Annotated in this window: 53 protein-coding genes and 1 pseudogene (2 of these 54 cut by a window edge); 21 read left to right on the plus strand and 33 right to left on the minus strand. The window is 61.8% G+C overall.

Annotated features, from left to right (window positions below; all coding sequences use genetic code 11):
• From ACZ89F_RS31470 to ACZ89F_RS31485, 4 genes are all read right to left on the minus strand, one after another.
• A protein-coding gene (locus ACZ89F_RS31470; RefSeq protein ID WP_476096059.1) for an ABC transporter substrate-binding protein crosses the window boundary here: on the minus strand, window positions 1–522 show its 5' portion. The gene continues 411 nt to the left of window position 1, outside the view; only the first 522 of its 933 coding nucleotides appear in the window; the start codon lies at window positions 520–522; the stop codon falls past the left edge of the window.
• A 61-nt stretch (window positions 523–583) separates the two neighbouring features.
• Complete coding sequence (locus ACZ89F_RS31475) at window positions 584–2,209, minus strand: choline dehydrogenase (RefSeq protein ID WP_476096060.1); 1,626 nt, start codon at window positions 2,207–2,209, stop codon at window positions 584–586.
• 121 nt (window positions 2,210–2,330) lie between these two features.
• Window positions 2,331–3,296 (minus strand): dihydrodipicolinate synthase family protein, encoded by a 966-nt coding sequence (locus tag ACZ89F_RS31480; RefSeq protein ID WP_476096061.1) that lies wholly within the window; start codon window positions 3,294–3,296, stop codon window positions 2,331–2,333.
• 12 nt (window positions 3,297–3,308) lie between these two features.
• Entirely contained in the window at window positions 3,309–3,533 is a 225-nt protein-coding gene (locus tag ACZ89F_RS31485; RefSeq protein WP_476096062.1) for a hypothetical protein, read from the minus strand.
• Between the two features lie 86 nt (window positions 3,534–3,619).
• Between ACZ89F_RS31485 and ACZ89F_RS31490 the strand changes: the two genes are divergently transcribed.
• A complete protein-coding gene (locus ACZ89F_RS31490) occupies window positions 3,620–4,450 on the plus strand; it encodes a helix-turn-helix transcriptional regulator (protein ID WP_476096063.1) in 831 nt (276 codons plus the stop codon).
• 112 nt (window positions 4,451–4,562) lie between these two features.
• On the opposite strand, the gene ACZ89F_RS31495 is transcribed toward ACZ89F_RS31490, so the two are convergent.
• Together ACZ89F_RS31495 and ACZ89F_RS31500 are read right to left on the minus strand one after the other, a co-directional pair.
• Entirely contained in the window at window positions 4,563–4,760 is a 198-nt protein-coding gene (locus ACZ89F_RS31495; RefSeq protein WP_476096064.1) for a tautomerase family protein, read from the minus strand.
• 125 nt (window positions 4,761–4,885) lie between these two features.
• Window positions 4,886–6,346, minus strand: a complete 1,461-nt coding sequence (locus tag ACZ89F_RS31500; RefSeq protein ID WP_476097441.1) for an aldehyde dehydrogenase family protein — start codon at window positions 6,344–6,346, stop codon at window positions 4,886–4,888.
• Window positions 6,347–6,723: 377 nt separating this feature from the next.
• On the opposite strand from ACZ89F_RS31500, the gene ACZ89F_RS31505 reads away from it, so the two are divergent.
• Complete coding sequence (locus ACZ89F_RS31505) at window positions 6,724–7,740, plus strand: Ldh family oxidoreductase (RefSeq protein WP_476096065.1); 1,017 nt, start codon at window positions 6,724–6,726, stop codon at window positions 7,738–7,740.
• Between the two features lie 94 nt (window positions 7,741–7,834).
• On the opposite strand, the gene ACZ89F_RS31510 is transcribed toward ACZ89F_RS31505, so the two are convergent.
• The 8 genes and pseudogenes from ACZ89F_RS31510 to ACZ89F_RS31545 all read right to left on the minus strand — a co-directional run bounded on the left by ACZ89F_RS31510 (window position 7,835) and on the right by ACZ89F_RS31545 (window position 16,962).
• Window positions 7,835–8,518, minus strand: coding sequence for a GntR family transcriptional regulator (locus ACZ89F_RS31510; RefSeq protein ID WP_476096066.1), 684 nt, complete (start codon window positions 8,516–8,518; stop codon window positions 7,835–7,837).
• Between the two features lie 309 nt (window positions 8,519–8,827).
• Window positions 8,828–10,474 (minus strand): choline dehydrogenase, encoded by a 1,647-nt coding sequence (locus tag ACZ89F_RS31515; RefSeq protein WP_476096067.1) that lies wholly within the window; start codon window positions 10,472–10,474, stop codon window positions 8,828–8,830.
• Between the two features lie 94 nt (window positions 10,475–10,568).
• On the minus strand, window positions 10,569–11,480 hold the full coding sequence (locus ACZ89F_RS31520) for a dihydrodipicolinate synthase family protein (RefSeq protein ID WP_476096068.1): 912 nt from the start codon (window positions 11,478–11,480) through the stop codon (window positions 10,569–10,571).
• 142 nt (window positions 11,481–11,622) lie between these two features.
• On the minus strand, window positions 11,623–13,842 hold the full coding sequence (locus ACZ89F_RS31525; RefSeq protein ID WP_476096069.1) for a N,N-dimethylformamidase beta subunit family domain-containing protein: 2,220 nt from the start codon (window positions 13,840–13,842) through the stop codon (window positions 11,623–11,625).
• On the minus strand, window positions 13,839–15,059 hold the full coding sequence (locus tag ACZ89F_RS31530; protein ID WP_476096070.1) for a sugar ABC transporter permease: 1,221 nt from the start codon (window positions 15,057–15,059) through the stop codon (window positions 13,839–13,841). The genes ACZ89F_RS31525 and ACZ89F_RS31530 overlap by 4 nt, the downstream gene beginning before the upstream one ends.
• Window positions 15,060–15,067: 8 nt before the next feature.
• A complete protein-coding gene (locus ACZ89F_RS31535) occupies window positions 15,068–15,601 on the minus strand; it encodes an ATP-binding cassette domain-containing protein (protein WP_476096071.1) in 534 nt (177 codons plus the stop codon).
• A 61-nt stretch (window positions 15,602–15,662) separates the two neighbouring features.
• Window positions 15,663–15,842 (minus strand): annotated as a pseudogene (locus ACZ89F_RS31540) (ATP-binding cassette domain-containing protein); the annotation flags it as partial.
• Between the two features lie 13 nt (window positions 15,843–15,855).
• On the minus strand, window positions 15,856–16,962 hold the full coding sequence (locus ACZ89F_RS31545) for an ABC transporter substrate-binding protein (RefSeq protein ID WP_476096072.1): 1,107 nt from the start codon (window positions 16,960–16,962) through the stop codon (window positions 15,856–15,858).
• Between the two features lie 170 nt (window positions 16,963–17,132).
• Here ACZ89F_RS31545 and ggt point away from each other — a divergent pair, with 170 nt between their 5' ends.
• Window positions 17,133–18,719 (plus strand): gamma-glutamyltransferase, encoded by a 1,587-nt coding sequence (gene ggt, locus ACZ89F_RS31550; RefSeq protein ID WP_476096073.1) that lies wholly within the window; start codon window positions 17,133–17,135, stop codon window positions 18,717–18,719.
• A gap of 144 nt (window positions 18,720–18,863) precedes the next feature.
• Here ggt and ACZ89F_RS31555 read toward each other — a convergent pair whose 3' ends face one another.
• A complete protein-coding gene (locus ACZ89F_RS31555; RefSeq protein ID WP_476091744.1) occupies window positions 18,864–20,054 on the minus strand; it encodes a helix-turn-helix domain-containing protein in 1,191 nt (396 codons plus the stop codon).
• Window positions 20,055–20,367: 313 nt separating this feature from the next.
• Between ACZ89F_RS31555 and ACZ89F_RS31560 the strand changes: the two genes are divergently transcribed.
• The 5 genes from ACZ89F_RS31560 (at window position 20,368) to ACZ89F_RS31580 (ending at window position 24,805) form a co-directional block, all read left to right on the plus strand.
• Window positions 20,368–21,894 (plus strand): acyl--CoA ligase, encoded by a 1,527-nt coding sequence (locus ACZ89F_RS31560; protein ID WP_476096074.1) that lies wholly within the window; start codon window positions 20,368–20,370, stop codon window positions 21,892–21,894.
• A gap of 2 nt (window positions 21,895–21,896) precedes the next feature.
• Window positions 21,897–22,877, plus strand: a complete 981-nt coding sequence (locus ACZ89F_RS31565) for a 2-dehydropantoate 2-reductase (protein WP_476096075.1) — start codon at window positions 21,897–21,899, stop codon at window positions 22,875–22,877.
• 76 nt (window positions 22,878–22,953) lie between these two features.
• A complete protein-coding gene (gene gloA2 / locus ACZ89F_RS31570; protein ID WP_476096076.1) occupies window positions 22,954–23,337 on the plus strand; it encodes an SMU1112c/YaeR family gloxylase I-like metalloprotein in 384 nt (127 codons plus the stop codon).
• 105 nt (window positions 23,338–23,442) lie between these two features.
• Complete coding sequence (locus ACZ89F_RS31575; RefSeq protein ID WP_476096077.1) at window positions 23,443–23,676, plus strand: hypothetical protein; 234 nt, start codon at window positions 23,443–23,445, stop codon at window positions 23,674–23,676.
• Window positions 23,677–23,818: 142 nt separating this feature from the next.
• The gene (locus tag ACZ89F_RS31580; protein ID WP_476096078.1) at window positions 23,819–24,805 is read left to right on the plus strand and encodes a methyltransferase; all 987 of its coding nucleotides are present in this window, start codon (window positions 23,819–23,821) and stop codon (window positions 24,803–24,805) included.
• A gap of 5 nt (window positions 24,806–24,810) precedes the next feature.
• Here ACZ89F_RS31580 and ACZ89F_RS31585 read toward each other — a convergent pair whose 3' ends face one another.
• The 6 genes from ACZ89F_RS31585 to ACZ89F_RS31610 form a co-directional block, all read right to left on the minus strand.
• Window positions 24,811–25,869 (minus strand): aminopeptidase, encoded by a 1,059-nt coding sequence (locus ACZ89F_RS31585; RefSeq protein WP_476097442.1) that lies wholly within the window; start codon window positions 25,867–25,869, stop codon window positions 24,811–24,813.
• Between the two features lie 169 nt (window positions 25,870–26,038).
• Window positions 26,039–27,010, minus strand: coding sequence for a branched-chain amino acid ABC transporter permease (locus tag ACZ89F_RS31590; RefSeq protein ID WP_476096079.1), 972 nt, complete (start codon window positions 27,008–27,010; stop codon window positions 26,039–26,041).
• A 22-nt stretch (window positions 27,011–27,032) separates the two neighbouring features.
• Window positions 27,033–27,920 (minus strand): branched-chain amino acid ABC transporter permease, encoded by an 888-nt coding sequence (locus ACZ89F_RS31595; protein WP_476096080.1) that lies wholly within the window; start codon window positions 27,918–27,920, stop codon window positions 27,033–27,035.
• 7 nt (window positions 27,921–27,927) lie between these two features.
• Complete coding sequence (locus tag ACZ89F_RS31600) at window positions 27,928–28,638, minus strand: ABC transporter ATP-binding protein (RefSeq protein ID WP_476096081.1); 711 nt, start codon at window positions 28,636–28,638, stop codon at window positions 27,928–27,930.
• The gene (locus ACZ89F_RS31605; RefSeq protein WP_476096082.1) at window positions 28,631–29,410 is read right to left on the minus strand and encodes an ABC transporter ATP-binding protein; all 780 of its coding nucleotides are present in this window, start codon (window positions 29,408–29,410) and stop codon (window positions 28,631–28,633) included. The genes ACZ89F_RS31600 and ACZ89F_RS31605 overlap by 8 nt, the downstream gene beginning before the upstream one ends.
• Before the next feature lie 11 nt (window positions 29,411–29,421).
• Window positions 29,422–30,630: an ABC transporter substrate-binding protein gene (locus tag ACZ89F_RS31610; RefSeq protein ID WP_476096083.1), complete on the minus strand. Its 1,209-nt coding sequence runs from the start codon at window positions 30,628–30,630 to the stop codon at window positions 29,422–29,424.
• Window positions 30,631–31,054: 424 nt separating this feature from the next.
• Here ACZ89F_RS31610 and ACZ89F_RS31615 point away from each other — a divergent pair, with 424 nt between their 5' ends.
• Window positions 31,055–31,813 (plus strand): LuxR C-terminal-related transcriptional regulator, encoded by a 759-nt coding sequence (locus ACZ89F_RS31615; RefSeq protein ID WP_476096084.1) that lies wholly within the window; start codon window positions 31,055–31,057, stop codon window positions 31,811–31,813.
• Between the two features lie 153 nt (window positions 31,814–31,966).
• Here the strand turns inward: ACZ89F_RS31615 and ACZ89F_RS31620 are convergent, their stop codons facing one another.
• Together ACZ89F_RS31620 and ACZ89F_RS31625 are read right to left on the minus strand one after the other, a co-directional pair.
• Window positions 31,967–32,143, minus strand: coding sequence for a transporter substrate-binding protein (locus ACZ89F_RS31620; protein WP_476096085.1), 177 nt, complete (start codon window positions 32,141–32,143; stop codon window positions 31,967–31,969).
• Between the two features lie 151 nt (window positions 32,144–32,294).
• On the minus strand, window positions 32,295–33,164 hold the full coding sequence (locus ACZ89F_RS31625) for a helix-turn-helix domain-containing protein (RefSeq protein WP_476096086.1): 870 nt from the start codon (window positions 33,162–33,164) through the stop codon (window positions 32,295–32,297).
• A gap of 93 nt (window positions 33,165–33,257) precedes the next feature.
• Here ACZ89F_RS31625 and ACZ89F_RS31630 point away from each other — a divergent pair, with 93 nt between their 5' ends.
• Window positions 33,258–34,802: a 4-hydroxyphenylacetate 3-hydroxylase N-terminal domain-containing protein gene (locus ACZ89F_RS31630; protein WP_476096087.1), complete on the plus strand. Its 1,545-nt coding sequence runs from the start codon at window positions 33,258–33,260 to the stop codon at window positions 34,800–34,802.
• Between the two features lie 6 nt (window positions 34,803–34,808).
• Window positions 34,809–35,318 carry a flavin reductase gene (locus ACZ89F_RS31635; RefSeq protein ID WP_476096088.1) on the plus strand — a complete coding sequence of 170 codons (510 nt, stop codon included), beginning with the start codon at window positions 34,809–34,811 and terminating at the stop codon, window positions 35,316–35,318.
• 195 nt (window positions 35,319–35,513) lie between these two features.
• On the opposite strand, the gene hpaR is transcribed toward ACZ89F_RS31635, so the two are convergent.
• A complete protein-coding gene (gene hpaR / locus ACZ89F_RS31640; protein ID WP_127276380.1) occupies window positions 35,514–35,909 on the minus strand; it encodes a homoprotocatechuate degradation operon regulator HpaR in 396 nt (131 codons plus the stop codon).
• A gap of 222 nt (window positions 35,910–36,131) precedes the next feature.
• On the opposite strand from hpaR, the gene ACZ89F_RS31645 reads away from it, so the two are divergent.
• The 5 genes from ACZ89F_RS31645 to hpaH are packed head-to-tail and all read left to right on the plus strand — an operon-like array spanning window position 36,132 to window position 40,746.
• Window positions 36,132–36,518 (plus strand): 5-carboxymethyl-2-hydroxymuconate isomerase, encoded by a 387-nt coding sequence (locus ACZ89F_RS31645; RefSeq protein ID WP_476096089.1) that lies wholly within the window; start codon window positions 36,132–36,134, stop codon window positions 36,516–36,518.
• Between the two features lie 11 nt (window positions 36,519–36,529).
• Window positions 36,530–38,047 (plus strand): 5-carboxymethyl-2-hydroxymuconate semialdehyde dehydrogenase, encoded by a 1,518-nt coding sequence (hpaE, locus tag ACZ89F_RS31650; RefSeq protein WP_476096090.1) that lies wholly within the window; start codon window positions 36,530–36,532, stop codon window positions 38,045–38,047.
• Between the two features lie 14 nt (window positions 38,048–38,061).
• Window positions 38,062–39,042, plus strand: a complete 981-nt coding sequence (gene hpaD / locus ACZ89F_RS31655; RefSeq protein WP_476096091.1) for a 3,4-dihydroxyphenylacetate 2,3-dioxygenase — start codon at window positions 38,062–38,064, stop codon at window positions 39,040–39,042.
• 25 nt (window positions 39,043–39,067) lie between these two features.
• Entirely contained in the window at window positions 39,068–39,943 is an 876-nt protein-coding gene (locus ACZ89F_RS31660; RefSeq protein ID WP_476096092.1) for a fumarylacetoacetate hydrolase family protein, read from the plus strand.
• Window positions 39,940–40,746: a 2-oxo-hept-4-ene-1,7-dioate hydratase gene (gene hpaH / locus ACZ89F_RS31665; protein ID WP_476096093.1), complete on the plus strand. Its 807-nt coding sequence runs from the start codon at window positions 39,940–39,942 to the stop codon at window positions 40,744–40,746. Before ACZ89F_RS31660 ends, hpaH begins: the two co-directional genes overlap by 4 nt.
• A 30-nt stretch (window positions 40,747–40,776) precedes the next feature.
• Here hpaH and ACZ89F_RS31670 read toward each other — a convergent pair whose 3' ends face one another.
• Genes ACZ89F_RS31670 through ACZ89F_RS31695 form a run of 6 tightly spaced genes read right to left on the minus strand, consistent with a single transcriptional unit; the run spans window position 40,777 to window position 47,205 of the window.
• Window positions 40,777–41,781: a phosphotransferase enzyme family protein gene (locus tag ACZ89F_RS31670; RefSeq protein WP_476096094.1), complete on the minus strand. Its 1,005-nt coding sequence runs from the start codon at window positions 41,779–41,781 to the stop codon at window positions 40,777–40,779.
• On the minus strand, window positions 41,778–43,085 hold the full coding sequence (locus ACZ89F_RS31675; protein ID WP_476096095.1) for an aminotransferase class III-fold pyridoxal phosphate-dependent enzyme: 1,308 nt from the start codon (window positions 43,083–43,085) through the stop codon (window positions 41,778–41,780). Before ACZ89F_RS31675 ends, ACZ89F_RS31670 begins: the two co-directional genes overlap by 4 nt.
• 35 nt (window positions 43,086–43,120) lie before the next feature.
• Window positions 43,121–44,470 (minus strand): aminotransferase class III-fold pyridoxal phosphate-dependent enzyme, encoded by a 1,350-nt coding sequence (locus ACZ89F_RS31680; protein WP_476096096.1) that lies wholly within the window; start codon window positions 44,468–44,470, stop codon window positions 43,121–43,123.
• 19 nt (window positions 44,471–44,489) lie between these two features.
• Entirely contained in the window at window positions 44,490–45,152 is a 663-nt protein-coding gene (locus tag ACZ89F_RS31685; protein ID WP_476096097.1) for an HAD family hydrolase, read from the minus strand.
• Window positions 45,149–46,435 (minus strand): Tm-1-like ATP-binding domain-containing protein, encoded by a 1,287-nt coding sequence (locus ACZ89F_RS31690; RefSeq protein ID WP_476096098.1) that lies wholly within the window; start codon window positions 46,433–46,435, stop codon window positions 45,149–45,151. The genes ACZ89F_RS31685 and ACZ89F_RS31690 overlap by 4 nt, the downstream gene beginning before the upstream one ends.
• Window positions 46,435–47,205, minus strand: a complete 771-nt coding sequence (locus ACZ89F_RS31695; RefSeq protein WP_476096099.1) for an IclR family transcriptional regulator — start codon at window positions 47,203–47,205, stop codon at window positions 46,435–46,437. The genes ACZ89F_RS31690 and ACZ89F_RS31695 overlap by 1 nt, the downstream gene beginning before the upstream one ends.
• A gap of 157 nt (window positions 47,206–47,362) precedes the next feature.
• On the opposite strand from ACZ89F_RS31695, the gene ACZ89F_RS31700 reads away from it, so the two are divergent.
• The 5 genes from ACZ89F_RS31700 to ACZ89F_RS31720 all read left to right on the plus strand — a co-directional run bounded on the left by ACZ89F_RS31700 (window position 47,363) and on the right by ACZ89F_RS31720 (window position 53,273).
• The gene (locus ACZ89F_RS31700; RefSeq protein ID WP_476096100.1) at window positions 47,363–48,808 is read left to right on the plus strand and encodes an APC family permease; all 1,446 of its coding nucleotides are present in this window, start codon (window positions 47,363–47,365) and stop codon (window positions 48,806–48,808) included.
• 59 nt (window positions 48,809–48,867) lie between these two features.
• The gene (locus tag ACZ89F_RS31705) at window positions 48,868–50,355 is read left to right on the plus strand and encodes an aldehyde dehydrogenase (RefSeq protein ID WP_476096101.1); all 1,488 of its coding nucleotides are present in this window, start codon (window positions 48,868–48,870) and stop codon (window positions 50,353–50,355) included.
• A gap of 244 nt (window positions 50,356–50,599) precedes the next feature.
• On the plus strand, window positions 50,600–51,454 hold the full coding sequence (locus ACZ89F_RS31710) for a MetQ/NlpA family lipoprotein (protein WP_476096102.1): 855 nt from the start codon (window positions 50,600–50,602) through the stop codon (window positions 51,452–51,454).
• Window positions 51,455–51,538: 84 nt separating this feature from the next.
• A complete protein-coding gene (locus ACZ89F_RS31715) occupies window positions 51,539–52,636 on the plus strand; it encodes a methionine ABC transporter ATP-binding protein (protein WP_476096103.1) in 1,098 nt (365 codons plus the stop codon).
• A complete protein-coding gene (locus ACZ89F_RS31720) occupies window positions 52,617–53,273 on the plus strand; it encodes a methionine ABC transporter permease (protein ID WP_476096104.1) in 657 nt (218 codons plus the stop codon). The genes ACZ89F_RS31715 and ACZ89F_RS31720 overlap by 20 nt, the downstream gene beginning before the upstream one ends.
• A gap of 277 nt (window positions 53,274–53,550) precedes the next feature.
• On the opposite strand, the gene ACZ89F_RS31725 is transcribed toward ACZ89F_RS31720, so the two are convergent.
• From ACZ89F_RS31725 to ACZ89F_RS31735, 3 genes are all read right to left on the minus strand, one after another.
• Window positions 53,551–54,684 (minus strand): aminomethyl transferase family protein, encoded by a 1,134-nt coding sequence (locus tag ACZ89F_RS31725; protein WP_476096105.1) that lies wholly within the window; start codon window positions 54,682–54,684, stop codon window positions 53,551–53,553.
• 154 nt (window positions 54,685–54,838) lie between these two features.
• Complete coding sequence (locus ACZ89F_RS31730; protein ID WP_476096106.1) at window positions 54,839–55,615, minus strand: ABC transporter substrate-binding protein; 777 nt, start codon at window positions 55,613–55,615, stop codon at window positions 54,839–54,841.
• 124 nt (window positions 55,616–55,739) lie between these two features.
• Window positions 55,740–56,053: the 3' portion of a hydantoinase B/oxoprolinase family protein gene (locus ACZ89F_RS31735; RefSeq protein ID WP_476096107.1), read on the minus strand. Its footprint extends 1,444 nt past the window's final position; the window shows 314 of its 1,758 coding nt (coding positions 1,445–1,758); the start codon falls outside the window, past its right edge; its stop codon occupies window positions 55,740–55,742.

The raw sequence follows: 56,053 nt of genomic DNA on the forward strand, positions 1-56,053 counted from the left end.
GCCGGGAAAGGTTTTCATGACCTCGAGAAATCCAGCATGTCGCTGGTCGGTTATTGCTATTCCTGGAGCCACCCCAACTTCCAGAACTGTACCTTTGCCATTAATTAGTTTGGCCAACTGCCGTGCAGCTTCCCGGCCACCCTCGGTGCCGTCTGTGCCGATATGGGGAATGCCCAGCCCGCCACCCAGTTCGGAATCCACGGTCGCCACTTTAATACCGGCATCAAGGGCCTCCTTGAGCGGAGCCTGAAGTGCAACTGAATCCGTTGGGTCGATCACAAGTCCATCCGGATGGCTCGCAATCGTAGCTCGTAGAACTGGAATTTGTTGCTGGGCGTTCCATTCGGGTGGACCGCTGACATTGATTGTTGCACCAATCTCTTTGGCCGCTCGGCGCGCGCCGCACTCCATCATAGCGAACACGGGGTCTCCGGTCCGAGCCACTATCAGCGATAGATTCTTCGCCTGGAGTGGAGTAATGGCCGCTGCCATCAGGAAAGCAGTCAATAGATTAACTCGCATGTAATTCCCCTTCTTTTTTGGTTGTATTTGCGTCTACGCAGAGAAATGACCGCCTGGTATATTAGGCATACGCAAGATGCTGCGGCGGCAAAGCAGGCACCTTGAGCAGAGAGTCCGAAAGCTTTTCTGCGATCATCATTGTCGGGCCGTGAAGGTTGGCGTTCGTAATGCGCGGCATGATCGACGCATCAATAACGCGAAGGCCTCCAGCCCCATGCACTCGGCCATCAGCATCGACCACAGCCATATCGTCATGACCCATTCGGCAACTCGAGCAGGGATGATACTGGGTGCTCGTGTTGGACTTGAGCCAGGCAAGGATGTCGGCATCCGCCATTTTATAAAGTCCGGGATCTACGGCTTCGCCGCGAAGCTTGGACCATGCCTTCTGCTGGATGATCTCGTCGGTATGACGCACGCCATCTATGAGATCGCGCCGATCTTCGGGATGCGACAGATACCCCAGTACGATGCTCGGATTGGCCTTCGGATCCGCCGAATTTAGCGTCACAGCGCCGCGGCTGCGCGGGAGAGCAAGGCAGGTTTGGTACAGAAAGCCATCTTCAACGGTGACGCTGCCGTGCGAGAGCTCGCCAAGAACAGGGAGGAACTCGTGCTGGATGTTCGCGTAGTCCGCCCGATCGCTGCTCCTGAAGAACGAACCTGTTTCCCACAGATTGGTGGCCCCGAGACCAGAGCGCAAGAAGAGCCATCTGGCTCCGATCAGCCCCTTTTTTAGCACCCCCATGTCTACGCCGGGGGACATGCCGCGGCGCGCCGCGCGATATTTTACCGAGACGGCGACGTGATCCTGAATTCCCTTCCCGACTCCAGGCAGATTGACGAGGGTTTTGATCCCATGCTGCTCAAGCTCTGCCCTCGGACCTATCCCCGACAACATTAGGATCTGCGGTGAGTTGAAAGCGCCACCGCAGACAACAACCTCGGTCTCGGCGAATACGTCATGCAAAGCGCCATTCTGTTCGTAGCGCACGCCTATTGCACGCGTACCATCGAAGAGAATCTTCTGAACCAGCGCACCTAATTCGAGACGGACATTGCCCTTGCGCAACGCTGGCCGCAGATACTGTCGCCCGCCACTTGCGCGGATGCCATGATCAATATTTGCTTGATAGGCATGCACACCTTCCTGGCGGTAGCCGTTGTAGTCCTCGTTGAGCGCATGACCCGCTTGCTGACCCGCTTCTAGAAAGGCTTGGAACGGCTCAAGCTCCGCCTTCATTGTGGTGATCGCGATTGGCCCCTTGCCACCTCGGTATTCGTTGGCTCCCTTGTCGAACCTCTCAAGGCGTTTGAAATACGGCAAGCAGTGAGCGTAGGACCAAGTTGGCAAATTGAAATCTTCCGCCCATCGGTCAAAATCGCGCGGATTGCCACGCACATAAACCATTCCGTTCAGGGAGCCCGATCCTCCAAGCATCTTGCCGCGGACATGGGTGATGTACCGTCCGTCCAAATCGGGTTCTGGACCCGTCTGAAAGGACCAGGTTCTGGCTTTGTCAGTCAGTGGGTAGGATAAGGCCGCAGGCATGCGTATATAGATCGAGTTGTCACTGGGGCCGGCTTCAACAACCAAAATCCGCAGGTTGGGGTTTGCCCCAAGTCTTGCCGCCACTATTGCGCCCGCGGCACCGGATCCAATGACGATGTAGTCAAACTTCGACATTGTCGTGTGTCCCCACAACGTTTTGAAATGAGCTACGCCTCGATGCCGCTCAAAGGGCCGAGTCCCGCCAACAGTCCGGTGAGAGTTCGAACCGACAACTCGAATTGAAAGGTTTCGTCCGTCAGTGGGGAGCGTTTTTCGCCACGGCGCCTGGCGTCGTGGACCAGTTCTTGTACCACTTGCGGAACAGGGCGAACTGGCTGTCCACAAAGCCGCGTTGGCTGTCGGACAGCTTGTCAGAATCGTTGAAGTGCGCCGCGTATTCGGCGTCGCCGTTTAGCACCATCATGTGCTTGTAGTAGAGCACCAAATCCGGTCCTGCGTCGAAGGACGAAAGTACACTTAGCGCATTTTCAAGTTCCTGCGCCCTCACGCGTGCGTCGACATCGCCCTTTTGGGCAGATTGGCAAAGCTTGACCAGATGCAGGACCTCTTTCGGCAACGCATTGCCGACTCCGGTGATGGCCCCAGCCGCGCCGCAATTGACGAAGCCATGATAGACCGTGGTGTCCACGCCGGTCATCAAGATGACTTCGTCATCACGACTTGTGATGTTTTCCGCCGCGTAGGTCATATCATCGGCGCTGCCGAACTCTTTGAAGCCGACGAGGTTCTTGTGATCACGGCGCAGATCAAAGAACAGGTCTGCGCGAGTCACAAAGCCATAATACGGACTGTTATAAATGATAGCTGGCAGATCTGGAGCTGCCGTCAGTATGGCTTTGAAATGCGCCCGCTGAGCAACGACAACCGAGCCGCGCGACAGCACGCGCGGGATGACCATCAGGCCCTGGGCGCCAACCTTTTGCGCATGGGCGGCATGATCGGCCGCCTTCGAAGTGTTGACTGCACCGGTACCGACGATCAAGGGGACACCCGCTTTGACCAAGCGCTCCACGCCTTCCATGCGCTGCTCATCCGTCAAAAGCGGCCAGTCGCCCATGGAGCCGCAATAGACAACTGCCGACATTCCCGCCGCCAGCAACTCCTTGCCCTTACGAACGAGAGCATCAAAATCGGGAGTTTTGTCAGGTTTGCACGGAGTCATGAGCGCCGGGATGCAGCCGGTGAAAATGTTGGCTTTCATATACCTTCTCCATCATTCCACACCGTCCAAGAAGGTGCTTTCCGCCAGAAACTTCGCGCCTGTTTTCAAAGCGCCGATCTCGTCCTGTCCGGGATCTGAAAGCACCTTGGGTAAAGTTAACTGGTGACAGTCGCGTAACGACATACCCCCTTTGGCATATTGAGCCGAACAACCGCTCTGAAGGAGTGACTTGCCGGGCAGCTCTGTCCGTGGGCCGGGCCTGGATTCTTCGTTCATTGAGCTACTTGAGGGTCCGGAGCCGGGATACCCGGCAACTCCGTCCAAGGCTATGATGATAGCGCGGCGATAGGGAGTGAGCCTTGATGGCAACAATTGGAACAGTTGAAGCTATTGATTTCACTAGGCAATTGTTCAAGGCAGTCGGCCTGGCCGACTATCCTGAAAAGTTAATGGCATCACTTCGGAAGGTGGCGCCATTCGATATCTACTCGGTCACGGTTTTCTCGCCGAACGGAAAACCCTCGCTGCTTGCCAACAATCTGGAGGCGTTTGTGTCGAGCCGCGTCATCGAGAATTTTCTCTCTGCCACATATCTCCTCGACGCAGTCTATACGGCTTGCTGCGCGCGCGTACCGCCGGGGCTCTATCGATTGTCCGAACTGGCGCCAGACAACTATTTTTCCAGCGACTTCTACAATTCCGCGGATTTCCACCCATGCGTGTCCGACCAGGCCGGCTCGCTTGCCGAAGAGATCGTTTATCTGGCCACGCCTTTTGACGACGACTACCTCGTGCTCTCCCTTATGCGGGGCAACGGCCTGTCAGTATTCAGCGAGGCCGAGTTCTCTGACCTCAAACTGGTGGCGCCTGTCGTTCTGGATACGATGATCGAACATTGGAGCTCATCGATCTCCCGATCATCCCAACCCGACGCCGTGCCCCCCGTATCGACGCTGGAGAAGGCCGTCACCACCTTCGCCAACGACAAACTTTCCCCAAGAGAACAAACCATCATGAGTCTGCTCTTAAGGGGACATTCGACCCTTTCAGTTGCCTACAATCTCGACATTGCCGAAGGCACTGCAAAAGTTCATCGGAAGAATATCTATGACAAGCTCGGCATCAGCAGCCAGGCGCAAATGTTCTTGATGTTTTGCGAGCACATAATCAACACTCAGGAGCCCAACGCATGAAAAATTGTGCTGCAGTGGATTAGGGTCATACTTGTTTGGTGGCGACATTCACGGCTAGCAAGAGCTCGAAATCGCAGCGACTGTAGAGCATGCCATGGCGCCTCTCACGATTTCACTTTTCCTGCCCCCGTGCCGGCAGCGGCTCGCCATGAACAACCCAATCGGACGGCGCCACCTCAAAAAACATCACTGTCGTATCCGACGGCGAAATATCAGCGACAGCTTCGAGAGCATTGGTGATCGCCTTGGCAATTTCCAGCTTTTTAGCTGAGCTTCTGCCAGGAAACAGTTCCACTCGTACAATTGGCACGGGTTCTACTCCACAAGCTTTCGATATTCTGGATATGCCGCTTAAGTGTGAGGTTTAAGTTGCTGCAGTGGAACTCGGTGTGCGCCAGGGATTCCCACACGACCGTCGACCACTATTATTCGGCCCTATCTCGCCAGCTTGACGTAGATCGCCTTGGTTTCCATAAACTCCAAGATGCCCTCGGAGCCGTTTTCGCGGCCAAGACCGCTTTCCTTCATGCCGCCGAAAGGCAGTTGAGGCATCGTTTCGAGATAAGCGTTGACGTAGACAGTACCGCTCTTGACCTTGCGCGACACCGTGAGGGCGCGAGACAAGTTGCTTGTCCAGACGCCATTGGCAAGGCCGTAGCTCGTGTCATTGACGAGTTCAACCGCCTCTTGCTCGGTGTCGAAGGGCATAACGCAAACAACAGGACCAAATATCTCTTCACGGAAAACAGTCATTTCAGGTGTGACGCCGACGAGTATCGTCGGCTCCACGAAATAGCCATCTGCGAGAGCAGCATCCTTCGGCGCGCCACCTCCGCAGAAGATTTGAGCGCCCTCAGTCCGCGCGGTCTCGATATAGCCAAGGACCTTGTCAAAGTGCTCCTTGTGAATGAGCGCACCGACGGACGCGTCCGGGTCAGCCGGCGTGCCCAGACGCATGCGCCCTGCCTTCTCAGCCAGCCTCTCTAGGAATGTATCGAAAATCGGCGCTTCGACAAACAAGCGACCTGCGGCGCAACACTCTTCACCCTGATTGATCGTGAACCCTGCCAGCGCCCCGTCGAGCGCCGCATCCATGTCAGCATCGGCGAAAACGATGTTAGCGCCCTTCCCGCCGAGCTCAAGTGCAACCTTCTTTAATTTAGCAGACGCCCGAGCAGCGATTATACGACCGACGCGCGTCGATCCGGTGAATGAAATCATGTCTACGAACGGGCTGTCGCAAATGGCGGAACCTACCGTGTCGCCAATCCCCGGCACCACGTTGATGACGCCATCCGGGATACCGGCCTTCTTCGCCAGGACCGCACATTCAAGCGCGGTTCCGGCGGTAAGTTCCGATGGCTTGATCACGACAGAACATCCAGCGGCCAAGGCAAAGGGCAGCTTCTGGAACAGGGTTACCATGGGATAGTTCCACGGCACGATCATCGCCACGACGCCGTAGGGCTCATAAGTGACCAAGCCCATCTTTCCGGAGCCTTCATGATTGACCAGACGCCCGGGGAGACTCCAGGCCAATGAAGCGGCATAGCGGATCAGCTGGACTGACCATCTGATCTCATCGGCGGCCGCTGCAATCACCTTTCCAGCTTCATCGGCCTCAATGCGAGCGAGCTTTGCCACATCGGCTTCGATGAGATCTGCCCAGCGGTTAAGGATTGCGGCGCGCCCGCTGCCGCCTAGTTCGTTCCAACTTCCCTTGAGGAACGTCGAATGGGCGGCGGCGGCTGCATCATCGATTTGCGAGGGCCCGCAGAGCGCAAATGTCGCCACGGGTTTCGATGTCGATGGCGAGCGCCGTTCGAGATAAGCACCATCCAAGGGTTCGACCCATTCTCCCGCGATCCAGAGACCATATTTTCGTGTGCTTACCATGGTCAAATGACCTTTCCTGTTCGGCCGCTTCGATCCGCGACAGCACACGACGACTGAATTAGGTCGCGCAAGATCGGAAGGAATTCCGATTAAGCGACGGCATGCCCGGTATCATCGCTGGATTCTAAGGCTGCCAAAGTCCAGACAGTATACCCCGTTTGGCATATGGAACGGCGCGCGCGACCACCGTAGCAGGAGCGCCTTCGTCAGCGACGACCGGCATATCCTGGGGTCAGGTTCAATCGCGGGATACGGGAGAGGGTCGGGATGAATGATGCTACCGGCAAAAACTGGCAGCCCTCACAGAAGATTTGCTCTAAACGGTCTGGAACGCAGGTTCCAACGCGCCAAGGCAGCCACAGACAGAGCAATTCCCGATGCCCGCAAAAAGTGACGACGTCCTTGTCAGCTACGAAGATCTGGTGGCATTGCTTAAAGCGATTTTTTCCAGAGCAGGGGTCTCTGACTGCGGCGCCCTTATCTTGGCAGAGAACTGCGCGTCATGTGAGCGCGACGGTGCGATCAGCCATGGCATATTCCGTATTCCAGGATATGTCGCATCTCTGAAATGCGGCTGGGTGGATGGCAAGGCTAAGCCTTTGATCCAAGAAGCAGGCGCGGCAATGCTGCTTGCAGACGCATCTAACGGCTTTGCACAAGTTGCTCTGGCGGCAATGCTTGAAGCGATCAAATCGAAGGTTCGCCAAACAGGCGCAATTGTTGTTGCCATCCGGAACTCTCACCATTTCAGCGCACTTTGGCCAGACTTAGAGCCATTCGCGAGAGATGGATTGGTGGCGTTTTCAGCAGTCACCGGCACGGCTTGCGTCGTACCCCTTGGGGGCAGAGTGCCAGTATTTGGAACGAACCCGATCGCATTCGCCACACCCGTAGCCGGCGGCGATCCAATGGTCTTCGATTTCGCAACAAGCGCCATTTCCCGTGGTGATGTAAGCATAGCGGCCCGAGAAGGCCATCTTCTTCCAGAACGAGCCGGTATCGACCGGATGGGCCGCCCGACGAGAGACCCCCGCTCGGTGCTAGATGGGGGAGCCCTGTTGCCGTTTGGCGATCACAAGGGTGCTGCCCTCAGTCTTATGGTCGAGATTCTGGCATCGGCCGTGACCGGTGGGCAATTTTCGGCCGAAGTGGATTTCGCGGGGTATCCTGGTGCGGAGATTCCGAAGACTGGGCAGTTTTTGCTCGTAATGGATCCTACACGGGGCGGCAACAACCTCTTTGCCAACAGGGTGGCAGATTTGATTGGATCAGTCAGGCGAGCCGGGCAGATGCGTCTGCCCGCCGATCGCCGCTATGCGACGAGGCAATTGTCTCGATCGAGGGGCATTCCGATCAAGCGGAACCAGTACGACGACTTGCTGGCTCTCTCTTGAGCGAATTCGGATGGCGATCACAAGCCGCAAACTTGCCTCAGACATCGCCCTAGCAATAGCTTCTTATGAATTGGCGCAGAGCAATGAGATGGGATCATGCGTTCTCGAGATCCAACCTCGCCTGCAAGCCGGTAATCACATCGTCGCGAGCGTCCGCAATGTGTTTCTTCAACAGCTTCTGCGCAAGTGCTTGACTGCCATCGGCGAACGCTTCCGCAAGAGCCTTATGATCTTCCAAGGCTTTCGACTGCGCAAGTCGAGCATCGATCTGAAGACGGAGGTACCTGTCCGCCGACGTATAGAGTGAGGACAGTAGTGCAAGTGATCTGGGCCGCCTTGAGGAGCGAGATAGCGCCTTGTGAAACGCCCAGTTCAATTCACTCAACTTCGCCGGCGACTCCTTCGCCTTCAAGGCCCTTGTGTAGTCCTCCAGCGCACGCTGGACATAGGTCACATCCGCCTCGGTGGCATTTTCCATTGCCTTCTTGAGAATGAAGGGCTCAAGCGCAAGCCTGGCATCGAAGATGTCGATGGCATCATCAACGGTCAGCGAAGCCACAACCGCGCCTTTGTGGGTATGGATGACGACGAGCCCCTCACCCTCAAGCTGGAGCAAAGCCTCGCGGATAGGGATGCGGCTGACTCCCAATTCCTCTGCGATCGCCTCCTGCCGGATCTGCTGACCGCCCTTGTAAAAGCCCGATATGATCCGGGCGCGGACGAGGTCGACGACCGAAGACGTGACAGTGTTGCGTTTAATGGCGACTGAGGGTTTCATCCAAGACCTACCGCGAACAATTCTGCATATTGAATAAAGGATATACCCTGTCGGCGCTAGTGGAGGTCCCACGTGGCGAAATCCCAAAAACCACCCTTCAAGTCGCCTTACGAAACAATCGACGTTTTCAAAACGAACCCGTTTTGGCAGCCAGCCTCAGATCTTTCGATCATTTATCATCTTGTGGCGGCACGATGCTCACAGAGGCCCCAGCGGGAGCCGGGGCGAAGATCGCGGATACTCCAAAGCATCGAATTCTTCAGCCTCTTTTGAGATGCTTGTTGCTTGCTGGATTCGTTCCTGCAGCGTCTAGACCGGAGGTTTCTCGTCGGCGTAGTGCGCAATTTGCGGTGGCATCGCCTGGCGACCTCGTACGCGATCGACCATCTTCTCGGCGATCATCATTGTCGGGCAGTGGAGATTGCCATTGGGGATGCGCGGCATGACCGAAGCATCGATCACCCGGAGCCGTTCGACACCGTGGACCCGACCTTCGTCATCAACCACGGCCATGTCGTCATTGCCCATACGGCAACTCGAGCAAGGATGGTATTGGGTTCCCATATTCTCTTTGAGCCAACCGAAAACTTCTTCATCGGATTTCTTGCGCAAGCCAGGGACAATGGCTTCCCCGCGGATGCTATCCCAGCCCCTTTGCTGGATGATCTCGTCAGTATGGCGAACACCATCGATCAGATTGCGTCTGTCTTCCGGCTGTTGAAGATAGTTGAGAACGATCGACGGGTGCAGCCTCGGATCGCGCGATTTGAGTGTCACCGCGCCCCGGCTTTCCGGTCGGCCAAGGCAGACCTGGTACTGGAACCCTTCCTCGATGTTGACCTTTCCATGCATGAGTTCGCCGAGCATCGGCAGGAACTCGTGCTGGATGTTGGCATACTCGACGGAATCGCTGCTTTTGAAGAAGGAGCCAACTTCCCAGAGATTGGTTATGCCCAGGCCCTTCCTGAAAAACAGCCATTGTGCACCGATGAATGCCATCTTGATGAGGTTCATGTCGACCGCCGGTGACACACCTTTGTGCGAGGCACGATACTTGATGGACACCGCGACATGGTCCTGCAAGCCTTTTCCCACGCCGGGAACGTCAGCCACGCTCTTGATGCCATACGCGGCAAGTTCCGCGGCAGGACCTATGCCGGAAAGGAGAAGCAAATGCGGCGAGTTGAAGGCGCCACCGCACAGGATAACCTCCCGCCCAGCTTCAACCGACTGAACCACTCCATCCTTCTCGAAGGTGACGCCGACGGCTTTGCTTCCACTGAAATCGACCTTGTGAACCAGAGCATTCAGGACGAGTTTGACATTGCCGCGTTTGATGGCGGGGCGAAGGTAGGCCCTGCCGCCACTCGCGCGGATACCGTTGTCGATGTTTGCCTGATAGGCGTGGACGCCTTCCTGGCTATAGGCGTTGTAATCTTCGTTCAATGGGTGACCGGCCTGTTGCCCGGCTTCCAGAAACGCACGGAACGGTTCGAGCTCGGCCTTCAGCGTGGTGATCCGGATTGGCCCCTGCCCGCCCCTGTATTCGTTGTCACCCCTGTCATACGATTCCAGTTTCTTGAAGTATGGAAGGCAATGGGCATAGGACCAGTTGGTCAAGCCGTCTTCTGCCCAGCGGTCGAAGTCGCGCGGATTTCCGCGAACATAGACCATCCCGTTCAGGGATCCTGAGCCGCCAAGCATCTTGCCGCGAAGATGAGTGACCATGCGGCCATCGAGAGCCGCCTCGGGGCCAGTTTCGAATTCCCATGTCCGCTTTTTGTCAGTCAGTGGATAGGACATCGCGGCAGGCATGCGAACATAGATCGAATTGTCGTGCGGCCCTGCCTCAAGGACCAGGACGTTGACATTGCGGTCTTCGCCGAGACGGGCGGCAACAATGGAACCCGCCGCGCCAGATCCCACGACGATGTAGTCATACTTCTTCGAAAGCACCTGTATCACTCCGGATTCTGGATTCGGCGATGAAAAAAGGCGGACAACTCAGTAAGAACTGTCCGCCGTCCTTCTTATTAGGATGGTCTGAAGATCATGCGGCCTTCGGTAGCGAGTAGCTTTCGAGCTGTTTGATCGCGTCCTTGATGGTTCGGGTCACGAATTCCCGTTCGTCGCCAACGAGCGGCAGGCGCGGTCCACGCACCCACTCAGGCGCGCCATAGACCAGGCTTTCAGAGAGCTTGATGTACTGGACGAGCTTCACATGCGTGTCGAGATGGAAAGCAGGTGTGAGCAATCTGTAAAGCTGCAGTGCCTCTTCCTTGCGCCCCTGGTTGCAAAGGTTGAACAGCGTAACGCATTCCTTGGGCCAGACATTCGTCATGCCCGACACCCAGCCGACCGCACCGAGTGCGATGCTCTCGACGATCTGATCGTCAACGCCACAGAAAATCTGATACCGATTGCCGAGCGCGACAAACATATCGGTCACGCGACGGACATCACCAGTCTCTTCCTTGACGGCAACGATGGTCGGCGAGTCGGCCAGTTCCTGCAGGACGCGGGGGGTAACGTCGACGCCATAGGCGATCGGATTGTTGTAGATCATGATCGGTAGCCCGCTGGCCTTGGCGAGGCTCCTGTACCATTCGGTTGTCTCTCGAGCATCGGACTTGTAGCCAAGCGTGGGGAACGCCATCAGCCCTTCCACGCCAAGCTTCTCGAATTCACGGGCACGCGCATTGGCGTCGGCCTGGGTGATCTCGGCAAGCCCGGATAGCACCGGAACACGCCCGCCAGCCACTTCCTGCGCACTGCGGATGACGAGTTCCTTCTCGGAAGGCGTGAGGCAGGAATTTTCGCCAAGCATCGGCAACACGATTACGCCAGACACCCCATTGGTGATCAGCCGGTCAATGGCAGACTGGTTTGCCTGCACGTCGATCGAGCCGTCCTGATTCAGCTTTGTGGTTACGGCGGGAAACACCCCTGTCCACTGGTTCATTTTTTTCCTCTTGTATTCGACGGCGCACCTTACGCCACCATTGTATCCAATCTACAATATCCTATATTTAAAGTCTAGTCCTAGCCTTGGCGATTCGGGAACCTTGGGAAGAGGAACAGGACTCCGCTCCGAATGTGACTTCCTACACTTTCTGCAGAAAATGCCGGAGCACATTGGTCGTCAGCGTCGCAACGTTGTTGTCGTAGTTGCTGTAAGCAAGTGATCCCGCCCAACAGATCGACCCGACCGAAAATATTCCACCGCCCGCACCGGTATCGATGTAGACGACGTCGGACCTGACATTTGGGTTATTCGGCCCACTGACATTCGGCTCGATCGCCGTGACGGACTCGAGAAATGGGTAGTAGGTATCATTGTGCCGCGAACTCAGGATCACGCGGGCATTGCGCGGCGTACCTGCCTCAAAGTCAGCACTGTCCAACTCGTCGCCTGCAGCGCCACCAAGAACATAGCCAAAGTCACCTATCATCTCATCGCCGATGGTCTCGAAAATGAATGCGAGGTCGGGACTGTATGAGTCCTGCGTGCGAGAATAGCCCGAAGCGGTCCCCCAGCCGACACCGGCCGATGCGACGCCAAAAAACAGGCGGCTGCTTTGACCTCGGTGCGTATAGAGGCCTCCGACTTCTCCTGTCGTGGCATGCATCAATTCAGCAGGATGAGACGTCCAGTTGCGCTCACCCGAATAGCCGCGGCGGCACTCCAATGTCATAGTGTCGTCACGGTCATAGCTCGTCACCCAGTACCAGCCATTGCCGCCGAGGTACATGAGACTGCCGCCTTGTCCGGCATAAGCCTTCAGCGCATCCATTTCCGACGAGGTTGGATATTCCGGGTGGGTTCCAGACACAACGACGTCGTAGCGGGCGAGAAGTTCCAGCCCCATATGGTGGAGGTCTTCGTCCGTCGCCACGTCGAAACCAAAGCCTGATCCCTCCAACCAGCCGGTGATGTAGAAGTCAGCCGCAAAATGTCGTCGCGCAGCATTGAGCCACGTGATGTAGTTGGGCGAAAAATTGACGACAGGCCGCTTCCACGAGGAATGCATGACGCCACTACCATCGGCATGCCGGTCGTAGATCGAAAGGCCTAGCTCGGGATGTGTATGGATGAAAACGTCCGTCTCATTCAGTTGAATCTTGTCGCGCATACGCTTTTGGTGTGCCGCGCCACGCTCGCCGAAACCCAGATGCTCGTTGGCATAGGCGAGATAAGTGTTGGTTGGCGCCAGAAACAGGATTTTGTTTTTGGATCGCTCGGTCGGCTGAATGTAGAAGGGCAGATGCTCGACCTGGTCTCCCTGCGTGAGCTTCGCTGCGTAAATGCCACTCGGCGTCCCCTCAGGAAAGGTGGCACTGAAATCAGTTTCCCATCTTGCATCGTTCAGGTCGTCCTCATGGAAATGTATGGCTGACCACTCTGACGGATTTTCTTGGTAGCGGACCTTCGTTCCCTTCCACAGATGACCCCGCACCCCACGGGCCGGCCGATTGACGAGCGTCCCGTGCAGGTCATTGCCGGAAACATCGGTGACAGTGAGCGTGTCGATACCTGTCGCAAAGTCCCATGACGCGATCGGCCTTTCTCCCTCTCCGGGAGCAGACAGCACACATGGGTTATCGATCCGACCGTTGAACCGGTCAACCGGATGGTTGTTCTCATCAAGATTGGAACCGATGAGGATGCGGTCGATACGAGCGGGTTCAGGCGTATCCGGCAGCGCGAGAAACCGAGTCTCTCCAAAACGTTGGGACGGCCATAGTCCATCAACGGCAAACTCAAGGGCGATGCCGCGATCGTTCCGCCCGCCCTTGATGTGGATCCACTTCCCCTCATAGTCATTGAGGTTCACGGAAAGAGCCTTGGCGCTTTCTCCCGAGCCGATGCGCAGCTCAAGCTGGTCTCTCGCGACGACGAGAGACCAGCTTGCCGCGGTCCGGTCGGCGGCGACAGCCAGGATTGTCTGGCAGTCGCGATCCTGGAGGGTTGGCTGGACCCAGACATCAAAGCCAAAAGTCGAGATCGCCGGGGAAAGTTTGGGCGCCACGATTGCGTAAGAACCCGGACAAAGGTCCTGAAATCGTCCCTCATAGAGACCGGCGGCGGCGTTGCCGATGCCTTCTTCTCTTACAGACTGGCCATCGCCATCGATTTCGACACCATGCAGCCGAACGAATTCGACATGGTATGGCGCCTCAGCCGCACTGACCTTGAAATCGATCGTACCGCCCGGCCGAATGCTCACATGACTTGCATACCCTAGAATTTTCACCGTGTTTCCTCGAAATACATCGCTGCCCACCGGGCTTGCCAAACTGAGTTGCGCCGACAGCCGGCTCAAGATTTTGCATCCCTGGACAGGAGCCCGTCGGCGGTGACGGCCAGCACCAGGATCAAACCCTGAACCAGATACTTGATCTCGGTGGGAGCACTGAGCAGTGAAAGCCCGTTGGTGATGCTGCCGATAAGCAAGGCCCCCAGAAGGGCCGCCCATACCGACCCACGGCCGCCGAACAGGCTGGCGCCACCGATAACAGCGGCGGCAACGGCCTCCAGCAACAGCGTCCCGCTGCCGGACTGTGCGGAAACCCCGAGCGTGCGTGACGCGGAGATGATGCCAGCAATGCCCGCCAACGCACCGGCGATCATGAATGTGTAGATGCGAATCCGGCCGACATTGATGGCGGCGCGCCGGCTGGCCTCAACGTTCCCGCCGATGGCGTAGAGATAGGTGCCGAATTTCGTCTGGGTCGTGACATAGGCCATGATCGAGAGGAGAACGATCAATATCGCCACCGGCGTTGGAACGCCACGATCAAGGTTGAGAATGGCGACAACGAGACCGCCGGCGAGGCCCAAAACCGCGATTGGCAGCAAGACATTGCTCGGGATTGATTGGTGGATGCCGAGACGCCTCTTGTGGTTTGACGATTGGACAAGGAGTGCGGCAACCACGCCGATACCGATGGCCAGAAGCAGGTAGCCGGCCAGCGGCGGCAAGAAGCTGTTGGCGATCCACTGGATATCGGTTCCCGACAGCGGGATCGATCCGCTCCTCGGCAAGAGCATCAGCAGCACGCCCTGCATGGCAAGCGAGGTGCCAAGGGTAACGATGAAAGCGGGCGCCCGGAATCTCGAGATGATCAGACCCTGGACTAACCCGACCGCCGATCCCGTGAAAATTGCGGCCAACAGGCACAGCCACGACGGAAGCCCGACTGTGACCAGGAGATAACCCATGACGGCGGATGCCACCGCACTGAGTGCGGCAACCGAAAGATCGATCTCCTTCACGATGAGCACGAGCACGAGACCAAGGGCCAGCATGGCCGTCACAACGATCTGAACGGCGAGGTTTGTCAGGTTTCGCGGCGAGAGGAAGCGGTCATTCATCGCATAGAAGAAAAACCAGATGAGCGCGATTGCGATAAGGACGGGGACAAACCGATACTTGCCGCTGACCCCGTTCAGGATCCGTCTCTGCAAATCCTGGGAGTTTGTACGGTCATTTGGCACATTGGCCCCCCTGGTTATCCGCAGGCCTTTTGAATTGTTCATGGGCTTTCCTAGGCGGCTGACGCGGACAGACCGGTGATCGCCGAGACCAGATCGTCGCGCGAGAAAGTTCCACGGCTGAATTCAGCCACTTTGCGACCAAGCCGCAAGACGACAACCGTGTCAGCCATCTCCTGCACATCGGCCAGGTCGTGCGAAATGACGATGACGCCATGATTGGTCTGGCGAAGTCGTGTGATCAACGCCATGACTTCCTTGCGCTGGGCAACGCCCAGCGCTGCCGTTGGCTCGTCGAGCAATACGACTTTCGGTTCCCAGAGCACCGAGCGGCAGATGGCGACCGACTGGCGTTGCCCTCCGGAGAGACTGCCCACCGGCACCGTTAGGTCGCGCAGCGTACTGACTCCCAGTTCGCGCAGCACCTTGCGCGCCCGGCTCTCCATGTCGGCACGGCGCAAACGGCCCGCGGCCAGGACCCCGCCCTGCAGTTCGCGCCCCAGGAACAGGTTCTGGACCGTATCGAGATTGTCGCACAGAGCGAGATCCTGATAGACGGTTTGGATACCCAAGCCGAATTGAGTCATGCGGCGCGGTGATCCTGACCTTCGCGCCGCTGACACGTATTTCCCCGGCATCGGGTATGTTGATGCCGGCAATGGTTTTGACCAAGGTCGACTTTCCGGCACCGTTATCGCCCACCAGTGCGACAACCTCCCCGGGACGAACCGCCAAGGATACGCCTTCGAGAGCGTGGACGCCCCCGAAGTGCTTGCTGATGTTCATGAGTTCAAGAACGGGCTGACCGTTTGTGTTTGTGGAACCCATGGCGCTCACCGTGTCACTTGGTGCACAAGGCGCTCTTGACGGCGGGACCCGCGCAGACTTCCTCGTGCGTCAGAATTCCCTTGTCGATCAGTTCAGCCTGTACATTGTCGCGGGTGATGAAGACGTTTTCGTTGAAGATCGCCGGAACAGCCTTCATGCCGTTGTTGTAGGTCCCGTTAACCATCTTCTTTTCATTGCCGTTCTTGTCGAGCAGGGCAATCACTAGCCGGACTGCACTGTCGGCCATCGCATGATATGGCGGCACCATGTCGTTTTCGATGTTGCCGGCCAGAAGATGCTGGATCGTCCCGGCCTGGCTGTCGTAGCCGCCGAAAACCTTCACCTTTCCAAGCAGATTCTGCGCAGCCAGGGCGGCTATGGTGCCGTTCGCGGAACTGTCATTGTGAACAAGAATTGCATCGATGTCGCCGCCGGCCTGCTGCAGGCAGCCGTCAGTCGCGACACGGGCATTTTCCTCTGAGAGCTGCAGGTTGTCGCTCTTGCAGACGATCTCCACCTTGCCCTGTTGCACGAGCGGAGTCAGCACCTTTTCCGTGCCGGCTACGATCTCGCGATCAAAGAAGAACGACGGGTCTCCCGTGATCAGGCCAATTTTGATTGGCTTCTTGGCATCCGCCAGCGTCTTGATCGCAAAATTGGCGGTCGCTTCACCAATCGGCTCAAACGGCACGGTGACGTAGTAGTCGATGTCGCTGTTGTCGGAATTGTAGGCATACCCGACAACCGGAATGCTGGCGTCATGCGCCACCTGCACAATGCCCTGGCTTTGATTTGGCACGGCCGGCGCCAGAATGATTGCCTTGGCGCCCTGCGTCACGGCTGCCTGGGCCTGTTCGAGTTGCCTCGAAGGATCGTTGTCGGCGCTCAGAACGACAAGCTTCAGATTGGGAGCGTATTTCTTGAGCGCCTCTTCCATCCCGGGTTTGTCATAGGACTCAAACCTCGTGATTTGGGAATTGGGCGTCAGAAAATATAGCGTTCCTTCGACCTTTGAAGCCGCTTCCTGGGCTTGGGCCACCGGGGTGTTCATCATGGCCAGCCCTGAATAGGCGACCGTCAATACGAACAGGCCGCGCGTCACATTCATGGTAAGTTTCATGCCATTCCCCTTTCATTTTTAATTCTGTTTTATAAAGGATATTGGATACAAACTGAACTTGTCAAGCGGCAATCGGACCCGGCATCGTGCTGTCGGTCGTGCTGTTGTCGGTTGCGCAGATCTTCGGCAGGCGGCATTGATTTCAAGTGACCATGGGATATCCAGACAGAATGCGTGATTTCCAGTTTCCCGGCCGCTCGCCGGTTCGTGCCACGGAAGCGATGGCAGCCACATCGCATCCGCTTGCGACCCTTGCCGCCATCGAGATGCTGCGCTCCGGCGGCAATGCCATGGATGCAGCGGTCTGTGCCGCCGCCGTGCAGGGCGTGGTCGAACCGCAGTCGACCGGCATCGGCGGTGACTGCTTCGTGCTCTATAGCCCGGCAGGGCAAGGCAATGTGCTGGCCTTCAATGGCTCGGGGCGGGCGCCGGCCAAGGCGACGGTCGACTGGTATCTCGAAAAAGGCTTCGATCGCATCCCGCTGCAGGGTCCGCATGCGGTCACCGTGCCGGGTGCCGTCGACGCCTGGAGCCGCCTGCTGGAGGATCATGGCCGCAAGGGCCTTGCCGAAGCGCTGGCGCCGGCCATCCACTATGCCGAGAACGGCTATGTCGTGCACGACCGCGTCGCCTTCGACTGGGCCGAACCGGAAACCGATCTTTCAGCCGACGAACATGCCGCGCGCATCTTCCTGCCCGGCGGCAAGGCGCCGAAGGCCGGCGATGTCCACCGGCAGCCGGAACTGGCGGCCACCTTGCGCGTCATCGCCAGACATGGCCGCGCCGGTTTCTACGAGGGTGCCGTCGCCGACGATATCGTGCGCCGGCTCAACGAATTGGGCGGACTTCATTCGGCCGAGGATTTTGCCGCCACCAGAGGCGACTATGTGGCGCCGGTCAGCACCTCGTATGGCGGCCACGACATCCACCAGATGCCGCCGAACAATCAGGGGCTGACGGCGCTTTTGATGCTGAACGTGCTGTCGGGCTTCAAGCTTGGCGGGCTCGACCCCAATGGTGCCGAACGCCTGCATCTGGAGATCGAGGCCGGACGCCTGGCTTACCGCGACCGCGACCGCTATGTCGGCGACCAGGACCATGTTCCGGTGCCGGTCAAGCAGCTTCTGTCCGGCGCCTATGCCGACCGGCTGCGCGCCGAGATCGACCGCGAACGCGCCATGACACATCTGCCGCGCGTGGAATTGCCCGGCAGCGACACAGTCTACATCTCCATCGTCGACCGCGACCGCAACGCGGTCTCCTTTATCAACTCGACCTATTATTCGTTCGGCAGCGGCGTGGTCGGCCCGAAGACCGGCGTGGTGCTGCAGAACCGCGGCTCGAGCTTCCGCCTCGACCCAGCACACCCGAACGCGATCGCGCCCGGCAAGCGGCCGATGCACACGATCATGCCGGGCATGGCGACGAAGAACGGCCGCGTCGTGATGCCCTTCGGCGTCATGGGCGGCGGCTACCAGCCGTTCGGCCATGTCCATCTGCTCACCAACATGATCGACTTCGGCATGGACCCACAGCAGGCGCTGGATGCGCCGCGAGTGTTCTACAATGATGACACGGTTGAAGCCGAGCGCGGCGTTCCCGCCGAGGCGATCGTGGGCCTGCGCCGGCGCGGCCACCGCATAGCCGAGCCGCATCATCCGCTTGGCGGCGGACAGGCGGTGCTGATCGACTGGGAGAAGGGCACGCTGACCGGCGCCTCCGATCCGCGCAAGGATGGCTTGGCGCTTGGATATTGAGGTGATCGACATGAACAAGGAGGCTCGGAAATCGGGGGATTACCTCACCACCGGGTGTCGGCGCCGCCCCTCACCTGCCTGCCGGTGTCCAGCCGATAGATGGGTAACAGATTGAACCGGATACATAGGTAACACTTCTCTCCCCTATGCGTCCGGCGCAGCGCCAAGCGGATTGGTTGGGGCGGCGCTGCGGCGGACAAGCTTCATGCGCCTGGTGTCGATGATGCCGAGCGGATGGGCATGGAAGGAGAGTGTCCATTCGCCGTCCTCGGTCTGCGCGGCAGCGACCGGCTCGCCGGCCAGCGCTTGCGAGACATAGATGAAGCCGCCATTCCACCTGATCTCACCATTGTGGCGCACACGGCGGACCGCAGCCTCGGCCGGATAGTCAGGCTCGGGTGGCGTCCTTGGCATGGCGCGCTGCGAGGGGCGGTAATGCTGGGCTGGGGTGTCCATGGCGAGTGCCTCATGCGGACGCTCCTCATTGTAGCTTTGCCGGAAGGCCTCGAAGGCTTGACCCTGGGCCGTTCTGTCGGCTTCCGGCGCCTCTGCCAGCGGTAGCATGGTCAGATGGAAGCGCTCGTGGCGTCCGTTCTGCTGCGGCTTGCCGGGTGCGATCCGCTCCAGCGCGATGTCGAGCTTGATGAAGCGCACCACAAGCGGCGTCAGCCCGGTGACGCCGGCCGATGCGAAGGGTGGGCCGTTGTCACTTCTGAAGCGATCCGGCAGGCCATGCTCCTCAAACAGCCGTTCGAACACCGGCCAAGCCTCGCTATCGGCCGTCGATCCCGTCGCTTCGAGCGCCAGAAGATAGCGGCTTGACGCATCCATCACCGTCAGCGGTTCGCAGCGCCACCCGTCACGGGTCCGGAACCAGCCCTTGTGATCGCCAGTCCACACTGCATTCGGCCTCTCGGCTTGCGGCCACGGTCCATTGCCGCAGGCCCGCAGACGCGGCCGTTTGCGGGCGCTGACAAGCCCATGCCGCGCAAGGATCGCCCCCACCGTCGAGGCCGACGGCCACATGAATTCGGGAGCCGTGCGCCTGAGCCGCGCCACGATCTTCTTGGGACCCCAGAGCGGATGCGTCTCCTTCGCCGCGACGATCTGCTCAACCAGATCAAGAGCTGTCGCCCGGCCATGATTGAGCGGGGCTCGCGGCCGGTCGTGCAAACCTTCCGGGCCTAGCTCCCGATAGCGTCCAAGCCATTTGTAGCCGGTCTTGCGTGAGATCTCGTGGGCCGCACAAAGCGCCACCATCGTCTCATCTCCAGAAAGACACTCCACAACAAACCGAAGCCGCTCGTCCATGATGCCAGTCTCTCGCCAAACCATCGCCGGTCCTCCGGCGGACAAGAAAACTGTCACCCATGCTATCGGTCCATTCTGTTACCTATCTATCCGGTTCGGACAATTCCTCAACTCCCCGTATAGTGACGGGGAGAGGGACGCTCTCATCGATGGGTTCGCCAATCACTGGCGTTGCAGAACAAGTGCCTACGTTGCGGCAAGCGCTTTCTCCCCGTCACTATACGGGGAGAAATGCCCGGCAGGGCAATGAGGGGCGGCGCCAACGTCGACAATTGCCTAGGATCGGAACCGTCCGCTGGACTTCGAAGAGCAGTCGTTTGAAACATAGCCGGTGACCATGACCCAAACTGAAACCCACGCAGACCTCTCCCGCCACCTCGCCGCCGGCGCCGATGATGCGCCCGCCATCCTGGCACCCGACAGGGCGACGCTCACCCATGGCGGATTGCGCGGCCTGATCGCCGACACGGCAAAACAGCTGCATGCGCGCGGCATCGGCCGGGGCGACAGGGTGGCGATCGTGCTGCCGAACGGACCCGAGATGGCCACCGCCTTCGTCGCCGTGGCGGCCGCCGCCTCGACGGCGCCGCTCAATCCCGCCTACCGGGCCGACGAACTCGACTTCTACCTGACCGACATCGGCGCCAAGGCGATCCTGGTTGCGGAGGGTGAGACCGGACCGGCGGTGACGGTTGCCGAGCGCCTCGGCATCGGCGTGCTGCGGCTTGTCGTGCAGCCCGACACACCCGCCGGCAGTTTTGCCATCGAGGGCCCAGCGATCGGACCGCCGGCAGCGCCTGACATGGCGCGGGATGATGACATCGCGCTGCTGTTGCATACCTCCGGCACGACATCGCGGCCAAAGCTGGTGCCGCTCAGCCATGCCAACATCGCGGCCTCATCAGCCCATATCGGCGGCACACTCGGCCTGACGGCCGATGACCGCTGCCTCAACATCATGCCGCTGTTCCACATCCACGGCCTGATCGCGGCGGTGCTTTCCTCACTCGCCGCCGGCGGCAGCATCTACTGCACCCCCGGCTTCAACGCGCTGCGCTTCTTCCAGTGGCTGGGTGAGGCACGGCCAAGCTGGTACACGGCGGTGCCGACCATGCATCAGGCGATCCTGCCGCGCGCGGCACGCTACACCGAGGCGCTGGCGGCAGCGCGCCTGCGCTTCATCCGCTCGTCCTCGGCGTCGCTGCCGGCGCAAGTGATGGCCGAACTCGAGGCGACCTTCGGCTGCCCTGTGATCGAATCCTACGGGATGACCGAGGCCGCGCACCAGATGGCGTCGAACCGGCTGCCGCCTGGCCAGCGCAAGCCGGGCAGCGTCGGGGCCTCCGCCGGTCCGGACGTGGCTGTCATGGCGCCCGACGGGCGGCTGCTCGCAGCCGGCGAGACCGGCGAGATCGTCATTCGCGGGCCCAACGTCACGGCGGGTTACGAGAAGAACCCGGATGCCAATGCCACCGCCTTCGCGCATGGCTGGTTCCACACCGGCGATCAGGGCGTGCTGGACGAGGACGGCTATCTCAGGGTCACCGGACGGCTCAAGGAGATCATCAATCGCGGTGGCGAAAAGATCTCGCCGCTCGAGGTCGACGATGTGCTGATGGATCATCCGGCGGTGGCGCAGGTCGTCACCTTCGCCATGCCGCATGACAAGCTTGGCGAGGAGGTGGCGGCGGCGGTTGTGCTGCGCGAAGGCATCAGCGCCACCGAGGGCGACATCCGCCTCTATGCCGCGACGCGGCTTGCCGACTTCAAGGTGCCGCGCAAGATCCTGATCCTGGACGAGATCCCCAAGGGCGCGACCGGCAAGCTGCAGCGCATCGGCCTTGCCGCCAAACTCGGGCTTTGACGATGAAGATCACCATTTTCGGCGCCGGTGCGATCGGCGGCTATCTCGCAGCCAAGCTCGCCATGATTGGGCGGACCGATCTTTCGATCGTCGCGCGCGGCGCGCATCTGGAGGCGATCCAGGCGAACGGCCTGCGCCTGATCGAGGATGGCCAGGAAATTCCGGTCCGCGTCCGGGCTGCCGCCAAAGCCGAGGCACTTGGCGTCCAGGACTATGTCGTGCTGGCGCTGAAGGCCCATTCCCTTACCCCGGCCCTTGACCAGATCGCGCCGCTGCTCGGCGAACACACCGCCGTCGTCACCATGCAGAACGGCGTGCCGTGGTGGTATTTCCATGGCGTCGGCGGACCGCTCGAAGGCACAAGGCTGAGCGCGGTCGATCCCGGCGGCGCCATCTGGCAGCGGATCGGACCGGAGCGCGTCATCGGCTCGGTCGTCTATCCCGCGGTCGAGGTCGATGCGCCCGGCCTCATCCGCCATGTCGAGGGCAAGCGCTTCTCGCTCGGCGAACCCTCCGGCGAGCGCAGCGAACGGGTCACGCTTCTGGCCGAGGAGATGGTCAAGGCCGGCTTGCAGGTGCCGGTGCGCGACGACATCCGCAGCGAAATCTGGGTGAAGCTGTGGGGCAATCTCTCCTTCAACCCGATATCGGCGCTGACTGGCAGCACGCTTGCCGCGATCGTTGCCGACGAAGGCACCCGCACGCTCGCCCGCACCATGATGCTGGAGGCGCAGGCGATCGGCGAAAGCCTCGGCGTGCGCTTTCCCATCGCGGTCGACCGGCGCATCAAGGGCGCCGGCGATGTCGGCGAACACAAGACCTCGATGCTGCAGGACCTGGAGCGCGGCCGGCCGATGGAGATCGACGCGCTGGTGAGCGCGGTGCAGGAACTCGGCCGCCTGACGGACAAGCCGACGCCGACCATCAATGCCGTGCTGGCGCTGGTGCGCCGGCTGGCGGTGGAGCGCGGGTGTTATGGGTGAGGGGCGCTTAGGGGTAAGGCCTTGAAGCGCCGGCTCTGCCTTGGCCTCAAATCCCAGCTTAACTAGAGTTAGCAGCATGCTGAACGCCATTCACCACGTCGCGCTGATCTGCACCGACTACGACCGGTCGCGACGGTTCTACGTCGAACTCCTCGGCCTCGATCTGATCCGGGAGGTCTATCGGGAGGAGCGGCAGTCATGGAAGGCGGATCTGCGGATCGGGTCGGTCCAACTGGAATTGTTCTCCTTCCCTGCACCAGCGATGCGGCCGTCCCATCCAGAGGCGACAGGCCTGAGACATCTGGCATTTGCCGTGGCGAATCTTGATCCCGTAATTATGCGCCTGGAAGCCGCAGGCGTCGCCGTTGAGCCAATCCGGGTCGACCCATATACAGACCAACGGTTTACCTTTTTCAGAGACCCAGATGGATTGCCGCTGGAACTCTACGAAGCCCCTTAAGGAACGGTTCGCTTTCGCGATGGGCGCTGTGTACTGACGGTCTAGGTATCGGCGGAACCGCAAATCTGTGCTAAGCGCCGCCCAACCAACCAAAGGACGACACCAATGAGCGAACTGACCGTGGCCGAGGCGACCGAAAGCATCTACGCCTCGCTCCGAGCGGACAATGCCGACATCGACGCACATATCGCTACGCTTAAGGCGGCGCTGGCACGAGAGGGGATAAAACAGGCGGTGTTCGATCCGACCAAGTTGGCGCAGAGCAACCGCTCGGGCCGCAAGTTGATGCAGGCTTATTTTCGGCAGCGCGGCGTAAGCGTGAGGTTCTCGGACCAGTAGAACCGCGCGCGGGCGATCTCAACCGCGCCGTTGGGAGTTCTCGGCCGGTCCATCATCTGGATGCCGGGACTGCGCCACATGCAGGCTCTAATCTATGGGAGCTGTTTCGAAGTCGGTCCTGGATCACGGAGGGGGATGTGACATGGTGGATTCCGATCGGATCGACAGACTGATCGCAGCGGTACCCCCCGCCCTGGCGCTTCGCGCCGGGTTGGACCTTGGCATCTTCACCCGGCTCGGTGGCGATGCTGCGACTGCCGACAGCCTCGGGGTCGCGCTCAAAGTCGAGCCCGATCGTCTGTCGCGGCTCCTCTACGCGCTCGCCAGCATCGGTCTCCTCGAAGTCGAGGATGGTCAATTTCGCAATGGAGCCGAAGCGTCGGAGTTCCTCGACGCGTCCAAGCCGACCTATCGCGGCGGCGATCATGCGCTCCTGCGCGAGCTGTGGGGAGCCGACCTTTTGACCGCAGAGTCGCTGCGACAGAACCGGCCGGCTGCGCTTCATGACTTTTCCGAAGCGGAGCCCGAGGCCGCGGCGGCCTTCAGCCGCATGCTCGCGCCGGGCGGGGTGATTTTCGGCCGGAATCTGGCCCGGGAGATGGACCTCTCGGCGACCGGTTCGGTGATCGACATCGGCGGGGGCGCCGGGACAATTCTCGTGGGACTTCGCGAGCGGTGGCCACGGATGACGGCGACGCTGATGGAACTGCCAACGGTCGCAGCGGTCGCGCCAGCTATCCTGTCGGAATACGGTGCCGACGACGTGGTTGTCGAAGAGGGGGACATAACGGTCGCGCCATCGATCGGCCGGCACGATCTGGCGATCCTGAAGGCCGTTGTCCAGGTCCTTCCGCCGGACAAGGCGCGCAGTGCGATCCTGAACGCGGCGCGTTGCCTTACACAAGGAGGCGAGATTGCAATTGCCGGGTGGGGTGTCGTCGATGACGACCGCCTCGGTCCGCCTGAGGGTGTCTTTTTGAATCTCACCTTCTTGAACCTCTATCGCCACGGCGAATCGTACACTGAAGGTCAGTATCGCGCGTGGATGACCGAGGCTGGATTCCGCGATATCTGCAGGTCGCGCCTGACGGACGGCTGCACATTGTTTCGTGCGCGCCTCACAAGCTGAGACGGTCAATAACAGCTATCTGCCGCCGCGAGTGCTTCGGCACGGTGAGCTTCGTCCAGTGCGCCAATCCGTCGGACCGACGCATAGAACCTGACATAGTCGCCCGAACACAAGTCGAACAGGCGGAGAAACGCCGGAACCTGCTCACCGTACACAGCAGTCGCGGCGAGCTTTGCATTGTTGATTGGGGAAGCGAACCAGGCATCGTATCCCCGGTATCGGCCCCAGCGCCTGTCGCGCATGTGTCGGTAGCGTATCCGCAGCCGTTCAATCGCGGCCGTCTTTACGGCCAGCTTTTGCTCCGAGGTGCCGGAGTTGGAATAGACTTGCGTCAACTCGTCCCGGGTCTGCGACACCAGCGCAAGAAATTCAGCTTTGCGCCTCCGGGCGGCTTCGTAACGGCGCAATGCGGCGGTATTGCCAGCCGCGCGCAGCCATTTTCTCACGCCGGTTGTTTCGACGGCGACAGCGAACGCTTCATTGAATGCGGAATCGTCGTGCACGTAGACGCGCTGGTGGGCCAGTTCATGGAAAACCAGCCCTGCAAGATAGGTTTCATCCTGGCCGAGCATCGTGCTCAGCAGCGGGTCACTTGACCAGCCAAGCGTGGAATATGCAGTGATGCCCGTCACATAGACGTCCATGCCCTGTCCTTGAAGTTCGACAGCGGTTTCAGTCGCGGACTTCCTGGAGAAATATCCCCGGTAGGGCACACAGCCGAAAACGGGAAAACACCATGTTCGCGGCGTCAGCGAGAATTCCGGCGCGGCGAAGACGGCCCATGTCACCGAGTCCCGACCGATATCAACATAGCTGCGATAGCTATTGTTGTCGGGCAGCGCCAGTTCATCTGTTGCGAACTGTCGTATGGCGCTCGCCGATGCCATTCTGGCGCGCAATGCCTTCGGCGTCGAAGGATCCTCGATCAGCTTTCCGACATCCTGGCGTGCCGTCATGATCTGCAGATGACCCTTCATGGATTGCGCGTAGTAGGAAATACTGGTGCAACCGGTCACGCCGGACACCCCGATCACAACGGCAACCAATCGAACGAATGCGCGCATCACGATTTGCCCAAAGCAGTGCTCGCCCGTTTCGATAGGGCGATCCTCGCGATTGCCCCCAGTCTCAAGCAGTCGCATCAATTGATCGAGATCTATAGCTTTCTAAAGAAGCCGGACAGAATATTCGAACTCCTTAGCGCAACCCCGCGTCCAATCGTTCCGGAGCTGATCAATCCTTCGCCGCTCGCTTGAGAAGCCGTGCATAAAATTCGCCGACAATGCCGCGCCGGAAGATCAGCACGCACACCATGAAGATCAGCCCGGTGGCGATGGTCACCGGAAAGCCCGAGGTGGCAAGCGTGTTTTCCAGTCCGATTACCAGGCTGGCGCCGATGATCGGCCCGACCATTGTGCCGATGCCGCCGAGGAGCGTCATCAGGATCACCTCGCCCGACATCTGCCAGGTGACGTCGGTGAGCGTGGCGAACTGGAAAACGATCGCCTTGAGCGAGCCAGCCAGCCCGGCCAGCGCCGCCGACATGACGAAGGCGCCCAGCTTGTAATTGGCGACGGAATAGCCCAGCGAAATGGCGCGATTCTCGTTTTCCCGGATCGAGCGCAGGATCATGCCGAACGGCGAATTGACGATGCGCCAGATGGCGAAGACGCCGATGAGGAACACCGCCAGCACGAAATAATACATGTTCAGCGACACGTTCAGGTCGAGGACGCCAAGCAGCATGCCGCGCGGCACGCCTTGAATGCCGTCCTCGCCTTCGGTGAAAGGCGCCTGCACGCAGAAGAAGAAGAACATCTGCGACAGCGCCAGCGTGATCATGGCGAAATAGATGCCTTGCCGGCGAATGGCGAAAAAGCCCATGACAAGGCCGAGCAATGCCGCGCCCGCCATGCCGAGCAGGATGCCCGTTTCCGGCGGCCAGCCCCAGACCTTGACGGCATGGGCGGTGAAATAGGCGGCGCCGCCAAAGAAGGTGGCGTGGCCGAACGACAGGAGCCCGGTATAACCAAGGAGAAGATTGAAGGCGCAGGCAAACAGCGCGAAACACAGCATTTTCATCAGGAAGATCGGATAGACCAGGAAGGGCGCCACCAGCAGCGCCAGGATGCCGAGCCCGACCAGCGTCCATTCAAGCCGTGCCGAGGTTCTGGCGGACGTTTCGCGAAGCGTCAGTTCTGTCATGTCAGATGCCCCTTCCGACATGTCAGGCGTCCCTTCCGAACAGGCCGGCCGGCCGGACCAAAAGCACGATGGCCATGATGACGAAGACCACGAGGTTGGACGCCTCGGGGTAGAAGACCTTGGTCAGGCCTTCGGCAAGGCCAAGCATGTAGCCGGTGACGATTGCGCCGAGGATCGATCCCATGCCGCCGACCACGACCACCGCGAAGACGACGATGATGAGATCCGATCCCATCAGTGGGCTCACCTGATAGATTGGTGCTGCCAGAATTCCGGCAAGCCCGGCAAGAGCCGAGCCGAGGCCGTAGGTGAGGGTCAGCAGCAACGGCACGTTGACGCCGAAAGCCTGGACGAGACGGGGATTCTCGGTTGCCGCGCGCAGGTAGGACCCCAGCCTGGTCTTCTCGATCAGCGCCCAGGTCCCGAAGCAGACGATCAGCGAGGCGACCACCACCCAGCCGCGATAGTTGGGCAGGAACATGAAGCCGAGATTGGTGCCTCCGGCAAGCAGCGGCGGCACGGCGTAAGGATTTCCCGACACGCCGTAATAATAGCGGAAGATGCCCTCGAGCACGAGCGCGAGACCGAAGGTGAAGAGCAGGCCGTAGAGCGGATCGAGATCGTAGAGCCTCGACAGCGCCAGGCGCTCGACCACGATACCGAAGACACCGACGATCAGCGGCGTAAAGATCAAAGCGGGCCAGTAGCCGATGCCGAGGTAGGTGAGAAGCAGATAACCGACGAAGGCGCCGAGCATATACTGGGCGCCATGGGCGAAATTGATGACGCGCAGCAGGCCGAATATGACGGCCAGGCCCAGGCTCAGCATGGCGTAGAAAGAGCCGTTGATCAGCCCGACCAGCAACTGGCCGAGGAAAGCCTGAACGGGGATTCCGAAGATCATCGTCATGGCGCCATCATACACCCAGGACTTCGTGGAGCTGCGTCATGCGGTCCGGCAGGTCGCCGACCGGAAACCCTGCCACGACCTTGCCATGCTCCATCAGGTAGAAACGATCGGCGACACGGCTGGCGAAGCGGAAGTTCTGCTCGACCAGCAGGATCGTCATGCCGCGCTTTTTCAACGTCGCCAGCAACTCGCCGATGCGCTGCACGATGACGGGAGCGAGACCCTCCGTCGGCTCGTCGAGAAGCAGCATTTTCACGCCGGTCCGCAGCATGCGCGCGATCGCCAGCATCTGTTGTTCGCCGCCTGACAGCCTCGTGCCGGGACTGTTGCGCCGCTCCTTCAGATTGGGGAAGAGATCGAATATCTCCTCGACGCTCATGCCGCCCTCGGCGACGATCGGCGGCAGCACCAGATTTTCGTCGACGGTGAGCGTTGCGAAGATGCCGCGTTCCTCCGGCACGAAGCCGATTCCTTGATGCGCGGTGCGGTGCAGCGGCAGCCGCATCAGGTCCTTGCCGTCGAAAGCGATCCGGCCGGTTCGCTTGCGGATCAGCCCCATGATGGAGCGCAGCGTCGTCGTCTTGCCGACGCCGTTGCGACCGAGCAGCGTGACCGTCTCGCCGGCAAACACCTCCAGATCGACCCCGTGCAGCGCATGGCTCTCGCCATACCAGGCGTTGAGACCGCCGACCGCAAGAAGAGGGGCAGCACTAGTCATCGGCGGTGCCCATATAGGCGATCTTCACGCGTTCGTCGCGGCTGACGGTGGCGTAGTCGCCGGCGGCCAGGACCTCGCCGCGCTGCATGACCGTTATCCAGTCGCAAAGATCGGCCACGACAGTCAGATTGTGCTCGACCATCAGCACGGCGCGATCCTTGGCCACCGAGCGGATGAGGTCGGAAACCGTGGCCACGTCCTCGTGCCCCATGCCGGCCATCGGCTCGTCCAGCAGCAGCACTTTCGGATCGAGCGCCAGGGTCGTGGCGATCTCCAGCACGCGTTTCCTGCCATAGGAAAGATCGCCAGCGAGCCTGTTCCTGGCGTCGTCGAGACCGACCGAGCGCAGCAATTCCTCGGCGCGCGGCGTCAGCCGATCGAGTGCCGCGAGCGAGCGCCAGAACTGGATGGCAAGACCACCCGGGCGCTGCAGCGCAACGCGCACATTGTCGAGCACGCTGAGGTGCGGAAAGATCGCCGATATCTGGAACGAGCGCACCAGGCCCATCCGCGCAACCCTGGCCGGCGACGTTCGGGTGATGTCGTGGCCAAGCAGCTCGATCCTGCCGCTGGTCGGCGCCAGGAACTTGGTGAGCAGGTTGAAGACGGTCGTCTTGCCGGCGCCATTGGGTCCGATCAGTGCATGGATGTTGCCATGGCGGACATCGAGATCGACACTTTTGACAGCGACGAAGCCGGCAAAGTCACGCCGCAAGCCGCGGGCGGAAAGCACCACCCGTGGCTCATTCCCTTTCAGGTCAGGCGGCACCATGGCCGCGCCGATCACTGGCCGGCCGTCGGACAGCCGCTTTCCTTCTCGCTCAGGAATGCCTCGTTGCCGGGAATGGTGGCAAGGTATTTGTAGTAGTCCCACTCCTTGGTGCTCTCGGCTGGCGACTTGACCTGATAGAGATACATGTCGTGGACCATGTTGCCGTCCGCCTGCACCTTGCCGTTGGCCGTGAAGACGTCGTTCACCGGCATCGAATGCAATTCCTTGGCGACGGCTTCGGTCTCGTCGGTGCCAGCCTTGTCGATCGCCTTCAGGTATTGCGTCACCGCCGAGTAGGTGGCGACCTGGATCATGTTCGGCATGCGGTTGGTGCGCTTGAAAAAGCGCTGCGCGAATTCGCGGCTCTTGTCATCGCGATCCCAGTAGAAGCCCTCGGTCAGCACGACGCCTTGTGCTGCCTGAAGACCCAGCCCATGCACCTCGGCCAGCGTGAAGAGAAGCGCTGCAAGACGCTGGCCGCCCTGGACGATGCCGAATTCGGCCGCCTGCTTGATGGAGTTGGAGGTATCGAGGCCGGCATTCGCCAGGCCGATGACCTTGGCGCCGGACGATTGCGCCTGCAGCAGGAAGGACGAATAATCGGTCGCCCCCAGGGGATAGCGCACTTCGCCCAGCACCTTGCCGCCGTGACCCTCGACGAACTTGGCGGTCTGCTCCTTCAGCGAATAGCCGAATGCATAGTCGACGGTGACGAAGAACCAGCTATCACCGCCCTGCTGCACGAGAGAGCCGCCGGTTCCCACCGCCTGCGAGTGGGTGTCGTAGGCCCAGTGGAAGCCATAGGGCGAGCACTGTTTGCCGGTCAGCTCCGTGGTCGCCGCACCGGTGACGATATCGATCTTCTTCTTTTCCTTCGAAATCCCCTGGACGGCGAGCGCCACCGAAGAGGTCGTCAGTTCCATGATGGCATCGACCTGTTCGGTGTCGTACCACTGCCGGGCGATGTTGGAGGCAATGTCCGGCTTGTTCTGGTGGTCGGCGCTGATGATTTCGATCGGCGCTCCCTGCACCTTGCCGCCGAAATCCTCGACCGCCATCTTGGCCGCCTCGACCGACCACTTGCCGCCGAAATCGGCATAGACGCCCGACTGGTCATTGAGGATGCCGATCTTGACCTTGCCATCGGAAATTTCGGCGGCTGAGGCGGGAACTGCAGCCGCGGCAAGAAGGGCGGCCGAAACGAAATAGGATAGCTTCATTGTCCAACTTCCTCCCATCACGATGAAGCCGACCGACCCTCCACGATCGATCATCGGCAAGACGAACATGAGGAAGATGGGGATGAACGGCAAGAGGCCATTGCGGATTCATGTCCAAAGCGACGCGCTTTGACGGCACAGTACGAGCCCCGGATGGAACACAAACATGTGAACCGCTCCTGCGGCACGGCGGTCGTCTTGAGTTGCCGGAGTCCCGGCGCGGCCGCGGGTGCGCTCTCCGCCGGGCAGTAACCGCCTCAAGCCTCGGTCGCGACGAGATGGCCGTTGCCGAAATCGACTCCGCCCAGTCGTGTGCTTTGTTTCACATACGTCTGCCTCGAATCCAAGTTTAGTCAGGAAGAGCTAAAACAGTGGAGTAGAGGCCAAGCCCCGCGGGGGCGAGATACGACAAAGGGGTGGAGTCATGCTAACAATTCAACCATATGAGACGGCTCAACAAAGCCTGTGCGCTTTTGATATCGATCCTGATAGCCCACCGCCATCCATAGCGGCGGATATCGAGATCGCCATTGTCGATGATCGACCGCTGATGTGCGACTGCCTGGCAAGGGGCCTGGCGGTTTTCGAACCAGCGTTTCGTTTCCAGCATTTCTCGAGCATCGAAGCCTTCGATGCGGCAAGCCTGGATGAGACCCAAAGCATCTCGACGGTGTTGATGTGCGTTATGTGGTCAAATTCCGAGGCGGACCACCATCTTGCCCGGATCGCCCATCTCAAGGCCACCAGACCTTCGGTGAATGCCATCATCCTGGCCGATATCGAAAATCTTGACGATATTCTCAAGGCGATCGAAAAAGGCGCGCGCGGCTATGTTCCGACGAGCGTCAGCTTGCAAGTTGCGGCCAAGGCCATTCATCTTGTCGCGGCAGGGGGAATTTTCATCCCACCGAGTGTCCTTTACCAATCGGCGCAAAACGCCAGGGACGGCCAGCAAACGATCAAGGCGCAGGACGACAATGTTTTTACGTCACGCCAGATCTCGGTCATCGAAGCCCTGCGTCGAGGAAAAGCGAACAAGATCATCGCCTACGAACTCAACATGTGCGAGAGCACGGTCAAGGTGCATGTCCGCAACATCATGAAAAAACTTCGCGCCCGGAATCGGACCGAGGTGGCTTACATCCTGAATACGGAGCCGTATCAGGGACTCATCCGGAATTGATCGCGACAGCCGCTTGCTCACCGCCGCCGACATCTCTTGGCGCCAGTTTCAACGGCGCCTCTCCGATCCTGCGGGTGGCGCTCGGGATCTCCTGGTCGAGGCGGGCGAAGCGGCTTCTTCGCTTGGCCGGATCGGGCACCGGCACGGCTTCGATCAGCGATCGGCGTTGCTTTGGGGATCGCGCTCGACCGGCACCAGCTCGATGCCTGAGTTGCGGTTGGCGTTGATGTCGGCAATCGCACGCATGGCGCCCATGCGACACGCATCGGAGACGAGTTGATAGCTGCCCGAGCGGGAATAGAGGATGCCGATCTCGATGCGCCGTTTCAAACACAACCCCAGAAATGACAATGCCCCGCAGCCAGCGCCGGAAGGGGCGAGGCATACGAGGCATATTTGCCGCCCGGCTATCAGAGCCGGTATTTTGTCCTGGCGTATTCGGTCCGGCTGGTCAGTCAAGCGGGAAAGTAAGGCAGTTGTATCAACCCTGCCGCAACTGCTTCCTCCGCCAGGCAGCCGGCGCGTCACCTGCCCGCGCGCGAAAGACCCTTGAGAAGTACGCCGGGTCGTCAAAGCCGATTTCGTAGGCGATGTCCTCAACCGTGCGCACGGTGAACAGCAGCAGCCGCTTGGCCTCCAGCAGCCGCCGTTCGCTGACGACCCGCTTGACGCCGCTGCCCAGCACCGCGCGGGCAGCCTTGTCGAGAAGATGCGGCGTGGTGGCCAAAGCCTCGACGTAGCGGTCGACCGGCCAGTTATCGCGGAAATGCGCATCAGCAAGCCGACGCAGGCCGAGCGCCAGCGAAGCGTCGGAGGTGGTGGTGGCGGCGGTCACGCCGGGCCTGAGGCGCGCGATGTGGGATAGCGCGACGGCGATCAGCGCCGGCAGGACCCTGTCATTGCCGGCTTGCGTCTCGGCGTATTCGGCGGCGATCATCTCCAGCACCGCCGCCAATCTCGTCCACGCAGCGTGTTGCGGCAGACCGTCGGCAAAGACCGGCCTGTCCAGCGGCAGCAGGCTGTGACCGGCGATTGCCGCGAGCGCGCCGTCGGCGACCGAGACCACGATGGCGTCGGTGCCGGGTCCGATCGAGAAGCCATGCACGACATTGCTCGGCACGAAGCTGACGGCGGGCGCCGAAAAGTCCCAGGACCGGTCTTCTATGCGGTAGGTGCCGGAGCCGCTGGTCCAGTAAGTGATCTGGCCCATCTGCGGATGTTTGTGCGCTGCGACCTGGCCAAGATGGATGTTGCTGCGTGCAAGCACCGTCTCGACATGCAGGAAGCCGACATCGAGCGGCCGCACCGGCTCGCCATAGACGAAGAAGTCGGGGATGGAATTCTGGCTCATGGCGCCGGAAAAAGTCCAATCGGTTTTGCCGTTCCGTCCATAACCGATCCCTGGTCCAAGCGCTACACTTGTCGCCGCAAGAGGAGGACCATCATGCGATCAGAAGACTTCCGCGCCGACAAGGGACGCCCGTTCACCGGGGCCGAGTATCTGGAGAGCCTGCGCGACGGGCGCGAGGTCTATATCAATGGCGAACGTATTGCCGACGTCACCACACACCCTTCGATGCGCAATTCGGCACGGTCGCTGGCGCGCCTCTACGACGCCCTGCACGACGCCAAGCGGCGGGACACGCTGACCTCGCCGACCGACACCGGCTCGGGCGGCTACACCCACAAATATTTCCGCGTTGCCAAATCTTCCGCCGAGCTTGTCGCCCAGCAGACGGCAATCGCCGAGTGGTCGCGCATGTCCTATGGCTGGATGGGGCGCACGCCCGACTACAAGGCGGCGCTGATGAACACGCTCGGCGCCAATGCCGACTGGTACGGGCCGTTCAAGGACAACGCTCTATCCTGGCACAAACGCGCCCAGGAAGCGGCGCTGTTCATGAACCACGCCATCGTCAACCCGCCGATCGACCGCCACAAGCCGGCCGAGCAGGTGAAGGATGTCTTCGTCCACATCACCAAAGAGACGGACGCCGGCATCCATGTCTCCGGCGCCAAGGTGGTGGCGACGTCCTCGGCGCTGACCCACTACAATTTCCTGGCACAGGGATCGGCGACGGTCACCGAGGATCCGTCGCTGTCGGTGATGTTCATCGTGCCGATGAACGCGCCGGGGATAAAGATGTTCTGCCGCGTCTCCTACGAGCAGACGGCCAACACGGTGGCCGCACCCTTCGACTATCCGTTGTCGTCGCGCTTCGACGAGAACGACGCGATCCTGGTGCTCGACAATGTCTTCATCCCCTGGGAGGACGTGCTGGTGCTGCGCGACGCGCAAAAAATCCTGTCCTTCCACCCGGCGTCGGGCTTCATGCACGGCTACTGTTTTCAGGGCTGTACGCGCTTCGCTGTCAAGCTCGACTTCCTCGCCGGCCTGCTGGCCAAGGCGCTGCGTGCCACCGGCGGCGATGCCTTCCGCGGCAACCAGGCGGCGCTGGGCGAGGTCATCGCGCTCAGGCACATGTTCTGGAGTTTTTCCAACGCCATGGCCTACAACCCGATCCCGTGGGCGAATGGCGCGGTGCTGCCCAATCTGGAAGCAGCACTGGCCTATCGGACTTTCATGTCGGAAGCCTATCCGCGCGTCATCGACACCGTGCGCCGGGTGATCGCCTCGGGGCTGATCTACCTGCCGTCGTCGGTGCGCGACTTCAACAATCCCGAGATCGACAAGTACCTGGCGCAATATGTGCGCGGCTCCAACGATATGGGCCACATCGAGCGCATCAAGATCATGAAGCTGTTGTGGGACGCGACCGGCACCGAGTTCGGCGGCCGCCACGCGCTCTACGAGTTGAATTATGCCGGCGCGCCGGAAGAGGTGCGGCTGCAGGTGCTGAAGGGGGCTGAGCGCGGCGGGCCGTTGAAGGCGATGGAAGAGCTCGTCGACACCTGCATGGCCGACTATGACGAAAACGGCTGGACGGGCGATGCCTGGCTCAATCCGCTTGTCTCGACGGCCGAGTGAAATCAGATGGCCACGCAGATTTCGAAAGCCGATTTCCGCGACGCCATGGCGAGGGTCTGCGCACCGGTCAACATCATCACCACCGACGGGCCGGCGGGACGCGGCGGCTTTACCGCCACCGCCATGTGCAGCGTCTCCGACGAGCCGCCGACGCTGCTCGTCTGCATGAACGGGCGCTCGACACAGGCCGCCATGTTCCTGTCCAACCGGCGCTTCTGCGTCAACGTGCTGACGCATGACCACATGCATTTGGCGGGAAAGTTCGCGGGCGCGACCAGGGACATGGAGGCGCGCTACTCCTCAGCGCGCTGGCAGACGCTGACCTCCGGCACGCCGGCGCTGTCGGATGCGATCGTCAACTTCGATTGCGAGATCGAGACTGTGCATGTGGTCGGCTCGCACAATGTCATGATCGGCCGCGTCATCGATGTCCGGCACGGCAGCGGTGGCTCGGCCCTGCTTTACGTCGACCGCAATTATACGCAGCCGACGCGGCTTGGCAGCTTTGGCGGGTGAGGGCAATTGATGGCGCCGACAGGGGATGGAGGCGAAGCCTTCCCAACGTCGTCATCCACGGGCGAAGCAGGAGCGAAGCTCCGTCGCGGAGACCCGAGGATGACGAAGTGATCGATGTTTCCGCCAATCTCCAAGGCATGCGGTCAGTCAACGCAGACGACCAGTCAAAACCTTCGCGCCGAGGATCGAAAAGCCTCAGCTCTCGCCATCAATCAGCGTCTCCAGCAGGTCAAGCAACTGCTCAAGCTTTTCGTGGCCGAAGCGCTGTTCGATGTCGTCATAGATGACGCGACGCTCGGGCGACAGGGCGTCGATCAAAGCGGAACCGGCAGGCGCAATGGTCAGCACGACGCGGCGGCCGTCGCCTTCCGCCTTGTTGCGGGTGATGAATTTGCGTCCCTCGAGCGCCTTGATGATGCGCGTCAGGCTGGGCGGCAAAACCGACGCGCGATCGGCAAGCTCTGTTGCCTCGACCGGGCCGGCTTCGCTCAACACACGCAGCACGCGCCATTGCTGTTCGGTCACGTCATGCGCCGCAAGCATCGGGCGAAACCGCGCCATCACCGCTTCGCGGGCGTGAAGGAGAGCCATTGGCAGGGAACGACGGGTGTTTTCAGGCAGCAAGAAAAAGAGCCTCCCACGCTGGCGTGCGATCGAAACCAGGCCTTCTCTCAGCCGAATCCACCCGCCAAGGCCCGTTCCTGCCATCCCCGTATCGTTGCGCCAAGCCCGATGCAAGACTTGACTTCGCGGATATCGCATGTAATTAACGCGTTAACTACAACAAAGCAATAACCCAGGGAACGAAGCGCCGTGCCTCACTTCTCCATCGAGTATTCGGCCAATCTCGATGCCAAGGTCGATATGGGCGAATTGTGCGCGCTGGTGTTGCGCACCGTGCTGGAGACCGGGCTGTTCGAGACCGGCGCCGTGCGGGTGCGGGCCTTTCGCGCCGAGGCCTATGCCCTTGCCGACGGCCTGCCGGAAAACGCCTTTCTCGACATGTCGTTTCGCATCGGCACCGGCCGCAGCCCTGACGAAAAGAAGCGGACCGGCGAGGCCGTCTTCGCGGCGGTGAGCGACTATCTGGCCGCGCTGTTCGAGACCCCGCATTTCGCTTTGTCGCTCGAGATCCGGGAAATCGACCCGGTGCTGAGCTGGAAGAAAAACGCAATCCACCCGCGGCTGCGCGGCAAGTGACGGAACCCGATATGTCCGACCTGCAAGGCAATCTGAACAAGGCCGAGGCCTATCTGGCCCGCTTCAAGCGCGATGGCGTGTTGAACCAGATCGGCGGCGAGGCGGTGCCGGCGCTCGACGGCGCGACGTTCGAAACGCTGTCGCCGGTCGACCTCAAGCCACTAGCCAAGGTCGCGCGTGGCGGAGCCGCCGACATCGACCGCGCCGCCAAGGCGGCCAAGGCGGCGTTCCCGGCCTGGGCCGCGATGCCTGGCGAAGCGCGCAAGAAGCTGCTGCACAAAATCGCCGACGCGATCGAAGCGCGCGCCGAGGAGATCGCCTTCGTCGAATGCATGGATACCGGCCAGGCGCTGAAGTTCATGGCCAAGGCGGCGTTGCGGGGTGCCGAGAATTTCCGCTTCTTCGCCGACCGGGCGCCCGAAGCGCGCGACGGCGAGACGCTTCGGACATCTGGCCAGGTCAACCTGACCACACGGGTGCCGATCGGCCCGGTCGGCATCATCACGCCGTGGAACACGCCGTTCATGCTGTCGACCTGGAAGATCGCACCGGCGCTGGCGGCCGGCTGCACCGTGGTTCATAAGCCGGCTGAATTCTCACCGCTGACCGCCCGCCTGCTGGTCGAGATCGCCGAGGAAGCCGGCCTGCCGAAAGGTGTATGGAACCTGGTCAACGGCCTGGGTGAAGATGCCGGCAAGGCGCTGACCGAGCATCCCGACATCAAGGCGATCGGCTTTGTCGGCGAAAGCCGTACCGGCTCGATGATCATGAAGCAGGGGGCCGACACGCTGAAGCGCGTGCATTTCGAGCTTGGCGGCAAGAACCCGGTGATCGTCTTTGCCGACGCCGATCTCGAGCGCGCCGCCGACGCCGCCGTGTTCATGATCTATTCGTTGAACGGCGAACGCTGCACCTCGTCGTCGCGCCTGCTGGTCGAAACCTCGGTCTATGAGCGCTTCACCGCCAAAATTGCCGAGAAGGCAAAGCGCATCGTCGTCGGTCACCCGCTCGATCCGAAAACGGTGGTAGGGCCGCTGATCCATCCGGTGCATGAAAAGAAGGTGCTTTCCTATATCGACATCGGCAGGTCGGAGGGCGCGACGCTCGCCGTCGGCGGCGGCAAGGTCGATGGGCCGGGCGGCGGCTGCTATGTCGGCCCGACGCTGTTCACCAACGTTACCAACGGCATGCGGATCGCGCAGGAGGAGATTTTCGGGCCGGTGCTGAGCGCCATTCCGTTCAAAGACGAGGCCGAGGCACTGGCACTGGCCAACGACACGCAATACGGCCTGACCGGCTATCTCTGGACCTCGGATGTCACCCGCGCGTTTCGCTTCACCGACGCGCTGGATGCCGGCATGATCTGGGTCAATTCCGAGAATGTGCGCCATTTGCCGACCCCGTTCGGCGGCGTCAAGAATTCCGGCATCGGCCGCGACGGCGGCGACCATTCCTTCGATTTCTACATGGAGACGAAGAACGTAGCCTTTGCGACGACGGCGCACGCGATCCAGAAACTCGGCGGCTGACCGGAGGAAATCAGATGCCCTTGCCCAAGCCCAATCTCTACCCCGGCTTCAACATCGTGCGCCTCAGCCATGTCGAGCTGGCCGTCACCGACCTCGCCAAATCCCGCGCCTTCTATGTCGATACGCTCGGCCTGCAGGTCACCGACGAGACATCGGACACCATCTATCTCAGGGCACTGGAGGAGCGCGGGCACCATTGCATCGTGCTGAAGAAAGCCGGCGCCGCCGAGGCGCGCGACCTCGGCTTCAAGGTCTTCTCGGACGAGGACCTCGACAAGGCGGTGCATTTCTTCAAGGGTGAAGGCCTGCCGGTGGAATGGGTCGAGCGGCCCTACCAGTCGCGCACCTTCCGCACGCGCGATCCGCACGGCATTCCGCTGGAATTCTACGCCCAGATGGAACGATTGCCACCGATCCACCAGAAGTATGTGCTCTACAAGGGCGTCAAGCCGCTGCGCATCGACCACTTCAACTGCTTCTCGCCCAATGTCGACGAGTCCGTCGCCTTCTACAACGAGCTCGGCTTCCGGGTGACCGAATACACCGAGGATGCTGCAACCGGAAAGCTGTGGGCGGCGTGGACGCACCGCAAGGGCGGCGTGCACGACATCGCCTTCACCAACGGCATCGGACCACGCCTGCACCACGTCGCCTTCTGGGTGCCGACGCCGCTCAACATCATCGACCTGCTCGATCTGATGGCGACGACCGGTTATCTCGCAAACATCGAACGCGGCCCCGGCCGGCACGGCATCTCCAATGCCTTCTTCCTGTATGTCCGTGATCCGGACAACCACCGCATCGAGATCTACTGTTCGGATTACCAGACCGTCGATCCGGACCTGGAGCCGATCAAGTGGGATCTCAAGGACCCGCAGCGGCAGACGCTGTGGGGCGCGCCGGCGCCGAAAAGCTGGTTCGAGGAAGGCAGCTCGTTTGCCGGCGCCACCGCGCGCCAGCCGGATTTGACGGCATCGCCGATCATTGCGCCGTGACGATGGACCTTACGAGGAAACCCGGATGACTGGACATAGGCGGCTCGCCACCTTCACCGTCGGCGGCAAGGCGCGCTATGGCGCGGTGACCGGCAAGGGCGTCGTCGACCTGTCGGCGCGCCACGGCCAATGGCCGACGCTGCGCGAAGTGATCGAGGCTGGCGCCTTGCTGCGACTTACGGAAGAGGCGGAGGCCTTCGCCGCCGATTTCCCGCTCGACGCCATCGCCTACGAGATTCCCATTCCGTCACCGGAAAAGATCATCTGCGTCGGCGTCAACTACCCGGACCGCAACGAGGAGTACAAGGACGGCCAGGCGGCGCCCTCCAATCCGTCGCTGTTCGTCCGCTTTCCCCGCTCGTTCGTCGGCCATGGCGCGCCGCTGGTGCGGCCGCCGGAATCCCCGCAGCTCGACTATGAGGGTGAAATCGTCATCGTCATCGGCAAGGCCGGCCGGCGCATTGCCGAGGCCGACGCGCTCGGCCATATCGCGGCGCTGTCGTTGTGCAATGAGGGCACCATCCGCGACTGGGTGCGGCATGCCAAGTTCAACGTCACGCAAGGCAAGAATTTCGACCGCAGCGGCTCGATCGGCCCTTGGCTGGTGCCGTTCATAGATGAGGCGCAGATCGCCGACATCGCGCTGACCACCCGCGTCAACGGCGAGTTGCGCCAGCAGGATCGCACCAGCCGGATGATCTTCTCGTTCCGCAAGATTATCGCCTATGTCTCGACCTTCACCACGCTGGTGCCGGGCGATATCATCATCACGGGCACGCCGACGGGTGCAGGCGCCCGTTTCGAGCCGCCGATCTGGCTGAAGCCGGGCGATGTGATCGAGGTGGAGGCCGACGGCATCGGCGTGCTCAGAAACGGTGTCGTCGACGAGGCAGTGCAATGACCCCGGAGCAAGTGGAAGACGCCGCGGCAAGATTGTTCGAGGCCGAACGCTCGCGCCGCCAGATCCGTCTGCTCAGCCTCGATTACCCGCAAGCGACCATGGAGGACGCCTATTGCGTGCAGGCAGCGCTGGTGACGCGCAAGATCGATGCCGGGCTGAAACCGAAGGGCTGGAAGATCGGGCTGACCTCCAAGGCAATGCAATATGCGCTCGCCATCGACACGCCGGATTCGGGGGTGCTGTTCGACGACATGTTCTTCAACGACGGCGCGACGGTTCGGGCCGGCCGCTTCATCCAGCCGCGCGTCGAGGCGGAGATCGCCTTCGTCATGAAGGCGCCGCTCAAGGGCCCCGGCGTGACGATCTTCGACGTGCTCAACGCCACCGACTACATCACGCCGGCGCTCGAAATCCTCGATACGCGGATCGAGCGCGTTAATGCGGAGACGAAGAAAGTACGCACCTTCTTCGACACGATTTCCGACAACGCCGCCAATGCCGGCATCGTCATCGGCGGCCGGCCGCAGCGGCCCGATGAGGCCGACATGCGCTGGATCGGCGCCATCGTTTCGCGCAACGCCGAGGTCGAGGAAACCGGACTCGGCGCCGGCGTGCTCAACCATCCGGCGATGGGCATTGCCTGGCTGGCCGACAGGCTCGCCCGCTACGGCATGTCGATCGCGGCAGGTGAGGTTGTTTTGTCCGGGTCGTTCGTGCGACCGGTCGAGGCGCGGCCCGGCGACACCATCGTCGCCGATTTCGGCAGTTCGGGAACCGTCAGCATCCATTTCGCAAAGAGCTGACGGTTCTATCGTCAGCCCGGACAGCAGTCCTTATTCTCCTCGCAGATAGGCAATCACCACATCGGCTGCGATGGCCGACATGCGCATGCCGACATCCCTGGTGATGTCGCCTTCGACACGGCTCTGCACCCAGCCGAGGAAGGCGAAGGCCCGCAAGGCCGAAAACAGCGGCAGCGCGGTGATGTCCTGCGCGGTCAGCGCCCGCGCCTGCCGATAGCCGTCGAGCAGTGCGGCCTCGATCAGCGGGTAGATCGGCTCTTCGCGATTCTGGTACAGCGCAACGGCAAGGTCGTACATGTGCCAGCCATAGCCGCAATCGTCGAAGTCGATGATGCGGATCGCACCGTCATGGACGAGCACATTTTCGCGCACCAGATCGGCGTGGATGATGCCGAAATTGCGGGCACTGCTTTCATGCTCCGACAGCGCCTTCACGGCCTTTTCGCGTGCCTGGAAAACCAGCTCGCGGCGGGAACCGTCGAGGAAGGGCGAGGTCTCGAAACGGCCCCAGGTCGGGTTTGCGCCGAAGAAGCCGTCAAAATCCCAGGCATGGCGGGCAAAGCCGGGCGGAGGCGCCCAGGTAGACGTGACATTGTGCATGTGGGCGATGGTTCGCCCTATCGCCGTGAAGACCTGTCTTGCCTGCTCGGGCGTAAAATCCAGCGGTATGCCTCGTGCCCCGACGGCGCGGCCTTCCAGCCACCTCAGGCAATCGGCCTGCCGGGGCTGCGTCGACGTGGCGGTGCTGACGAGCACGAACAGGTCGCCGGCCGGCGTGGCGATGCCGGCGGATTGCAAAAAACCCATCCATTGCAGTTCCGAGCGCAGCGCAGCGTCGGAGTGATAGCCAAGCCGGTGAATGCGCATGGCGGCCGGCTGGCCTGTCGGCAAGATGACGCGAAACACCGCGTTCTCGCGGTATTTCAACAGCTCCGGCTCACCCTCATGAATGCCCCAATGTTCGAGCGCGCGCCTGGCAAGCGCGGTGACATCCGCTTCCGTCTCGGGCTCGGATTGCGTGGAAACAGCGTTCACGCCTTCACTCCGCCGACTTCACCCAGCACCTCGTCGAGCAGGCCGATCAGGAAGTCGGCATTGTCGCGGGAAAACGGCATCGGCGGGCGGATTTTCAGCACATTGCCGTGGATGCCGGTCTTGCCCATCAGCACGCCGCGACGGCGCATGCCGTTGGCGACCCGCTCGGCAATGTCGGGCGCCGGTTCGCGCGTCTCACGATCGTGAACCAGCTCGGCGCCGAAGAACAGGCCCGCGCCCCTGACCTCGCCGATGCATTCATGGCGCTGGGCCAGCGGGCGCAGCAGCCAAAGCGCATAGGCGCCGACATCGCGTGCGTTGGCGACGAGATTTTCCTGTTCGATGACGTCGAGGACGGCATTCGCCACCGCGCAGGAGACAGGGTTGCCGCCAAAGGTGTTGAAATAGCGGAAGGCGTTGCGGAAGGTCGCCAGGATCTCCCTTGATGTGACCACGGCGGCGACCGGATGGCCGTTGCCCATCGGCTTGCCCATGGTGACGATGTCGGGAACGAAACCGGCGCGCTGGTGGCCCCAGAAATGGCTGCCGGTGCGGCCGAACCCCGGCTGCACCTCATCGGCGATGACCAGTCCGCCCGCCTCGCGCACCGCCGCTAAGGCGTCGTCGAAAAATCCGCTTGGAAGAGTAGGAAAACCTTCATTGGCGAGCAGCGGGCAAAGGATGATGCCGGACAGGCCGATGCCGTCCTTTTCCAGCGAGGCGATGGCTTCGCGCACCGCGTCGCCAAAAGCCTTGCCATTCGCCATCGTATCCGGGTGGCGAAACCTATCGGGCGCCGGCACCAGCCTGACATTGCGGGCGCGGCCGCCGACCGGCGGCATGCGGGTGCTGAGCTGCGAAACCGCCGTGGTGTTGCCGTGATAGGTGGCGTCGGTGGCGATGATGCCTATGCGGCCGGTCGCTGCCTGCGCCATGCGCAGCGCGATGTCATTGGCCTCGCTGCCGGTGCAGGTCAGGATGGCGGTGGACAGGCCAGCGTCGAAGGTGGCCGTCAACCGCTCGACATAGTTGAGGATGGCGGTGTGCAGATAGCGCGTGTGGGTGTTGAGCAGGCTGGCCTGCCGGCACAGGGCCTCGACCACATGCGGGTGGCAGTGGCCGACATGGGCGACATTGTTGTAGGCGTCGAGATATTTGCGGCGGTCGGCATCGTAGAGCCAGACGCCTTTGCCGCGCACCAGATGCACGGGCTCGTCATAGAACAATTGCGATTTCGCACCGAGCAGGCGAGAACGCCGGCTAACCAGCGCTTCCTCGCCCATTTTTTCCTGCGATTGGGGCATCTGTGTCCTAAAACTCCATTGTAAAAGCAGACCCGTCAGACCTTCGACAAGCCGGCATCGAGCGCTTCGCCGATCTTCGTCACATCGGCGGCGCTGATGATGAGCGGCGGCGACAGGATGATGGTGTTGCCGGACACGCGCAGCATGACGCCGGCTTCGTAGGCCGCTTCCGAAACCACGGCCATGGTCTTCTTGTCGGCCGGCTTCTTGGTGGCGCGGTCCGAGACCAGTTCCAGCGCCGCCATCAGGCCCTTGTACCTGACATCACCGACGATCGCATGCTTGGCCTTCAACCCTTCCAGCACGGCCGCGAGTTCGACACCACGCGCGGCCGCGTTCTCGTTCAGGCGCAGCCGTTTGGTCTCGGCAAGCGCCGCAAGACCTGCCGCGCAGCCGACCGGATGGCCGGAATAGGTATAGCCATGGCCGATGGCGCCGAAGCTGGTCTTGTCGGCCTCGAAGACGTCCGCGACCTTGGCGCCGATCAAGGTCGCGCCGAGCGGGAAATAGCCTGACGTGATCGCCTTGGCGATGGTCATGAAATCCGGCTTCACACCGGACAGACGCGAACCCGACCATGCGCCGGTGCGGCCGAAGCCTGTGACCACTTCGTCGGCGATCAGCAGGATCTCGTGGCGGTCGCAGATCTCGCGCACCAGCGGCATGAAGCTCTCATGCGGAACGATGACGCCGCCGGCACCGAGCACCGGCTCCATGATGAAAGCGGCGATTGTGTCGCCGCCCTGGAAGGCGATCTCGTCCTCCAGCGCCCTGGCGCACAACTTCGCCAGCCGCACCGGGTCGGTCTCGTCGAACGGGTTGCGGAAGGTCCAGGGTGCCGGGATGTGAAAGACACCAGGCAGCAGCGGCTCGTAGTTGCGGCGGAAATTGGCGTTGCCGTTGACCGACGCGCCACCGAAATGCGTGCCGTGATAGCCCTTCTTCAGGGCAAGGAACTTGGTGCGATCGGCCTGGCCGCGGATCTTCCAGTATTGCCTGGCCAGCCGAAGTGCGGTTTCGACCGAATCCGAGCCGCCCGAGGTGAAGAAGGTCCGCACCATGCCTTCCGGCTCGAACCATTCAGCGAGTTCATAGGCGAGCTCGATCGACGGGCCGGTCGAGGTGCCGCGAAAGCCGGAATAGTAGGGCAGCGCGCCGAGCTGGTCGGCGATCGCCTTCTTGATCGGATCGCTGCTGTAGCCGAGATTGACGTTCCACAGGCCGCCGACGGCGTCGAGCACGGTGTTGCCCGCGATGTCGGTGACCATCACGCCCTCGCCCTTCATGATCACCTTTGGCGGGTTGGCCCGCATCTCGGCCGGATGCGCCATCGGGTGCCAGATCGGCTTGGCATTCGTCTCGGTGAGGAAATTGATGTCGCGCATGGCAGGCTCCGCAGTGGTCTCAGGGGACGAGGTCGAAATGGCCGAGGGCCTCGGCATAGGAAAGTGCCGGGCGAGCGACGTCGAAATGCACGGTGCGCATGCCGGCGGCACGGCCGCCATCGACATTGCGCTGCTGGTCATCGACGAAGACGCAAGCACCGGCAGGCAGGCCGAGCGCTTCGGTGACGTAGGCATAGGCACGCGGGTCGGGCTTGAGGATGCCGGTATAGGTGGCGTCGACGATTGTATCGAACAGGCCAAGCAGCGGCAGCCGCCGGCGGAAATCAGCGCCGTAGAAGAGGTCGAGTTCGTTGGACAGGATCGCCAGCCGAAAACCGGCTGCATAGACAGCGCGGATGGCGCTGTCGGCTTCGGGCCGCACCACCTTTTCCGGCTCCGCACCGCGCGCCCGCTGGACGAAGGTTTCCATCGCCTGCCAGTCCTCGCCGACCAAACGGCCAACCTCACGGGTGCGCTTGCGCCAATAGTCGCGCTCGCTGATCTCGTCGGCCTGCATCGCGCGCCACAGCGGATCGCTGTCCGGATCGAACGGCCCGCGCCATTGCAGCGTCCCCTCGATGAGGCCGAGCGCCTGTTCGGTCAAGGTGTGGGTCTCGAACAGCGTCCGGGTGACGACGCCGCCGAAATCGAGGACAAGCGCCTGGGCCGGCAGAGCGCTCACGCGGCCACTCCTTTGACCGGCATGCCGCGCGGGATGATGCCTTCCTCGACCCAGCGATCGAATATCTCGAGCGCCTTGCCGACGAAGTCGTCGCTGTTGATGTGGGCGTCGATCTCGTGGAACTCGACCCGCGTGGGAATGGCCTTGCGCATTTCATCGACGAAGGCGGCCAAGGCTTCGGGTTCATAGAGCGGTTCGCCCTGCGTATCCCACTCCTGGATGCCGCCGGTAGGCAGGATGAAGGCTGATCGCCCTTTTGCCGCGCCGAGCTTGGCGGCAATGGTTCTGGCAACCTGGCGGCGGTCGTCGGCATCGACGGTGACCGAACCGATCAGCCTGTTGTGGGCATGAAACGGCCGCGCAGAGAATTTAGCCGGCAAATCCTGCCAGGTCGGCAGGTCGACCATGTCGACGGCGCCGGGCGCGGCGATCTGCGGAATGCCGCGGGCGCCGGCATTCTCCAGCCGGTCGGCGCCAGAACTGACGACGGAGCCGGCGAGATGGTTGGTGATTTCCTGCAGGCTGAAGTCGAACACCGCGCAGAAATGCCCCTGTCCGGCGATCGATTCGAAGGCGCGGCCGCCCATTCCGGTGGTGTGGAAGACGGCAACGTCATAGCCGCGCTGCTCCAGCGCCGGCTTCAGCGTCTTCATGTAGCGCAGGCAACTGCTGCCGAGCGAGGTCATGCCGATGGTCGGCCCGATGGCGGGAGTCGTGGCGCGTGACGCAAGCGCGATCCTGGCCGCGCCGACAACCGCGCCGCAGGCCTGCGACAGGACCAGCTTGCAGATGCTGTTGAGGCCGTACAGTCCACCCGCCCACAGGATCATCATCAGGTCGGGCGCGACACGCTCGGGCGGGACGAGGTGCGAATAGGCGATGGTCGAGACGACGAATTTCGGCACGCCGAGCGGCAGGCACAGCGCCACGTCGAGAGCCAGGTCGGTCCCCATCGAGCCGCCAATGGCGATGAAGGCATCGATCTCGCCGTTTTGATGGAGCTTGCGCGCCAGTTGCACGGCGCCGCCGGCCATCAGCGTCATGGCGGTGTTCTCGTCGCCGCTCGAGACGATTTCTTCGATCGTCACATCCACGGCGCGGGCAACGGCATGCTTGTCGTGATCCGGGCTGTAGGGCGGGTCGCCCAGCACGCTGACATCCATCATCACGGCGCTGCCACCCGATGCCTCGATGCACTGCTTCATGAACCGCAGCTCGTCGGCCTTGGTGTCTCCGGTGCCGATGACCAGGATGCGGGGCGCCGTTGCCGTCTCTGCAGACATCACGCCTGCCTCCTTAGGGTTTGCAAATTGTCGCCGTTGAGGCGCACCGAAATCTCCCGTGCCGCTTCCATCACCGCAAGTCCCCGTTCCGTGATCGCCGCAGCCGTTGTCCTGGCCTTCGGCGCGGCCACCGCGATCGTGCCGAGCGCAAAGCCGTCAGCCGCACGGATTGCCGCCGCGACGCTGATGACACCTTCCTCGAAACCCTGGTCGCAGATCGAATAGCCGCGATCGCGCGTCTCGCCCACGGATCTGGAAATGGCCTCCGGTTCGACCAGCGTATGCGCCGTGAAGGCGTCGAGCGCACCCGCCAGGCATGCCTTGACGGTCTCGTCGCGGGCGAAGGCCAGATAGGCGATGCCGGAAGCGGTCGAATGCAGCGGCAGAAGCTGGCCGATATCGACATTGACCCGGTTTGCCCGTGCCGGATGTTCGACATGGACAGTGACCAGCGTTTCGACGCCGAATTCCGACAGATGCACGGTCTCGGCCGTCGATGCCGCGAGATCCCGCACCAGGGGAACCGCCGTCTGCAGGAAGGGAAAGCGGGCTTCACGGATGCGCGCCAGCCGCGACAGGCCAGCGCCGAGGCGATAGTGCCGCGTGCCGGTATCCTGCTCGACGAAACCGTGGCCGGTCAACGCCATCAGCAACCGCCGCGTCGTCGCCTTGTCGAAGCCCGAGCGGCGCGCCAGATCGGACAGGCCGAGCTCGGGCTCGTCGACGGTGAACTGCTCCAGAAGTGAGATCGCTTTTCCGACCGTACCCAAATTTGCCTCCCAGCGCGGGACAATCAATTAACGTGTGAATTAACTTGACAGGCATCGGCTTTGTTTGCAAGTCTATATTCAAAATAATGGTTCAAATAATGAACCGACCACCAGAGTGCATGGGACAGGCCATTCGGCCGGCAAATAGGAGGGACCAATGTCAGCAGTTTCGGAACAGGCGCCGGCCAACAGGCTGCGCAAGAACAGTCTTGGCGTCGGCGCCATCACCTTCATGGTGATTTCGGCGGCGGCACCCCTTACCGCGGTCGCCGGCGGCACGCCGCTCGGCATGCTGATGGGCAATGGCGCCGGCTTTGCCGGCACCTATCTCGTCGTCACCATCCTGCTGCTGCTGTTCGCGGTCGGCTATGTCACCATGTCGCGCCATGTCGGCAATGCCGGCGCCTTCTACGCCTATGCGGCACGCGGGCTGGGCGGCCTGGCCGGCGGCGCCACGGCGCTGATCGCCATCCTGTCCTACAATGCCATGCAGATCGGCGTCATGGGCCTGCTCGGTGCCGCAACCGCCGGCCTGTTCGCCGGCTGGGGCATCAATTTGCCCTGGTGGGTGTGGAGCTTCATCGCCATCGCGCTGGTCGCCGTGCTCGGCTATCGCCAGGTCGATCTGTCGGCCAAGATCCTGACGGTGCTGGTGCTGTGCGAATATCTGGTGGTGCTGGTCCTCGACATCGCCATCCTCAAGACCGGTGGCGACAGCGGCCTGTCGGCGGCGCCGTTCAGCTGGAGCCAGATCACGTCAGGCGCACCGGCCATCGCCATCCTGTTCTGCTTCGCCGCCTTCATCGGTTTCGAGGCGACGACCATCTATGCCGAGGAAGCCCGCGACCCCGAGGTCACGGTTCCGCGCGCGACCTATTTCTCCGTCCTGCTGATCGGCGTCTTCTACATGCTCACGGCATGGCTGATGGCTGTCGGCGCCGGTGTCGACAAATTGCTGCCGACGCTGCAGGGCTTGCCGGATCCGACGACCTTCCTGTTCGGCCTGTCCGATCGCTACGCCGGAACGATGCTGTCGCAGGCGATGAGCATCCTGTTCGTGTCGAGCCTGTTTGCCGGCGTGCTGGCGTTCCATAATGCGGTGGCCCGCTACATCTATGTCTCGGGCCGCGAGAAGCTGTTGCCGCAGACGATCGGCGTGACGCATTCCGTGCACCAGAGCCCGCATGTCGCCTCCGTCATCCAGAGCGTGCTCGCCGCCGTCGTCGTCGGGCTGTTCGCCGTGCTTGGCCTCGATCCGGTGCTGGCGCTGTTTTCGTGGCTGACCAATGTCGCGACGCTCGGCGTCATCGTGATGATGGCGGTGGCGTCGCTCGCCGTGGTGATGTTCTTCCGCGCCAACCCGGCCCAGGAGAACGCGCTGAAGACCACCATCCTGCCCGGGCTGACCTTCATCGCTTTCGTCGTCATCATCTACCTGATCGTCATCAATTTCGGCGGCCTGTCGGGTGCCAGCGGCGTCCTCGGCGTGTTCCTGCCCGGGCTGGTGCTGATTGCGGCTGTCGTCGGACTGCTGCTGGCCAGCGCGCTGAAGAGCCGCGATCCCACAGCCTTCGAAAACCTCGGCCAACCGCTGAGAGATTGAGAAAAGCAAGGGGGCGGGTTACGCCGCTCTCCTGCATGTTTCCTTGAGGTGAGAGCACAATGATCAGTCAGAATGCCATCGACGCGCTGCGCACGATCGAGATCGGCGCGCGGGGCCTGTTCATCGATGGCGCACCGACCGAGGGCACGGAAGGTGCAAGCCTGACGGTGACATCGCCGATCGACGGCCGGCCTTTCGCCAGCATCGCCGACGGCAACGCCGCCGACATCGATCGTGCGGTAAAGTCGGCGCGCAGGGCGTTCGAGAAGGGGGCGTGGTCGCGCTCGGCACCGGCCTTTCGCAAGAAGGTGCTGACGCGGTTCGCCGAGCTAGTCGAAAAGCATGCCGACGAACTCGCCGTGCTCGGCGTGCGCGACAACGGCACCGAGATCGGCATGGCCTACAAGGCCGAACCGCTCTCGGCGGCCGGCACCATCCGCCACTATGCCGAAGCGATCGACAAGGTCTATGGCGAGATCGCACCGACAGCCGACACTGTGCTCGGGCTGATCCACAAGGAGCCGCTCGGTGTCGTCGGCATCATCGTGCCGTGGAATTTTCCGCTGATGATCGGCGCCTGGAAGATCGCACCAGCTCTGGCCGCCGGCAATTGCGTGGTGGTCAAGCCGCCGGAGATCGCTTCGCTGACGCTGCTGCGGCTGGCGGAACTCGCCAGCGAGGCCGGGCTTCCCGCCGGCGTGCTCAACGTCGTCACCGGGCGTGGTTCGGTCACCGGCGCGGCGCTCGGCCTGCACATGGATATCGACGCCATCGCCTTCACCGGCTCGGGACCGGTCGGCCGGCGGCTGCTCGAATATTCCGCGCGCTCCAATCTGAAGCGCGTCTTCCTCGAACTCGGCGGCAAGTCGCCCAACATCGTCTTTGCCGACGCCCCGGACCTGAAGCAGGCGGCGGTCGTCTCGGCCAATGGCATCTTCCGCAATTCCGGCCAGGTCTGCGTCGCGGGCTCGCGCCTCCTCGTCCAGGCGCCGGTCTATGACCGCTTCATGGATGAACTTCTCCAGGCAACCACGCGGCTGAAGGTCGGCGACCCGCTCGATCTCACCAGCGACGTCGGCGCCGTGTCGAGCGCCGAACAGCTGAACAAGAATCTCAGCTTCGTCACCAGGGCCACGGAAGAAGGCGCCCGTCTCGTCACCGGCGGCGAACGAATCCTGACTGAGACCGGCGGCAGCTACATGGCGCCGACCATCTTCGAGAATGTCACGCAAGGCATGCAGCTGGCGCGCGAGGAGGTGTTCGGGCCGGTACTCGGCGTCATGCGCTTCGAGACCGAGGAGGAGGCGGTGCGCCTTGCCAATTCGACCGTCTACGGGCTTGCCTCGGCGGTTTGGACCGCCAACCTCTCCACCGCGCATCGCATGGTGCGCGCCATCAATGCCGGCGTCGTCCACGTCAACACCTATGGCGGCGCCGACATCACCGTGCCGCTCGGCGGCGTCAAGCAGTCCGGCTTCGGCCGCGACAAGTCGCTGCACGCTTTGGAGAAATATCTGGAACTCAAGACGGCCTGGATCGCGCTTTGAGGACCTCTTGGGTGGCCTGAGAATCTGACTGTCGTCCCGAGACCACCGCATCGCAGCGCAGCTCGCCGCAGTCGATCCGATGGCGTCTTGTGCTCTCGTCCTTGAAATTTTTGAGAGAATATTCCCGGCTTGGACGAGAACGGCGAAACACGTTCTTTGATATAATCGATAGAATTTCTGATGATGTGACCAAGGCTAGGCAATCCGCCTGGCTGCCATGACTTCACAACCGCAGAGATCAATCATGTCCGACTTCAAGAACACTTTGCCATCTTCCCTTTGGTCAACCGTCAACCGGCGCAGCGGCCTTGCTCTGCTGTTCGCATCGGCCGTCGCGATCGGCAGCCTGATGGCGCCGAACACGTCGCTCGCCGAGGACAAGAAGGCGATCAAGGTCGGTATCATCAGCGGCGAGGACGAGGATGTCTGGCGCGTCGTCGTCACCCAGGCGGCCGAAAAGGGCCTCGCCATCGAGACCGTGGTGTTCAACGACTACACCCAACCCAACGAGGCGCTCGAGCGCGGCGAGATCGATGCCAACGCTTTCCAGCACCAGCCCTATCTCGACAACCAGATCAAGACGCAGGGCTACCACATCGTGCGCGTCGGCTATACCGGCGTCTGGCCGATCGGCCTCTACTCGAAGAAGTACAAAGAGGTCGCCGACCTGCCCGAGGGCGCGGTGATCGGCGTGCCGAACGACCCTTCCAATGAAGGCCGGGCGCTGCGCGTGCTGCAGAATGAGGGCGTGATCAAGTTGAAGGACGGCACCGGCATTCTGGCCACCACCGCCGACATCGCCGAGAACGCGAAGAAGGTGGTGATCAAGGAGCTCGACGCCGGTATTGTCGGCCGCTCGGTCGAGGATCTCGATGCGGCCGTGGTCAACACCGACTGGGCGCTAAAAAGCGGCCTGTCGCCAGAAAACCGCATCGCGCAGGAACCGATCGCCGACAATCCGTACCGCAACTTCATCGCGGTGAAGGTCGGCAATGAAAACGAGGCCTGGGTGAAGACGTTGGTCGCCTCCTATCAGAACGAGGCGGTGAAGGCTGAGTTCGACAAGGTCTACAAGGGCACTGGCCTCAGCGCCTATTGATCCGACCGGAAGCCCGGTTCGAGAGCAACAGCGGTCCGCGCTCAGGCGCGGGCCGCGATTGCGTTTTCGGGAACAGGAACATTCATGAACCAGCATATCACGGCACCCGGGGACATCGCCGATCCGACCCACGCCCGGCCCGAGGCGTCTCAGGATGTCGTGCGCCTTGTCGACCTGAAGCGCCGCTTCGGTGTGACGGCGGCGCTCGACGGTGTGTCGTTGACGGTGCGCAAGGGCGAGATCCTTGGCATCATCGGCCGCAGCGGCGCCGGCAAGTCGACGCTGATCCGCTGCCTGAACGGTTTGGAACGGCCTGACTCCGGTGAGGTGTTCATCGAAGGCCGCGAGATCAGCCGGCTTGGCGAGCGCGACCTGCAGCCGCTGCGGCGGCGCATCGGCATGATCTTCCAGCATTTCAACCTGCTGTCGGCCAAGACCGTCGAAGACAATGTGGCGCTGCCGCTGAAGATCGAGGGCCGCCCTAAAGCCGAGCGACTGAAGCGCGCCGCCGAACTGCTCGATCTCGTCGGCCTGTCGGAGAAAGCCAAGGCCTATCCAGCGTCGCTGTCGGGCGGCCAGAAGCAGCGCGTCGGCATTGCCAGGGCGCTTGCGGCGCGCCCGGCGCTGCTTTTGTCGGACGAGGCCACCTCGGCGCTCGATCCGGAGACGACGCGCTCCATCCTTGCCTTGCTCAAAGACATCAACCGTCAGCTTGGCCTGACCATCCTTTTGATCACCCATGAGATGGAGGTGATCCGTTCGATCGCCGACCGCGTTGCGGTGATCGACGCCGGGCGCATCGTCGAGGAGGGGCCGGTCTGGTCGGTGTTCGCCGACCCACGCTCGGACATCACCAAAAGCCTGCTCGGCGCCATCCGGCCGCAGCTGCCGGCCGAGCTGGCGGCCCGGCTGCTGCCGGCGGCCGGCGCCGAGACGATCCTGCGCGTGGACGTGGCCGGCGAGGCGGCGCGAGCCCCGCTGCTGTCCGACCTTGCCACGGCGGTTCCAGGCGCCTTCCGCCTCGTCCATGGCGGCATCGACCATATCCAGCAGCAGCCAGTGGGCACGCTGTTCCTGTCTGTTCCCGGCAGCGATGCAAATCATCTCGCTGACATCATCACATTCCTGAAGGCCCGCCAGGCGCGGGTGGAGGTGCTTGGCCATGTCGCCAATCCTGTTTGAGCTTCTGCTGCGTTCGATCTGGGAGACGGTGCTGATGACGGCCGCGTCCGGCCTGATCTCGCTGGTGTTCGGCCTGCCGCTCGGCTTGGCATTGATTGCCACCGAACGCGGCGGCATTGCCGAAAGCCTGTGGGTGAACCGCGTGCTTGGCGCCGTCATCAACGGCTTCCGCTCGGTGCCCTTCATCATCCTTCTGGTGGCGCTGATCCCAGTGACGCGACTGATCGTCGGCACCTCGATCGGCACATGGGCGGCCATCGTGCCGCTGTCGATCGCCGCCACGCCCTATTATGCGCGCATCGCCGAAGTGTCGCTGCGCGAGGTCGACCGCGGCTTGATCGAAGCAGCGCGCGCCATGGGCGGCAACCGCTGGACGATCATCCGCGAAGTGCTGGTGCCCGAAGCGCTGCCCGGTATCGTCGCCGGTTTCACCGTAACGCTGGTGACGCTGATCGGCGCCTCGGCGATGGCCGGCGCCATCGGCGCGGGCGGGCTCGGCGACCTCGCCATCCGCTATGGCTATCAGCGGTTTGAGACATCCGTGATGATCGCCGTGGTGATCGTGCTGATCATCCTGGTCTGCGGCATCCAATGGGTGGGGGACAGGCTAGTGGCGAGGTTGGATCGAAGAGGGTGAGCCGACCGGTAGTTGGGCTTGGGCGAGGCTTCCCCAACTTCGTCATCCACGGGCGGAGCAGCCGCGAAGCGGCGTCGCGGAGACCCGAGGATCCATGCCGCGACCTTGCCCAAGGGATGCAGCGGAGCAGAATTCTGCACCGTGGCGATGCGTTGGAGTCGCGGCATGGATCCTCGGGTCTACGCCGCGTCGCTACGCTCCTTGCTCCGCCCGTGGATGACGAAGTGAAGGGCGTTTCGGCCAGTCGCCAAGGCATGCCGTCCATCGGCGCAAGCGTCTAAGCCCTCAACCTAGCCCCTTCCGGATCGAAGAACGGGATCGGCGCCACGACCGCGCGTGTCGGCACGCCGTCGATGACGATGCTGAGCTCGGTGCCGACAGCGGTAAAAGGCAGCCGCAGATGCGCGGTGGCCAGCACCTTGCCGAGGGAATAGCCGTGGTCGCTGTAGGTGACCACGCCGGCGTCCTCGCCATCAGCGGCCCGAACCCTGGCATCGGTCGCGGCTGGCTTGTCGCCGTCGAGGATCAGCCCGGCCCATTGCTCGTCGAGGCCCTTGTCGCGGACCTTGAGCAGCGCTTCGCGGCCGACGAAATCGCCCTTGTCGAACTTGATCCAGCGGTCGAGGCCGACATGGAACGGCGTGCGGCTCTCGTCCATGTCGATGCCATGCGCCGGATAGGCCTTTTCCAACCCGAGCGTGAACATCGCCAGCACGCCATAGGGTTTCAGGCCAAAGTCACGGCCGGTCCGCATCAGCGCCTCCCAGACTGAGGCCGCCTCGTCGGCCGGCACGAACAGTTCGAAGCCGAGTTCACCGGTGACACCAGTGCGCGAGATCAGCACCCGCGTGCCGTTGATATGGCCTGACGTGAACGACCAGCGCTTCAGCCCGTCCAGATCGGCATCCGCAACCAGCGCCTTCAGCAATTCGCGCGAGCGCGGGCCCTGGATTGTCGGGAAAGCGATGGCGGCGGTGATGTCGGTGACATAGGCCTTGCGACCCCCGGCATGATGCAGCAGCCAAGGCAGTATCTTAAGGCGGTTGACCGAGCCGGTCACCAGCATGAAATGCTCCGGCGCCAGGCGGAACACGGTAAGATCGTCCATGATGCCGCCATCCTCGCGGCAGACCGTGGAATAGCGGACCTGGCCCGGCTTCATCGCAGCGGCGTCATTGACGATGACATGGTTGACCAGCGCCTCGGCGTCCGGCCCCTTGATGTCCATCTTGCCCATGGTGCTGAGATCCTGCACGCCGACATTTTTGCGGGTGTTCAGATGCTCGTCGGCAATGCTGGAATAATATTTGGCCGAGATGAAATCGCCGCCGACACGACCCATGGTCGCGCCCAGTCCGACGATGCTGCTGTAGAAAGGGGAGCGTCGCTCAACCAAGGAAGTCTCCATCATTCATTGCGATCCAGAGACCGTTTCGAAATTCGCTCTGGCGAGTCATATGATGGTGGTTTCGAGAACCGGAGCGCAGCGGACATTCAGGTCCGTGAGCACCGGAAGCGCAGAAAACGCCTTCAGATGGCCGCCAGAGTAGAGTTTCCAAACGGTCTCAGCTGCCGTAGACGTCGAAGGAAAAGTACTTGTCGTTGATTTCCTTGTACTTGCCATTGGCGCGCAGCGCGTCGATGGCCGCATTGAGCTTGTCGGTCAGCTCCTTGTTGCCCTTCTGCAGCGCGATGCCGACGCCGGGGCCATGAATGGCCGGATCGGCCGTCAGCGTGCCGAGCAGCTTGCAGCAGGCGCCGTCGGGCTTCTTCAGCCATTCGGTCAGGATGATCGAGCCGTCCATCATCGCGTCAAGGCGGCCATTGGCCATGTCGGTGCGGGCGTCGTCGCCGGTCGGATAGGCCTTGACGGTCGAGCCTGTGTATTTCTGCTCGGCGAATTTCTGATGGATGGTCGCGGTCTGCACGCCGAGCGCCTTGCCTTTCAGGTCGTCCGGCGAGGTGCCTGATATGGTCGAATCCTTCGGCACGGCGATGGCCGGCGGCGTCTGGTAGTATTTGTGGGTGAACTCGACCTTCTCGGCCCGCTCGGGCGTGATGGTGATGTTGATGATCGCGTCGAACTTGCCGGCTTGCAGCGCCGGTATGGAACCATCGAAATCCTGCACGCTGAACTCACACTCGGCCTTCATCTCAGCACACAGCGCCTTGCCGAGGTCGATGTCGAAGCCACCCAGCGTACCGTCGGCACTGGCGTAATTGAAGGGCGGATAGGCGCCTTCGGTACCGATCCTGAGTTTTTTGTCCTGGGCGGAAGCCGCGCCCGTGGCAAGGGTGAGAGCGACGGAAGCGGCAAGCACGAAACGACCGAAAAGACGCATGTTCGAGATCTCCGTTGACCGGAGAAGTCTACGGGCTTTCATGCCCCCGGCGGAGACGGAAACGACATGCGCTGCGGCGATCGCGGCGCGGCGAGCGGACCAAGCCCTCACGATTGGTGGTGCGTTAGCCGGCGCGCTGCTTGTTCGTCGCCGTCCGGTCGATGGCGAGTTCGCCTGCCGAGAGGACAACGCCAAATTTTTCGCTGGCTTCCTCGACCGTATAGTAACCCAACGCCACGTCGCGCAGCACCAGATTCGGATCGCGCTCCAGCGGATTGCCATAGCCGCCGCCGCCCGGCGTGCCGACGCGCACGCGGTCGCCGGCCTTGAGCGCGATATCCTGCTCCTTGGACAGGTGCGGCGGGACGTGTTCCTCACCGTTGCGGAAGACGGCCACCGTGTTGACCGCGCCGTCCTTGCCGCCGAGCGCGCCTTGCG

This window comes from Mesorhizobium sp. USDA 3734, from assembly GCF_056279665.1.

What these genes read in the sequence shown, in the direction of transcription:
- ACZ89F_RS31475 (WP_476096060.1), bottom strand. Translation starts at nt 2,209, where the DNA reads ATGTCGAAGTTTGACTACATCGTCATTGGATCCGGTGCCGCGGGCGCA.
- ACZ89F_RS31480 (WP_476096061.1), bottom strand. Translation starts at nt 3,296, where the DNA reads ATGAAAGCCAACATTTTCACCGGCTGCATCCCGGCGCTCATGACTCCG.
- ACZ89F_RS31485 (WP_476096062.1), bottom strand. Translation starts at nt 3,533, where the DNA reads ATGAACGAAGAATCCAGGCCCGGCCCACGGACAGAGCTGCCCGGCAAG.
- ACZ89F_RS31490 (WP_476096063.1), top strand. Translation starts at nt 3,620, where the DNA reads ATGGCAACAATTGGAACAGTTGAAGCTATTGATTTCACTAGGCAATTG.
- ACZ89F_RS31500 (WP_476097441.1), bottom strand. Translation starts at nt 6,346, where the DNA reads ATGGTAAGCACACGAAAATATGGTCTCTGGATCGCGGGAGAATGGGTC.
- ACZ89F_RS31505 (WP_476096065.1), top strand. Translation starts at nt 6,724, where the DNA reads ATGCCCGCAAAAAGTGACGACGTCCTTGTCAGCTACGAAGATCTGGTG.
- ACZ89F_RS31510 (WP_476096066.1), bottom strand. Translation starts at nt 8,518, where the DNA reads ATGAAACCCTCAGTCGCCATTAAACGCAACACTGTCACGTCTTCGGTC.
- ACZ89F_RS31520 (WP_476096068.1), bottom strand. Translation starts at nt 11,480, where the DNA reads ATGAACCAGTGGACAGGGGTGTTTCCCGCCGTAACCACAAAGCTGAAT.
- ACZ89F_RS31530 (WP_476096070.1), bottom strand. Translation starts at nt 15,059, where the DNA reads ATGAACAATTCAAAAGGCCTGCGGATAACCAGGGGGGCCAATGTGCCA.
- ACZ89F_RS31535 (WP_476096071.1), bottom strand. Translation starts at nt 15,601, where the DNA reads ATGACTCAATTCGGCTTGGGTATCCAAACCGTCTATCAGGATCTCGCT.
- ACZ89F_RS31545 (WP_476096072.1), bottom strand. Translation starts at nt 16,962, where the DNA reads ATGAAACTTACCATGAATGTGACGCGCGGCCTGTTCGTATTGACGGTC.
- ggt (WP_476096073.1), top strand. Translation starts at nt 17,133, where the DNA reads ATGCGTGATTTCCAGTTTCCCGGCCGCTCGCCGGTTCGTGCCACGGAA.
- ACZ89F_RS31555 (WP_476091744.1), bottom strand. Translation starts at nt 20,054, where the DNA reads ATGGTTTGGCGAGAGACTGGCATCATGGACGAGCGGCTTCGGTTTGTT.
- ACZ89F_RS31560 (WP_476096074.1), top strand. Translation starts at nt 20,368, where the DNA reads ATGACCCAAACTGAAACCCACGCAGACCTCTCCCGCCACCTCGCCGCC.
- ACZ89F_RS31565 (WP_476096075.1), top strand. Translation starts at nt 21,897, where the DNA reads ATGAAGATCACCATTTTCGGCGCCGGTGCGATCGGCGGCTATCTCGCA.
- gloA2 (WP_476096076.1), top strand. Translation starts at nt 22,954, where the DNA reads ATGCTGAACGCCATTCACCACGTCGCGCTGATCTGCACCGACTACGAC.
- ACZ89F_RS31575 (WP_476096077.1), top strand. Translation starts at nt 23,443, where the DNA reads ATGAGCGAACTGACCGTGGCCGAGGCGACCGAAAGCATCTACGCCTCG.
- ACZ89F_RS31580 (WP_476096078.1), top strand. Translation starts at nt 23,819, where the DNA reads ATGGTGGATTCCGATCGGATCGACAGACTGATCGCAGCGGTACCCCCC.
- ACZ89F_RS31585 (WP_476097442.1), bottom strand. Translation starts at nt 25,869, where the DNA reads ATGCGCGCATTCGTTCGATTGGTTGCCGTTGTGATCGGGGTGTCCGGC.
- ACZ89F_RS31590 (WP_476096079.1), bottom strand. Translation starts at nt 27,010, where the DNA reads ATGACAGAACTGACGCTTCGCGAAACGTCCGCCAGAACCTCGGCACGG.
- ACZ89F_RS31595 (WP_476096080.1), bottom strand. Translation starts at nt 27,920, where the DNA reads ATGACGATGATCTTCGGAATCCCCGTTCAGGCTTTCCTCGGCCAGTTG.
- ACZ89F_RS31600 (WP_476096081.1), bottom strand. Translation starts at nt 28,638, where the DNA reads ATGACTAGTGCTGCCCCTCTTCTTGCGGTCGGCGGTCTCAACGCCTGG.
- ACZ89F_RS31605 (WP_476096082.1), bottom strand. Translation starts at nt 29,410, where the DNA reads ATGGTGCCGCCTGACCTGAAAGGGAATGAGCCACGGGTGGTGCTTTCC.
- ACZ89F_RS31610 (WP_476096083.1), bottom strand. Translation starts at nt 30,630, where the DNA reads ATGAAGCTATCCTATTTCGTTTCGGCCGCCCTTCTTGCCGCGGCTGCA.
- ACZ89F_RS31615 (WP_476096084.1), top strand. Translation starts at nt 31,055, where the DNA reads ATGCTAACAATTCAACCATATGAGACGGCTCAACAAAGCCTGTGCGCT.
- ACZ89F_RS31625 (WP_476096086.1), bottom strand. Translation starts at nt 33,164, where the DNA reads ATGAGCCAGAATTCCATCCCCGACTTCTTCGTCTATGGCGAGCCGGTG.
- ACZ89F_RS31630 (WP_476096087.1), top strand. Translation starts at nt 33,258, where the DNA reads ATGCGATCAGAAGACTTCCGCGCCGACAAGGGACGCCCGTTCACCGGG.
- ACZ89F_RS31635 (WP_476096088.1), top strand. Translation starts at nt 34,809, where the DNA reads ATGGCCACGCAGATTTCGAAAGCCGATTTCCGCGACGCCATGGCGAGG.
- hpaR (WP_127276380.1), bottom strand. Translation starts at nt 35,909, where the DNA reads ATGGCTCTCCTTCACGCCCGCGAAGCGGTGATGGCGCGGTTTCGCCCG.
- hpaE (WP_476096090.1), top strand. Translation starts at nt 36,530, where the DNA reads ATGTCCGACCTGCAAGGCAATCTGAACAAGGCCGAGGCCTATCTGGCC.
- hpaD (WP_476096091.1), top strand. Translation starts at nt 38,062, where the DNA reads ATGCCCTTGCCCAAGCCCAATCTCTACCCCGGCTTCAACATCGTGCGC.
- ACZ89F_RS31660 (WP_476096092.1), top strand. Translation starts at nt 39,068, where the DNA reads ATGACTGGACATAGGCGGCTCGCCACCTTCACCGTCGGCGGCAAGGCG.
- hpaH (WP_476096093.1), top strand. Translation starts at nt 39,940, where the DNA reads ATGACCCCGGAGCAAGTGGAAGACGCCGCGGCAAGATTGTTCGAGGCC.
- ACZ89F_RS31675 (WP_476096095.1), bottom strand. Translation starts at nt 43,085, where the DNA reads ATGCCCCAATCGCAGGAAAAAATGGGCGAGGAAGCGCTGGTTAGCCGG.
- ACZ89F_RS31680 (WP_476096096.1), bottom strand. Translation starts at nt 44,470, where the DNA reads ATGCGCGACATCAATTTCCTCACCGAGACGAATGCCAAGCCGATCTGG.
- ACZ89F_RS31690 (WP_476096098.1), bottom strand. Translation starts at nt 46,435, where the DNA reads ATGTCTGCAGAGACGGCAACGGCGCCCCGCATCCTGGTCATCGGCACC.
- ACZ89F_RS31700 (WP_476096100.1), top strand. Translation starts at nt 47,363, where the DNA reads ATGTCAGCAGTTTCGGAACAGGCGCCGGCCAACAGGCTGCGCAAGAAC.
- ACZ89F_RS31705 (WP_476096101.1), top strand. Translation starts at nt 48,868, where the DNA reads ATGATCAGTCAGAATGCCATCGACGCGCTGCGCACGATCGAGATCGGC.
- ACZ89F_RS31710 (WP_476096102.1), top strand. Translation starts at nt 50,600, where the DNA reads ATGTCCGACTTCAAGAACACTTTGCCATCTTCCCTTTGGTCAACCGTC.
- ACZ89F_RS31715 (WP_476096103.1), top strand. Translation starts at nt 51,539, where the DNA reads ATGAACCAGCATATCACGGCACCCGGGGACATCGCCGATCCGACCCAC.
- ACZ89F_RS31720 (WP_476096104.1), top strand. Translation starts at nt 52,617, where the DNA reads ATGTCGCCAATCCTGTTTGAGCTTCTGCTGCGTTCGATCTGGGAGACG.
- ACZ89F_RS31725 (WP_476096105.1), bottom strand. Translation starts at nt 54,684, where the DNA reads ATGATGGAGACTTCCTTGGTTGAGCGACGCTCCCCTTTCTACAGCAGC.
- ACZ89F_RS31730 (WP_476096106.1), bottom strand. Translation starts at nt 55,615, where the DNA reads ATGCGTCTTTTCGGTCGTTTCGTGCTTGCCGCTTCCGTCGCTCTCACC.